The sequence below is a fragment of the Trinickia sp. genome (assembly GCF_051953955.1).
In the GTDB taxonomy this organism is placed as follows: domain Bacteria; phylum Pseudomonadota; class Gammaproteobacteria; order Burkholderiales; family Burkholderiaceae; genus Trinickia.
Window position 1 is genome coordinate 1 of the sequence record NZ_JBQCIF010000104.1, and the last position, 50900, is coordinate 50900.

Genomic DNA, 50900 nt, shown 5'->3' on the forward strand with positions numbered 1-50900 from the left:
AGCAAAAAGTAGGTGCCATGATAATGTAATGAAATCGTAAACATGCGATGCTTACGATTGGAATAGAACCCCAACTCTAGGTCGGTGACGGGGGCGGCAACGGGGATGGTGCAACAGGTCAGCTCCGCCCCACCGTCTCCGTTGACGGCTTGATGGCTGCGCAGGACGCCTAGGTGGAGCATGCGTAGCTCGATGGCAGTGCGGGCCGCTCCTGTAGAAGAACCGAGGTCGCTGACCGCTGCGCTCGAGGTGAGGCTGGGCTCAAAACGGCCTAGCGAGCAGTTGTGGAAGTGGAGCGCTCGGAGCCGTACTCCTTGATCCAGCTGAGCCGGTGCACCCACCAAAGTAGACGACCTGCGGCGACACAATTGGCTTGTGGGGACAACCTAACAACCACGGCACGCTCGCAAGCAAGTCAGAGGACTGGACAAATTACGCAAATTACGTAAAATACGTATAATTCTCACCGGGGGGCTCATGACTACCGTAACCGCCACCGATCTCGCCCGCCGCACGAACCAGGTGCTCGACGCCTTGGCGCGCGGGGAATCGATCACCATCACCCGCAATAACACCGTGCTTGGCACGATCAGTCCGCCCGAGCGGGCTGTCACACTTCGCGACGCCTTCGAGCGCATCCCAAAGATGCCGCCCGAGGTTGCCGATCGGTACATGGCTGATATCCGAAATGCCGACTTCGACGACGAGGTGCGTGATCCGTGGCAGAAGTAATCGTCGATACATGTGTCTGGATCGATCTCAGTAAAGGCGCTCTCGACGCTGAAGCAATCTACAACGTCGCTGGGTCCCAATTGGTCCATGTCTCCGCGATCTCGCTTGGCGAATTGGAATTCGGCGCGCAACTTCCAAGCGACGCCCGCGAGCGAGCACAGCGCACTGCATTTCTGCGTGCCATCGAACGGATGTCGGTGCTCGCAGTGACGCGAGAGACCGCTCGTTCATTCGGGCTGCTCGCGACCATGATGAAGGCGGCGGGCCGTAGCCCGCGTCCGCGGTATAACGATCTCTGGATCGCTGCTCAGGCTCATGAACATCATCTGCCGCTTCTCACTAGCAACCCAGATGATTTCCGCTCGCTAGACGTAATCGAAATCATCGACGCCTCGAAGACGGCTCATTGAACGCGGGCGTTGCTGAATACAGGTGTCGCGAGTATGTTTTCACTCGAGTTCTCATGTATTCACAAACCTACCCATTCGACGTTGGCGTATCGCCGAATGCGAGCACGTTTTAGGTGCCCCAGAGCAAAATGACGCAAGAGCTCGGCGGCAGTCCCACCGGCCGAGCGCGAATACCGCCGACGGTACCGAAGTTTCGGCGAAATCGAGAGCACTCGCGACTATGGGGATTCTCGGGCGGATACGATGAATCCGCCTTCGGGTGCCAGATGCGGCAGGTCCCAACCGAAGAACACGAGCGCCTCGGTAACGCTTGATCGGGCTGCGTGAACTAACTCATTTATTACTCGTACCAAGTGGTCGGAATCAATTTTTGGCCATCTCGCCACACTTCCACCTCGTATACCTCATCAATGTCCTCATAGATTTCGTCTCGGCATTCGCATGCAGGCTAAGCTCTTACTCGATTTCGAAGGGGAGTGCCGCAGTTTTGCCGCGGACCCGGCGAGCATCCGGCTGGTTCCTACGGAATCCTATCGGGTTGATGGATTGCTTTCTCTGGAAATGACGTGACGGCGAGGAGTGTGCCGGCCACCGAGTCGGTCGTCGATCCTTACTTCCAGGGCGCATAAATAAAAAAAGGCCAGCGGAAGCTGACCTTTTTAAAAACCTGGTGCCCAGGAGAGGACTCGGTCACACGAGCGCGACCCCGGCTGCGCTTGCAAGCGCAGCCTTTCGAGTCCTCCCGCAAAGTGCGCAGGCACTTTGCTTCCTGGGCGGAATAATGAAAAAAGGCCAGCGGAAGCTGACCTTTTTAAAAACCTGGTGCCCAGGAGAGGACTCGAACCTCCACGATGTTGCCACCGCTAGGACCTGAACCTAGTGCGTCTACCAATTCCGCCACCTGGGCAGGTGTGCGTCTTACAGCGAAGACCGCCATTTTATCGGCCTGAAGATTGCTGTCAAGCATTTCGCGCCATTTTCTTTCGATGGATACCTGCCGCGGCGCATTCGAGCCCCGTTTCCCCGTTCGCGTGCACCTCCCAACGAGCCGCGGGGCGAACCCGCGCAAACAGGGCTAGAACCCCCGTCCGCCCCGCCGCAAGCGGGTGTTAGAATGGCGCGCATTGCCGTCTCCAACGTACCGAGCCAGAACAATCATCGACAAGCGTCCCTTGAGCAAATACCCGTACCCGATTCCCAGCCGCGAGGAAATTCTCGGCGTGCTGCGCACGAGCGAAGCGCCGCTCGCCGCCAACGACATTGCCGAGACCCTGTCGATCAAGCGCCAGGAGCGCGAAGGATTCTTCAAGCGCCTAGGCGCCATGGAGCGCGACGGCCAAATCCGCCTCGACAAGCGCGGCTACTATCAGCTCACGCATCCGTCCAATTTCGTCGCCGGCCGCGTCCAAGGCCATCGCGACGGCTACGGCTTCATCATCCGCGACGACGGTCAAGACGACCTGTTCCTGCCGAACGCGGAAATGCAAAAAGTCATGCACGGCGATCGCGTTCTCGCGCGCATCGTCGGCTACGATCGTCGCGGCCGCCCGGAAGGCCATATCGTCGAAGTGACCGAGCGCGCGAACAAGCGCGTGATCGGACGCCTGCTCAACGAAAACGGCGCCCTGATCGTCGCGCCCGAAGACAAGCGGATCAGCCACGACATCCTCGTCACGCAAAACGCGAAGAAGGCCAAGGTCGGCCAAATCGTCGTCGTCGAGCTGACCGATTTCCCGAGCCGGCACTCGCAGCCGCTCGGCCGCGTCGTCGAGGTGCTCGGCGATATCGACGATCCGGGCATGGAAATCGAAATCGCCGTGCGCAAGTACGGCGTGCCGCACGAGTTCGGCGATGCGGCGCTCGCGGAAGCGGCCGCGCTGCCCGACGAAGTGCGCCCCGTCGATATTCGGCATCGCGTCGATTTGCGCGATGTCCCGCTCGTCACGATCGACGGCGAGGATGCCCGCGACTTCGACGATGCCGTCTATTGCGAACCCGTGAAAGTCGGCCGCGGCGACGGCTTCCGGCTGATCGTGGCCATTGCCGACGTCTCGCACTACGTGCGCCCCAATACGGCGCTCGATACCGATGCGATCGAGCGCAGCACGTCGGTCTACTTCCCGCGCCGCGTGATTCCGATGCTGCCCGAGAAGCTCTCGAACGGCCTGTGCTCGCTCAATCCCGAGGTCGATCGTTGCGTGCTCGTCTGCGACATGCTGATCACGGCACGCGGCGAGATCAAGGCGTACCAGTTCTATCCGGGCGTCATGCATTCGGCCGCGCGGCTCACCTACACCGAAGTCGCGGCCGTGCTCACGAATACGAAGGGCCCCGAGGCGGCGCGCCGCGCGGCGCTCGTGCCGCAGCTGCAAGATCTCTACGGCGTGTTCAAGGCGCTGTTCGCCGCGCGCCAAAAGCGCGGCGCCATCGATTTCGACACGACCGAGACGTATATCGTTTGCAACGCGCAAGGCAAGATCGAGCAGATTCTGCCGCGTCAGCGCAACGATGCGCACAAGCTCATCGAAGAATGCATGCTCGCGGCGAACGTCTGCGCGGCAGACTTCATGAAACGCAACAAGCATCCGGGGCTGTACCGGATCCACGCGGGTCCGACGGCCGAAAAGCTCGAGAACCTGCGGACGTTCCTGCGCGGCATGGGCTTGACGCTCGGCGGCGGCGAGACGCCGCATGCGAGCGACTACGCTGCGCTGATGGCGCACATCCGCGATCGGCCCGACGCGCAGATGCTGCAGACGATGCTGCTGCGCTCGATGCAGCAAGCCGTATACAGCCCCGACAACATCGGGCACTTCGGCCTCGCCTATGAGGCCTACGCGCACTTCACGAGCCCCATTCGACGCTACCCCGATCTGCTGACGCACCGCGCGATCTACGCGATCCTGTCGGGTACGAAGTACCGGCCCGAAGCGGGCAACGGCGTGATCCTGAACACGGCGCTTTCGCCGCGCGCTCGCGCGATGCAGCAGGCCGACGAGCAAACCCGTGCGCGCCCGCGCGAGAATACGGCGATCTGGGAAGAGCTCGGCTTGCATTGCTCGGCGAATGAGCGGCGTGCCGATGAGGCCTCGCGCGATGTCGAAACGTGGCTCAAGTGCTACTTCATGCGCGACAAGCTCGGCGAGGAGTACGGCGGGATGGTGAGCGGCGTGACGTCGTTCGGCATTTTCGTGCAGTTGGACTCGCTGTTCATCGAAGGGCTCGTGCACGTAACCGAGCTCGGCTCCGACTACTTCCAGTACGACGAGATCAAGAACGAGCTGCGCGGCGAGCGCACGGGCATCCGCTATCGTTTGTCGGATCGCGTGCGCGTTCAAGTCAGCCGCGTCGATCTCGACGCGCGCAAGATCGATTTCCGGCTCGTGCGCGATACGCCGGCCAAGCCCACCACGCCCGTGCGCGGGAATGCTTCGATTCGGCCCGTAGGTGAGCCGGAGGTGCCGAGTGCGGGCCGTGGGCCGCGCGTGCGTGCGCTCGCGTCGGTCGACGGCAACCGGCGCAAGAAGGCCCCGCCCGGCCAATCCGCCGCCGTCGTGGAAGCGCGCGCCGCGCGCACGCAAGCGGCCAAGAAGCGCAGCGGGCCGCCCAAGGGGGCACCCAAGGCCCGCGCGCGCAAGAAGGTCTGATCTTCGCCGTACGGCGGGCGGCCCACGTTGGGTGCGGGCCGCAACGATTCATCGGCACAGCGAGCGCACGACGCGCCGCTGTGCTTTCGCCTTTTTAGGCTCGACGCAATACCGATTTCATTCAGCTATGTCACGTCTCAAGGTTTTGTACGGCTTTCATGCGGTGACCGCGCGCTTACGGCACGACGCGTCGACGGTCGAAGAAGTGTTTTACGACGCCACGCGGCGCGATCGCCGCATGCAGGACTTTTTGCAAACGGCGAAGGAAGCCGGCGTGCGCCTGATCGCGGCCGACGAGACGCGTCTCTGGGGCCTCGCGCATACGGAGCGCCACCAGGGGGTCGTTGCGCGCGCAACCGACTTGCCGCTGGCGCAAAACCTCGCGGAACTGCTCGACGGGATCAATGGCCCGGCGCTGCTGCTCGTGCTCGATGGCGTGACCGATCCGCACAATCTCGGCGCCTGCCTGCGGGTAGCGGACGGGGCGGGCGCGCACGCCGTGATCGCCCCGCGCGATAAGGCCGTCGGCCTCAACGCGACGGCCGCCAAGGTAGCGAGCGGCGCGGCCGATACGGTGCCTTACATCACCGTGACGAATCTGGCGCGCGCGCTGCGCGAACTGAAGGACGCTGGCGTGTGGGTGATCGGTACGGCGGGTGATGCCAAGGCGAGCCTTTACGACACGAAGCTCGACGGCCCGGTCGCCCTTGTAATGGGCGCGGAGGGCGAAGGGATGCGGCGCTTGACGCGCGACACCTGCGACGAAGTCATGCACATTCCGATGGCGGGAACGGTCGAGAGCTTGAACGTTTCAGTGGCGAGCGGCGTGTGCCTGTTCGAAGCGGTGCGGCAACGCGCGGTCAAGCGGTAGCGCCCATCGTGGACGCCGCGCCGGCCGCGCGCTCGGCGGCGCTTATTTCTCGATCTGCTGATTCCAGCGCGTGTCCCACTGTGCGCGGCGCGCGTTGATCGCATCCCAATCGACAACCGTCACCTTGTGCACGAGCTCGTCGAGATTGCCGAGGCTTTGCTGCATCGAGGGGGGCATCTTCGCGAGACGATTCGTGGGGATCTGCTTGCCGGCTTCGGCCGCCTTTTCTTGTGCCGGTGCCGACAGCAAGAATTGCGCGAGTTTTTGTGCGAGCTGATCGTCGGGATTGTTCTTGACGACGCATACGTCGACGAGCAGCAGCACGGGTCCTTCCTTCGGGCTCACGTAGGCAACCGGCAAGCCCTTGTCCTGCAGGTCGGCCACGCCCGTCGGCGTCAGCGGGAACAGGCCCGCTTCACCCGTTTGCACCATCTCGGAGATCTTCGCCGAGTTCGGGATGTACTCGACGACATTGGGACCGACCGTACTCGCCCATTTCGTGAATGCCGGCTCGACGTTCTGTTCGCTGCCGCCCCAGATGCGGTTCAACGCCAGCAGGCCATGCAGGCCGAACGTGCTGCTCGACGCCGATTGGAACACGACCTTGCCTTTGTATTTCGGATCGGCGAAGTCGAGCCATGAGGTGGGCGGTGCCCAGCCTTTCTCGGCAAACAGTTTCTTGTTGTAGGCGATGCCCGTCATGCCGAGTTGTACGCCCGCGCCGACGTCGCCTTTCATGCGCGCGAACGGATAGAGCTCCTTCAAGACGGGGGAGTCATCGAGCTTTTCGCAGACGCCGAGGCTGACGGCACGCGCCATGACGCCGTCGTCGAGGAACGCGACGTGCACTTGCGGATGCGCCCGATTGGCGAGCAGCTTCGCTAGGATGTCCGACGAAGTGCCGGGCACGACCGTGACCTGCACGTTGTTCGCTTTTTCGAATGCGGGCAGCACTTGGCTCGTGTAGGCCTTTTCCATCGGGCCGCCGTTCATGCCGATGTAGATCGTTTTCGATTGCGACCAGGCCGGCGTCGCGGCGAGCACGGCGAAGGCCGTTACGGCCGCCGAGAGGGTGCGTAAAGCTTTCATGCAGGTCTCCTAGTTCCTAACGATGGAAGAGCAAAGCGTCATGCGGGCACGGCCGAGAAGCGATTGACATCGAACGCGTCGAGCGGCGTCTCGGTCGCGCCGTCGATCACGAGGTCGGCGAGCACTTCGCCGACGCCGGGCGCGAGCAGAAACCCGCCGCCGGAAAAACCGAATGCGTGGAGCAGGCGCGGTACCTTGCGGCTCGCGCCGATGATCGGATTGTGGTCGGGCGTGCAGCCTTCGACACCGCTCCAACTGCGAATCAGCAGGGCATCGCGCAATGCGGGCAGCAATGCGCAGGCGTCGCGCATGACGGCGCGCGTCGTATCGGACGACGGCTGCGCGAACTCGCCGTCGCCGTGGCCGCGCCCGCCGCCGATCACGCAGTTGCCGCGCTCCACCTGGCGGGCGTAGAGGCCGCCGCCGAACACGCCGAGGTTGTGATCGAGGAAATGCGGCAGGGGCTCCGTCACCCACATGTTCGGGTAGATCGGCTTCATCGGGACGGCATCGCCGAAACGCTCGGCAAGCGCGAGGCCCCAGGCACCGGCCGAGTTGATGAGCCAGTCCGCTTCGAACGCAGCGGCGCCGGCTTGCAGCGAGAAGCGCTTGCCGTCGTAGTCGACTCGGGTGAGCTCCGCTAGCTCGAGCACGAGCGCGCCCGCTCCTCGCGCGGCGCGTGCGAAGGCGGGGGAGACGAGACGCGGGTTGGCGTGGCCGTCGCTCACGCAAAGCGAGCCGCCGACGGCTGCGGTGCCGAGCCAAGGGTAGCGTCGTCGGAACGCCTCGCCCGACATCAACTGCAGCTGCAAGCCATGCTGCGCGGCTATCCGCGCATAGGCCTCGAGGCCTTCCAAATCGGTTTCGCTGCGCGCCAAGCGCAAATGCCCCGACACGACGAATTCGCCGTCGATGCCGATCGTATCGACGAGCCGATCCCAAATCCGACGAGCGCGCATCGCGAGCGGCAACTGCTCGGCGGGGCGCCCTTGGCAGCGCACGCCGCCATAGTTCACGCCGCTCGCTTGCGCGCCACAGTAGCGCCGCTCGATCAGCGCGACGCGCATGCCCCGCCTCGCCAGGGCGAGCGCGGCGGACGAACCGACGAGGCCGCCGCCGACGATGGCTACGTCGACCCGTCGCATCGATTCATTCATCGCGGGCATCCTCGGGAACCGCTGCCACGCGCTCGTCGCAGAGCGCCGCTGCAAGCGGGATGGGCTTGATCGGAGCTTGTGCGCGCAGCCGGCCGAGCGCCTCGGGGGGCAACCGTGTCTCATCGGCGAGCAGGGCCAGCGCCGCCTCGCCGCACATGCGTCCCTGGCAGCGGCCCATGCCGACACGCGTGAGCGCTTTGAGCCGATTGATTTCGCGCGCAGCCCCCGACCGAATGCATCGACGGATCGTGCTCGCATCGATTTCCTCGCAGCGGCAAACGGTCATGGCATCGGGCCAAGTGCCTGCGCGTTCGAAAGGCGCGGGGAAAGCCGCTTCGATTCCGATCCGGAACTTGCCGATGCGCGCCAGCGCACGGCGCTCCGAGACCGCCGCGTCGATGCGTGACGTATGGCGCCGAGAAGACGGTTCGGACCGCGAATCGTCGAGGACGGCCAACGCGGCGAGGTGTCCGGCGAGTTCTGCGGCATCGGCGCCGGCAATGCCTGCGCCGTCGCCGGCGACGTAGATGCCGCCGATGGATGTGCGTCCAACCTCATCGCGCTCGGGTAGCCAGCACCGATTGAGCGTGTCGTAGCGAAAGCGGCATCCGGCGACGTCGGCGAGCTGCGTCTCGGGCCGCAGCCCGAAGCTCGAGCCGACCGCATCGCATTCGAGCGTCTCGGGCGCCACATCCGGCGATGCGGCTGCGCGGCGCGTTGTCGCCCGCCGCCAGGCGATGCCCGTCACGCGGTTTTGGCCGAGTACCCGTTCGAGCACAACGCCGCGTTCGATACGGACGCCATGCGCATGCAGCCAGCCGACGTAGTAAAGGCCCTTCGCTAGCACGGACGGAAGCGAAGCGAGCTTGGGCAGAGCGGCGGCCTGCGTGCCGCTATCGCTCGTATCTAGCACGGCGAGCACGTTCGCACCCGCTTTCGCGTACTGATAGGCAACGAGATAAAGCAGCGGGCCGGTACCGGCGAACACGATGCGCCGTCCAATCGCGCAGCCTTGCGATTTGAGCGCCGTTTGCGCGGCGCCGAGCGTGTAGACGCCCGGCAGCGTCCAACCCGGCATCGGCAGCACGCGGTCCGTGGCGCCGCTTGCGATGATCAAATGCGTGAAAGGTACGTTTTGCTCGCGCGAGCCGCACAGCGTCGCGAGGTGGCCCGCGAACCGTCGCGTCTCGCCTGCGCCGTTGATCTCCTTCGGATCGCCCACGCCCGCATGCGTTTCGCAGGCCCAAGCCAGCGTATGGGGGCGGTAGTCGAGCTGCGGCAGCAGTCGCGTCATCGTTGCGTGCAGCGCCTGAGCCTTGCGTGTCTCGAAGCCGTACAGCGCGCGCGGCCCGCGGCGAAAGCCGGCGCCTTCGGGCGGCTGCCGATAGATCTGGCCGCCCCAGCGTGCATTTTCGTCGAGCACGACGGGGCGCAGACCCGCCTCGACCAGCGTCTCGGCCGCACGCATGCCCGCAGGGCCGGCGCCGACGATCACGACGTTCGCTGGGTTCGTCATTGCGCTTGCCCCGTCGCTGTTCGATGCTGCTCGGCACGGGCTGCCTGCGTGACGAGCCGCATGCCGGCTGCAATCGCCGTCGAACAGGCGCGCAGCCGCTCGCCCGCTTCGGTGCGGACCCAGCAATCCTGACAGGCGCCGATCAAGCAGAACCCCGCACGCGGCTCGCCGCTGAATTCGGACGATCGCAGCATCGGGCGCTGCGTGAGAATGGCCGTCAGCACCGTATCGCCTTCGAGTGCGCGTGCCGGAGCGCCGTCGAGTGCGAAGAAGACCGGCGCCCGATCGGTTTCCGCCACGCGCACGAGCTGTGCTTGGTCATGGGGCATGTTTCGTTATCCTAAGTACCGATGAGAGCGATGAGGGCGGCGCTTCAATGCTGGCCGATGAGAATGCGGTTCAAGCCGTAGGCGCGGTCGAGCATCAGCATCGCGCCGGCCGTGATGAAGATGACGAGCGCGGAGACCGAGGCCATCATGGGGTCGATCGATTCCGTCGCGTACATGTACATGCGAACCGGCAGCGTGACCGTTTGCGGCGACGTGACGAAGATCGACATCGTGAGTTCGTCGAAGCTGTTGATGAACGCGAGCAGCCATCCGCCCGTGATGCCCGGAATGATCATCGGCAGCGTGATGCGCCGGAACGTCGTCCACGCGTCGGCCCCGAGCGACTGAGCGGCATGCTCGACGCTGCGATCGAGCCCCGTTGCGGCCGAGAGCACGAGCCGTAGCACGAACGGTGTGACGATCACCGTGTGGGCAAGGACGAGCCAGGCGAACGACCCGGTTGCGCCGATGAGGGCGAAAAAGCGCAGCAGCGCGATGCCCAAGACGAGGCCGGGAATGACGAGCGGCGAAAGCAGCAGCGCGTTGAGGAAGTCGCGCCCCGGAAAGCGTGCTCGTGCGATGGCGAGGCCTGCCGGCAATGCAATGGCCAGCGAAAGCGTGGCCGAGATCAAGGCGAGCTTGATGCTCGTAAAGAATGCCGAAATGAAATCGGGATAGTTCAGGATGGCGCGGAACCATCGCAGCGATAGGCCATGTGTCGGCAGCGTCAGCGTTTCGTCGGGCGTGAACGCCACGAGCACGACGATCACGAGCGGCGCAAGCACGAACGCGATGACGAGCGCGTGAAAGACGAGCGCGAAGGGGCCGTTGCGTCGCATGTCGATCTCCTTCGCGTCAACCCATGCTGCGGCCGTAGCGGCGCTCGAGCATGCGGTAGTAGGTGAGCATGATGACGAGGTTCGCGGCGAGCAGCAGCAGCGCGATCGTCGCGCCGAGCGGCCAGTTCAGCGAGCCGAGAAACTCGTCGTAGACGGCCGTGGCGGCCACCTTCAAGCGTCGCCCGCCGAGCAGGCCCGGAATCGCGAACGCGCTGGCCGACAGCCCGAACACCATCAAGCTGCCCGAGAGCACACCGGGCATGACTTGCGGCAGCACGATTCGGCGCAGTGTCGTGGCGGGGGACGCCATCAGAGAAAGCGCGGCCTGCTCCGTCTGCGGATCGAGCTTTTGCAAGGCGGTCCAAACCGGAATCACCATGAACGGCAGCATGACGTGCACGAGTGCGATGACGATCGCAAAGGTCGTGTATTCGAGCTTCACGGGGCCGATGCCGAAGATGCCCAGTGCCTGATTGACGACGCCGGCAGGGCCGAGCAGCATGCTCCATCCGAACGCGCGGACGACCACGGAAACGAGCAGCGGCGCGAGGATCACGAGCAGGAATGCCGAGCGCCACGGATCACGCATCTTCGAGAGCACATAGGCTTCCGGTGCGCCGATGGCGGCGCAGAGCACGGTGGTGAGCGCGGCGATGCCGAACGTGCGCAGGAAAATCGTCTGGTAGTACGAGGAACTCAACACATTGACGTAGTTGCCGAACTGAAAAGCGGCGATGGGGCCGCTCGACGGATCGAACCGGTAAAACGTCAACGCGAACGTCATCGCGAGCGGCACGAGCACGAGCGTGGCGAACAGCACGAACGCGGGCGCGCTGAGCAGCCACATCGGCGCGTAGGCACGCCAACTCGCTCGGGCGGCGCCGTTCACGGGCTCGGGTGCGGTCGTGCGGGGTGCGCCCGCTTCGAGCGTTGCGTTAGCCATGGCGTGCATCCCGTGCGACGAAGCGCACCGCTTCGCGCTTCCAATCGATGCCGACCGCTTCGCCCTCCGCGATCGGTTCGTCGCCTTCGTTCTGGCAGCACACGAGCACTTCGCCGAGCCGGCACTCGACGCGGTAGAGCCATTGGCTGCCGAGGAAAAAGCGGCTCGTGACCGTGGCCGGCAAGCGGCCGGCGCCCGATGCGTCGAGGCGCACCTTCTCGGGACGGATGCAGACCGTCACGGCATCGCCGACGCTGGGCGCCTCGCCTTGCCGTAGATGCGGCGCATGGCCGACTTCGATGCGGTCGGCGCCGATCTCGACGTGCACGTGCGCCCCTTCATGTCCGACGACGGTGCCCGAAAACAGATTCGCCTTGCCGATGAACTCGGAGACGAAGCGATTCTCGGGGCGTTCGTAGGCGCGATAGGGCGTATCGACTTGCGTAATGCGTCCTGCCTCCATGACGACGACGCGGTCGCTGATCGACAGCGCTTCCGATTGATCGTGCGTCACCATGATCGTCGTCGTCCCGATGCGCCGCTGGATGGCGCGCAGTTCGAACTGCATCTCTTCGCGCAGTTTGGCGTCGAGGTTCGACATCGGCTCGTCGAGGAGCAGCACCGGCGGGGCGATCACGATGGCTCGCGCGAGCGCCACGCGCTGACGCTGGCCGCCCGAGAGCTCGCGCGGGAAGCGATCTGCGAGCGTATCCAGATGCACGAGCGAGAGCGCCTCCCGCACGCGCGCATCGCTTTCGGCTTTGCTCACGCGACGCATTTCGAGGCCGAAGCGCACGTTCTGCGCGACCGTCATGTGCGGAAACAGCGCGTAGCTCTGGAAGACGATGCCGAGCCCGCGCTGGTTCGGCTTCATATCGGTGATGTCGCGGCCATCGAGCACGATGCGGCCGCTCGTTGTCTGCACGAAGCCGGCGATCATCTGCAGCGTGGTGGTTTTGCCGCAGCCGGAAGGGCCCAGCAGCGAGACGAACTCGCCTTTTTCCACCGACAGATTCAGATCGGCAACCGCAGTGAGATTGCCGAACGACTTCGAGACGTCGTTGAGCGTGAGGAACGACATGGTTCGGCTCCCTTGAGAAGCGACGGCGATGCTTACGCGCCAGGTGCATGCGTCGTGGCATCAGATGAGCCGATTCTGTCCAGCCATATAAGGCGAGTCAATTTAGAATTCCGTTGATCGATAGAGAAATCGAAAATATTCCGTTGAACGAAATAATTGTGCGGATAAGCCTTGCCGATGTTTCGTGGCATGAACTGAGGGTTTCCCCTTGTCATTCAGCAACGAGCGGCAAACTACGCTGAAAGCTGCGATACTGCGCGGACGAGCGAGGTACCGAAAAGTATTTCATTCACCGAGAAACCGAGAATGCAAGCAGGGGGAGCGCTCATGGGGCGAGAGGCCGCGCAAAAAGACGACGCCAAAGCCGGTGAGGAACGTGCGGAGGCGCCCGGCGTCGGGATGCTGCCACGCGCATTCGCACTCGTGCGTGCGCTCGCGTCGCTGCAGGCAAGCGGCGCGCGCGTGACCCAGTTGGCGAAAACCGTGGGGCTCACGCAGGGCACGACGCACCGCATCTTGCGCGCGCTGATCGCCGAGGGCATGGTCGAGCAAGACGAACGCTCGAAGCTCTACCGGCTCGGCGTCGATTTTTTTGCGCTCGCGGCGCAAGCCGGCAATCCGGGCGGCATGCGTTCGCTGTGCCGCCCTGCATTGCTGAGACTGTGCGCGAGCCTCGGCGAAACGATCTTCTTGCTCGCGAAGAGCGGTTTCGATGCCGTCTGTCTCGATCTGTGCGAAGGCCCGTTTCCGATCCGCTCGTTCACGAACGACGTCGGCGGCCGGATCGCGCTGGGCGTCGGACAGGGTTCGCTCGCGATCCTCGCGTTTTTGCCCGAGGCCGAGCGCGAAGAGATCATCCGCTTCAACGTGCCGCGCATCCGCGGCCATGGCGTGCTCGACGAGGTCTATTTGCGCACGGAAATCGAGCGCGTGCGGCAACTGGGCTATGCCGCGCGCAATAGCGGCGTCCTCGAGGGCATGGCAGGTGTCGCGGTGCCGGTTCTCGATCGCACCGGCGTCGCTGTCGCCGCATTGAGCGTCGGCACGCTTGCGTCGCGGCTCGGTGACGACCGCCTGCCGATGGTGGTCGAGCTGTTGAAGCGCCAGGCAGAGTCGATCGGCCCGCTGACCAACCCGTTCGACGTCGCGCTCAAGCGGCGTCCCGCCCATGGGCTCGTCGCGACGCCCGAGGCGTGAGCGGCCCCGAACGACGCCGCGGTGGTCCCCGAGCGGTCCCGAATGGCGATGCGCGATCGCAACTCCGATAAACTTACGCCTTTCGCCCGCACTTTTTTCTTCCGCGCCATGACCCAAGACGAACTGAAGCGATTGGTCGGCCAAGCCGCCGCCGATTATGTGAACGCCAGCGTGCCCGAGGGCGCCGTGATCGGCGTAGGAACCGGCTCGACCGCGAACTGTTTCATCGATGCGCTCGCCGCTCACAAGCAGCGCTATCGCGGCGCCGTCTCGAGCTCGGTTGCGACGACGGCGCGGCTGCAGCAGCACGGCATCAAGGTGTTCGATCTCAACGAGATCGAAACGCTGCCCGTCTACGTCGACGGCGCCGATGAGATCGATGCGAGCGGCGCGATGATCAAAGGCGGCGGGGGCGCGCTCACACGCGAGAAGATCGTCGCTTCGGTGTCGGACGTCTTCGTGTGCATCGCCGATGCATCCAAGCGAGTGCCCGTCCTCGGCGGTTTTCCGCTGCCGGTCGAGGTCGTGCCGATGGCGCGCACCGCGATCGGCCGCCGCCTCACCGCGCTCGGCGGTGTGCCGGTGCTGCGCGTCACGAAGGAGGGTGCACCCTACGTCACCGACAACGGCAATGAAATTCTCGACGTCAAGCAACTGGCGATTCACGATCCTCGCGCGCTCGAAGCCGAGATCAACGCCTGGCCCGGCGTCGTCACCGTGGGTCTTTTCGCGGCACGCGGCGCCGATTTTTGCTTGCTCGGCTCCGATGCGGGCGTGGAAACGGTCGATTACCGCACGAAGCGTTAAAGCCGGGTGCGGTTTTTGCCGTATTACAAGATAGCGATCATGCCGCCGGGGTGGCCGGCGGCGCATCCCACGTTTTGAGGATCCGACCCATCATGCAATGCGAACTAAGACAGGCCTTGGACACGGCCTATTCGCGGCTGAGGGACGGGCAGGCGGAACCTACCACGTTCGCAAGCAACTACGCACTGGGGCTCGGCATCGTCGTGGGCGGGCAAGCCTGCGGTGGGATGACCGAGCAAGAAGCGGCCGATGAGCGCGCCCACCTGGGCATGCTTGCCGCTTTGTTCGAGGTGCAGGCGCGCATCCGGATCGAGTCCGACGCGCGCTGAACGTCCGTTGCGCTGGGCGGCCGAGTTGCGCTCTGCGTCCCACAGGGCAGGGCACGGCCCGGGGCCGACACCGAAATCGGCTCGCCCCGACGGCGTGCCTCGCACGGTCAGATCACCGTATTCGTTTGGCGCAGTGTCGGCAGTAGGCGGTCGAACTCGCGCTTCACTAGGCCGTAGCACTCGCATGCGCGCGCTTCGAGCCCTTGGCGGTCGAGCACCTTGATGTGTCCGCGGCTGTGATGAATCAAGCCTTGGCTGTGCAGTTTGCCCGCGGCCTCGGTGATCCCTTCGCGCCGAACACCGAGCATGTCGGCGATCAACTGTTGGGTCACGGCCAATTCGTTCGTCGCGGCTCGATCGATCTCGATCAACAGCCAGCGGCATAGTTGCTTGCTCAACGAATGGTGGCGATTGCAAGCGGCCGTTTGCGCAACCTGAGTCAGCAGTGCTTGCATGTAGAGCAGCATCAGCCGGCGCAGCAGGTCGGACCGCGCGATTTCCTGCTTGAGCTGCTGCGCGCTCATCCGGTAGGCGAAGCCGGAGCATTGCACCTGCACGCGGCTCGGCATCGTCTCGCCGCCCGTGAGCACTTGCACGCCCGTCATTCCCTCGCGTCCGACGGCGGCCAATTCCACGGAGCCGCCGTCTTCCATCATCGAGAGAACCGAAATGATCGCCGTCGTCGGGAAATAGACGTGATGGATTTTGTGGCCGCAGTCGCAAAGCAATTGCTCGGTGCGCAGATGGACCAATTCGAGGTGAGGCGTCAGCGCTTGCCATTCGTGGGACGGCAGCGCGCCGAGTAGATGATTGCCGTGAAGGTCTGATTGCAGCGTCAACATGATCGGTCCTCGCATCCTTTGCCGCGTCGTGCGCTCGGGTGCACGTGCTCTTGCGGCTTGTTCGTTTCGTTACTGGGCCGCGGGCGTCGCGCACATCGATCAAGAAATACTTCTTGGGTCCGATGCTCGCACGTCCCGGCGTCGTTTGGCCTGTCTCCCTGGCCGTTGCGCCGTCTGTACGGCAGCGCTCGGTTTGCGCGCCCAGTTCTGCGAGGATCGTGCCAAGCCCTGTCGGTCGCAGGCGCTGAGCATCGCGAGCGATGTTGCATCGCGCTCAATGTGCGCTACCCCCGCTTTTTGTTTCAAATCTGCACAATCGGCCACGCGCGGCGTTTCTTACCATACCTGTTCAACTAGCTGGCTCAAGTGCTTGATCGGCTTGCGATTTGACGGCACGGGCGCGTGATGCGCCGCGGCATGAGCGCTCGGCGGTGGCGTGCCGCTAGTGCGCCGCCGCCGCGTGAATTGATTCAGTTGTGTTGCACCGCGCACGCCGCGTGTTGCGCCGCTTCCTTTCATCGGACCTGGCTCGCGGCTGGTGGACGTGCGGGCATTCGCCGCACCGTCGCGAACGCGGCATGCCCAGCTAGATCGAAAGCCCGAGCGGCGCGGGCAGCATGGCGGCGCGGCGCGGTGTTTTTCCGAAAAATGCGGCGCGTCGCAAATGACTCATTGTTGAGACATGGCCGAAATGCTTTGTCGTTACTGGATTTCCCCTCTGGCGAATGAAGTTTTAAAGTGAGTGCGATGGCGAACGGTATTACGGTTGCGCGCGACGTACCGTGCAGCCATGGCGATTCGTCCGATGTTGCTTCGGACAACGAAACGTTTCGCTCGTGGTCGAATATCGTGCGGATGTGAGACGCGTCATGGCAGCCCGGCGCGCTAGGAGACGATTCAGGTGTTGGAATGGGCTAGGAGCTCAGGCCCCGTGCTCTAGGTACGTGTGCGAATCGAGGCGTGCCGGCTGCGCTTTTCATCAGAGGGATAACCCTGTTCAGGCGTTTCCCGATGGCGCATCGAGACGGATCCAAGCACCGTATCGCTTACCGGCCGCGGTGGGCGGGAGGTGCGCAATGAAACAGGCAAAGAAGCGTCGCAGGGCGCATCGGGGGGAGTCATGGAGCAGGGCAAAGACCGTTCGCTGGTGAGCAAAGTGATGGACGGGCTCGTCAGCGGGATCGTCGAAGAGAAATACGGAGCGATTCTGCCGCCGCAAGACGTGCTATCGAAAGAGTTCGACGTGAGCCGCACGGTCATGCGCGAAGCCCTGTCGATGCTGCTTGCGCGCGATATGCTGGATGTGCGGCCGAAAGTCGGCACGCGGATCCGGTCGATGCGCGATTGGCGCATGATCGACGAGGACGTCGTGAATTGGCGCTTTCGTGCCAAGCCCGATCCGCAGTTCATGCGCGACGTGATCGAGTTTCGAATGCTGATCGAGCCTCGGGCGGCCGCGCAGGCGGCGTCGCGCGCCAGCGTATCGGAAGTCGCCGCGATTCGCGAAGCGTTCGACGTATTCAAGACGCTCGCGCCGGGCGACGCCGGCTATCAGTCGGCCGACGAACTGTTGCATACCCGCATCGTCCATGCGAGCGGCAACCAATTCTTCCAGCAGATGGCAGCCATCATTCGCGGGGCGTTGTCGGCTACGCATCCGATGCTCAGTCAAAAGCCGGGGGCTTGGGAGATTTCGGTGCGCACACATGAGCGGCTCGTCGAAGCCATCGAGCGCCGAGATCCGAAAGAGGCGGAAGCGGCGGCACTCGCCGTCATCGACTTTGCAGCAGATGAGATCAGCCGCGAATTTTCGGTGGAAATGCCCAATCGCCGATAGCGTGGAATGCATTTTATGCAATATCGGCAGCGGTGTGCGCCGATCATTTCATTTAAAGAAATGAAATGTCGAAACTTCTCATTTGTCGATAGCCGAAACGTATTGGCATACGAAGCGTCTTATCATGTCGAGCGCATTGATCTAGAACAAAGAGATCGATAGCTGAGATTCGACATTAGGGAGAAGACGTGAACGAAGTCGGCGTGATCGATTGGGGCATCGTGGGGGCTGGGCACATCGCCCATCGTTTTGCCCAAGGGCTTGCCCATGTACGCGACGCGCGACTCGCGCGCGTGTGGTCGCGCCGCACCGAAAGCGTCGCGGCATTCGTGCAGCGACATGGCGGCGAGGGGTGCGGCAGCTTCGACGATCTGCTCGCGAGCGATATCGATGCCGTCTATATCGCCACGCTCAACGACAGCCATGCCGGTTATGCGCGAGCGGCCCTGGCGGCCGGCAAGCACGTGCTCTGCGAAAAGCCTGCGACGTTGAACGCGGGCGAGCTTCGCGCGGTGCTCGAGACGGCGCGTGTCTCGCGGCGTCTCTTCATGGAGGCGATGAAGCCGCCGTTCTTTCCGCTGTACCGAACGTTGTGCGAGCATCTACGGCGCGACCCGATCGGCCCCGTGGGCCTCGTGCGGGCCGGTTGCTCCGTGGCCAACGTGCCTGCGGAGCATCCGTCGTTTTCGCTCGACACAGGCGGCGGTGCGCTGCTCGACATCGGTGTCTACGAGATGTTTCTCGCCGTCGACTGGCTCGGCGCGCCGCTCGACGTGCAGACGTTCGGGCGAATCGGGGCGTCGGGCGTCGATACGTTCGCGAGCGTGCATAGCCGGCACGAAGCCGGCATCGCCCAGCTTTTTTGCGGGCTCGATCTCGACGGCAAGGGCGACGCGCTGCTCGCCGGGCCGCACGGGTACGTCTGGATCCACGAGAAGTGGTGGAATCCCGTGCGGGCGACGGTCAGCTATGCCGGAGGGCGAGTCGTCGAGTTGAACGTGCCGTTCGAAGGCGGCGGGCTCAACTACGAGACAGCGCATTTTTGCGAGCTGATCCGGGCGGGCGAGTTGGAGAGCCCGATCATGACGCATGAAAAATCGCTGCGGATGATTTCCATGCTCGACGCCGCGCGCTCGGCGCTCGGGCTCGTTTTCCCGGGCGAGTAAGCTCGGCGGTTACGGCGCCGCCGAGCCGGATGACGGATTCAATGCCGCGTCGGCAGTGCGAGCCGCCTTTCGTAGCGGTGCTGCACCCATTCCAGCACCTGGCACAGCACCCAGTAGACGGCCGCCGCCGCCAGATAAAGCGGCAACGGCTGATAAGTGGCCGCGATGATTTCCTGCGCGCTGCGCAGCAACTCGGTCACGGTGATGACCGAGACGAGCGACGTGTCCTTGATGAGGCTGATGAGGCTGTTCGACAAGCTCGGCACGGCGATGCGCAGCGCCTGCGGCCCGATCACGTAGCGCAGCGTTTGCCGCCGCGAGAGCCCCAGGCTGAAAGCCGCGAGCCATTGGCCGCGGGCGATCCCGTTGATCGCGCCGCGCATGCTTTCGGATAGATACGCGGCAACGTTCGCCGACAGCGCGATGACACCGGCCGGCGTCGGATCGAGCGAAATGCCGATGCTCGGGAGTCCGTAGTAAACGACGAAAATCTGCACGAGCAACGGTGTGCCGCGCATGAGGCTCACGTACGCGCGCGCGACCCAATTGAGCGGCTTGCTGTGGCTGATGCCCATCAGCGCGAGGACGACGGCGGCAATCAGGCCGAAGATCATCGATAGAACCGCGAACTTGACCGTCAGGACGGCGCCCTGCGCGAGCACGGGCATCGATTGAACGAGCAGGGTGGTGGTGGACATGGCGTTTTTCGTTAAAAGCGAAGGGCGGCATCTATGCGATGCCGCCCTCGTGCGCTGAAGCGTGGAGCTTGCCGCTTACTTGGAGATGGGCTTCGTCACATCGATGCCGAACCACTTGTCCGAGATCTTGGTGAACGTGCCGTCGGCTTCCAATTGGGTCATCGCGTCGTCGATCGCCTTGGCAAACTTCGGATTGCCCTTCTTGAACGGAATCGCCGACGGGTTGCCCGTGCCGACCATGGCGCCGGCCTTCAGCGGCAACTGCGCATTCGTCTTGATCAGGTAGGCAACCATCAAGCGGTCGTTCAGCGCCGCGTCGATGCGCCCCGCGGCGAGATCGCTCAGGTATTCGGGAGCACCGGGATACGTCTTGACGTCGATGCCCGGCACCGACTTCGCCATATCCATGTAGTTCGTGCCGAGACCGACGCCGAGCTTATGGCCTTTCAGGTCGTCGAGCGACTTGAATGGGCGATCGTCGTTCTTGCGCTGGATCAGCTCGGCGCCCGAGAACGTATAGCCCGGCGAGAAATCGAGCGCCTGCTTGCGCGCATCGGTCACGCCCACCTGGTTGACGATGACGTCGAACTTGCCTGCTTGCAGGCCCGCGATGATGCCGCTCCATTCCGTCGTGACGAACTCCGGCTTCACGCCGAGCTTCGCCGCGACGGCCTTGGCGATGTCGACGTCGAAGCCGACGAGCTCGCCGTTCGGGGCCTTCGAATCGAACGGCGGGAACGTGCCTTCGCAGCCGATGCGCAGCGTGCCGCGCGCTTTGACTTGATCGAGCAGATCCTCCGCGTGCGCCGTGGCGGCCACGAAAGTCATGCCGATGACACCGGCCGTCAGGATCTTCTTGAACGTCGCAAACTTCATGGTTTCAGTCTCCTTTGCAAAGCACCCCGAGTGCTTTCGCCTGTGCGGCAATGATAGCGAAATTACAATCGGATCATAAATATGGTTTGTTTATGTCTATATGCGCGCGACCGGCGAACGGGCGATCGACTCGACGCATTCGCTCACGAGCGCGGGGCCCCGGTAGATGAAGCCCGTATAGAGCTGCACGAGCGATGCACCGGCCTCGAGCTTGGCCACGGCATCCTCGCCCGATGCGATGCCGCCGACACCGATGATGGCGACCGCGTCGCCCACTTGCGCACGCAGCTTGCGAATGACGCCATTGGACGCGTCGAACACGGGCTTGCCCGACAGGCCGCCGGTTTCGTGCGCATGCTGCATGCCCGTGACCGCTGCGCGAGACAGCGTCGTGTTCGTTGCGATCACGCCTTCGATGCCGTGGCGCAGCAGCGTGTCGGCGATCGCTTTGATCTGCTCGTCGTCGAGATCGGGCGCGATCTTCAGCGCGAGCGGCACGAGCTTGCCGTGCAGGTCGGCTAGACGCTGCTGCTTGTCCTTCAACGCGCCGATGAGCGCATCGAGTTCGTTCGCGCCTTGCAACTGCCGCAGATTCTTCGTATTCGGGGACGAGATGTTGATCGTGACGTAGCTCGCGAACGGATAGACGCGCTCGAGGCAGTACAGATAATCGTCGGCTGCCCGCTCGATCGGCGTGTCGGCGTTCTTGCCGATGTTCAGGCCGAGCGGCCCTCGATAGCGCGCGGCTTGGACGTTCCGGACGAATTGATCCACGCCGCGGTTGTTGAACCCCATGCGGTTGATCAGCGCGCCCGCATCCGGCAAGCGGAAGATGCGCGGGCGCGGGTTGCCGGGCTGCGCGCGCGGCGTCACGGTGCCGACTTCGATGAAGCCGAAGCCGAGTGCGGCAAGCCCGTCGATGCAGGCGCCTTCCTTGTCCAGCCCGGCCGCGAGGCCGACCGGATTGCGAAAGGCGATGCCCATCACGGTGCGCGGCAAATCCGGCACGTGCGGCGCCAGCAAGCGGGCGAGCCCCGTGCGGCCCGCGGCGCCGAGCATGCCGAGCGTGAGGTGATGGGCGTCTTCCGCATCCATGCGAAAGAGGCGGGAGCGGACGAGCGGGTAAAGGGAACTGAGCACTTGTACGATCGAGGGCGGAAAAAGATAACCGGCTATTTTAGCGGTTTCGGCGGCACTGCCGTCCGTCGCGGCAGTTGGGCGGCAGTTGCGCCGGCGTTCGAAGCCCCGTGCGACCACGGTCTCGATCCCGGCCGCCATCGTGCATCATGCCCTGCATCCCGCGCTTCACCGGGCATCGCCCGTAGGGGGCGGCGCGAGCGCGAGCGGCGCCCAACGCCCGTCCACGAGGCCTTCCAGCGGGCGGAAATTCGCCTTGTATGCCATTTTCGAACTCTCTCGTATCCAATAGCCGAGATAAACATACGGCAACCCTAGGCTCCGTGCTTGCTCGATTTGCCAGAGGATATTGTAGGTGCCGTAGCTCGCGTGCGGCGCATCGGGTTCGAAGAACGTGTAGACCGACGACAGGCCATCTCCGAGGATGTCGATCATGCTGACCATGCGCAGCACGCCGGCGTCGCGCGGCGCGTCGGGCGGCTCGCGAAACTCCACCAAGCGCGAGTTGATCCGGCTGTGCAAAAGGAACTGCTCGTATTGATCGCGGCTGTCGCGGTCCATGCCGCCGCCGGCGTGGCGTGCGGCTTGGTAGCGCATGTAGAGCACGTAGTGCTCTTCTTCGTAGTGCAGCGGGGCCACCGAGGCGGCGAGCGTCCCGTGCCGTTTCCAAAACCGCCTCTGCGTGCGGCTCGGCGTGAATGCGGCCACGGGGACGCGCACGGGCACGCAGGCGCGGCAACCCTCGCAATAAGGCCGATACGTGAACACGCCGGAGCGCCGGAACCCGGCTTTGACGAGATCCGTGTAGACGTCGGAATTGATCAGATGGCTCGGCGTCGCGACTTGCGAGCGCGCGATGCGGCCTTCCAGGTAACTGCAGGGATAGGGCGCGGTAGCGTAAAACTGCAGTGCGGAAAGCGGTGAAAGCGGCAGCTCATTCGGGTGAGTCATCGGCGGCTCTCGATGCATTGTCCGTTATTCTTGCGGGCCGCCTCGATCGATCGGCGAGCGGCACCCGCATCAACCTACACCGCATGCGGCACGACTTCGAGCAGCGCCGTTTTGTCGAAGCGCCACGGGATCGGAGCCGCGGACACGGCGGTGCGCACGTGGGACACGAACGTCTTGCGCGCTATCTCGCGTCCACCGAGGGACGCCAAATGCGGCGTGTTTTGCTGGCAGTCTATCATTTCTACTTCGTGACGGCGCAGGTGTCCGACAAGGGCCGCCAGCGCCATTTTCGAGGCGTCGCTCACCTCCGCGAACATCGATTCGCCGAAGAACATGCGGCCGAGCGAAACCCCGTAGAGGCCGCCCACGCGCCGGCCGTCGAGCCAGGTCTCGATGCTGTGCGCCTCGCCGACGCGATGCAGCGCCGCATAAGCGTCGATGATCTCGGCGGTGATCCAGGTGCCGCGCTGGCCGCGCCGCGGCGCTTGCGCGCAGCGGCGCATGACGGCAGGGAAGTCGGCGTCGACGCGGATCTCCCAGCGCGGATCGCGCAGGACGCGTTTCAGCGTTTTGCGCAGCGACGGCGAAACCTTGAATTCGCACGGCAGCAGGACCATCCGCGGATCGGGACTCCACCATAGAACGGGCTGGCCGTCCGAATACCAAGGGAAGATGCCGTGACGGTATGCATCGACGAGCCGCCAGGGCATCAAATCGGAACTCGCGGCGAGCAAGCCCGGCGCGCCGCTGTGCTGGCCGAGCGCACGCTCGACGGGCGGAAACGGGTCGTCGGGGCCGAGCCAGGGGACCATGCTAGGAAGCGAAGGCGGCCGCTGTGCGATCAGCCTTCACGCAGCGAACGGAAGATGTCGCCCGTATGCAGCCCGTAGCTGCCGGCGGAGCGATCGGCGAAGAAAAAGCGCAGCGTCTGCCCGACCGTCGGGAAGGCGATGTCGTCCCAGGGAATGTCCGCTTCGTCGAATAGACGCACTTCGAGGCTTTCTTCGCCCGCCGCGACGTCGATATCGAGCAGGCGGGCAAGATAGAACAAGTGCACCTGGTGCACGTGCGGCACGTTCAGGAGCGAGAAAAGGTGCTGCACCTCCACGCGCGCCCCGGCCTCCTCGAGCGTTTCGCGCGCGGCGGCTTCCGCCGTCGTTTCCCCCATTTCCATGAAGCCCGCGGGCAGCGTCCAATAGCCGTAGCGCGGCTCGATTGCCCGCCGGCACAGCAGCACCTTGTCTTCCCAAACGGGGACGGTGCCGACGACGTTGCGCGGATTTTGATAGTGGATGGTGCCGCAGCTTTCGCAAACGAAGCGCTCGCGGTTGTCGCCGGGGGGAATGCGTAAGCTGACGGCTTGGCCGCAGATCGAGCAAAATTTCATGGGCAGGGCGCAAAACGGAGTGATGCGAGTGTATCACCGGGCGCGCCGTCTGCTACGCACCGCCCCGGCGTTCGGACGTCGTGCCGCTCGAAACAAAAAAAGCCGGGCGGAGGAATCCGCCCGGCTCGTCTAGCTCGAGTGCCGTGGGGTCGAGGCACTCAACCGAATAGTTTCATCGCCTGAGTCAGCGTATTGACGACACCCCATGTCAGCGGAATGAGGACGTAAGCCCAGAATACGATGAGGCTGACAGCGCTCGTTGGCTGCGAGGTTTGCGTTTGCGTGGCGTGTTGCATCGTTCGATCTCCTTAGCGCTCTGCGGCGAGCTCGGCGTCGCTCATGTGATGCACGGCATCGACGCGCTTGACGAGCAGGTTGCAAATGAAGCCGACGACGAGCAGCACCGCCATGATGTGAACCGTCATCGTGTAGGCATCGGCTTTGGCCACGCCGTGGGCGACTTCGTAGGCGCGGATGTAGTTGACGAGCACGGGGCCCGCCACGCCCGCGGCAGCCCACGCCGTGAGCAGGCGTCCGTGGATGCCGCCGACGAACGCGGTGCCGAACAAATCGGCCAGGTAGGCCGGGACGGTCGAGAAGCCGCCGCCGTACATCGACAAAATCACGCAATAGGAGAGCACGAACAACGCGATGTTGCCCGAAGTGGCGAAAGTCGGCACGAAGTAGTAGAGCAGGGCGCCGAGCACGAAGAAGACGTAGTAGGTGTTCTTGCGGCCGAGCTTGTCGGAGGACGAGGCCCAGACGAAGCGCCCGCCCATGTTGAACAGCGAGAGCAAGCCGACGAAACCCGCGGCCGCGGCCGGTGTGACGGTGTTCTTGAAGCTTTCCTGAATCATGACGGATGCCTGCCCGAGGATGCCGATGCCGGCGGTCACGTTCAGGAAGAGCACGAGCCAGACGAGATAGAACTGCGGCGTCTTCAGGGCGCGATCGATGTGCACGTGATTGCGCGTGATCATCTTGTGGGCCGTGTCAGGCGGCACCCACCCCTGCGGTTTCCAATCGGCGGGCGGGACGCGAATCGCCAGCGCGCCGATCGTCATCGAGATGAAGTATGCGATGCCGAGCACGACGAACGTCTCGGCCACGCCCACGCTCGTTGCGCTCTTGAAGTGGTTCATCAGCGCCACGGAGAGCGGCGCGGCGATCATCGCGCCGCCGCCGAAGCCCATGATCGCCATCCCCGTTGCCATGCCGCGGCGGTCGGGGAACCAGCGGATCAGCGTCGAAACCGGCGAGACGTAGCCGAGGCCGAGTCCGATTCCGCCGATCACCCCGTAGCCAAGGTAGAGCAGCACGATTTGATGCAGCCACACCCCGAGCGCGGAGATCAAGAATCCGCCGCCGAAGCAGCAGGCGGCCGTCAACATCGTGCGGCGCGGCCCCACGTGCTCGAGCCATTTGCCTGCGAAGGCGGCCGACAGCCCGAGAAAAACGATCGCCAGCGAGAAAATCCAGCCGAGCGTAGTCAGCGACCAGTCGCCAGGAGCCGATTGCGTGATGCCGATCGCCTTCGTGAGCGGTCCGTTGAATACGGAGAATGCGTAGGCCTGGCCGATGCAAAGATGCACGGCCAGGGCGGCAGGCGGCACCATCCAGCGCGAAAACCCCGGCTTGGCGAGGGTCGCTTGCTTGGAAAGGAAGGGCGGCGAGCCGGCGAAGTCGGTCGAATCGGTCGTGCTCACAGGGGTCTCCGTTAGTCGTTGGATGGCCGGCAGGCGGATGGGGCGATGGCCGCGCGGCGCCTTATTTCTTACTATTCCGACTTATCTTACTTTTTGCTGCGCGCTCAACGATATGAGCGCCAACGGGCGTGCGCAATAGGAAACCGGAATGCATAAAGGGCGGCCAATCGCCGATCCGTCGACGAGCCGAATCACGGACATGCATGCCATGGTAGGAAGGAGTGCGCCGAAAACCCGGCGTGGAGATAAAAAGGCGACAAAAAAGCCCGATCGTGGATCGGGCTTCGATGGATCGCGAAAGCATCGTAAAACGTGGCTTCTTCGCTGATCTTCAGGCTTCTTTCTCGATTCGGCGCTTGCTCGCTGCCTGAGTGCAGCTTGATACTGCTTGATTACCTTGGCATGAGCGCTTGGTTGCGGGGGTAGGATTTGAACCTACGACCTTCGGGTTATGAGCCCGACGAGCTGCCAGACTGCTCCACCCCGCGTCCGTCGAAAGATGAAATTATAGGGGAAACCATGAGGCCGCGCAACACCTATCGTCGGTAGCCGACGATGGCGAGCAAATGCGCGGCGCGTTTGCGAACGCGGCCGTTCGATCGGGTACGCTAGAATCGTCCCATGAACCTCGAACACGACCTCCAAGCCATCGCGCATCAAGAACGTACGCTCGTGTTTCCGCGCTTCGATGCGGGACGCGCCTGGAAACTCGGCGCGTTCCTGCGCGAAATGGCGATCGCGCGCAATCACGCGATCGCCATCGATATCCGCACGTTCGGATTGCCGCTCTTCTTCACGGCCCTCGACGGCACGGCGCCCGACAACTCGGCGTGGGTGCGGCGCAAGAGCAACGTCGTCGCCCACTTTCGCCGCAGCTCGTATGCGATTGGGCTGCGCTTGCAGCAGACGGGTGCGACGCTCGCCGACAAGTACGGCTTGCCCGCCGCCGAGTTCGCAGCGGCCGGCGGGTCGTTCCCGATCACGCTGGCAGGCGTAGGCGTGATCGGCTCGGTCACCGTCTCGGGCCTCTCGCAGCGTGCGGATCACGAACTCATCGTCGAAGCGCTCAGCGCGGAACTCGAGCACGATTTCGTCGAACTGGCACTCGACAAGGTTTGACCGATGCGCGGCAGCGGATATTTATGGCTCGCGATCGCGATCGTCGCAGAAGTGATCGGCACGTCGGCCCTGCGCGCGTCCGAGGGCTTCACGCGTCTCGCGCCGGCGCTCGTCGTCGTGGCCGGGTACGGGCTCGCGTTCTATTGCTTGTCGATGACGCTCAAATCGATGCCCGTCGGCATCGTCTACGCCATCTGGTCCGGTGTCGGCATCGTGCTGATCACGCTCGTGGCCATGGTGCTCTACCGTCAGATACCGGATCTTGCCGCCGTTGCGGGCCTGTCGTTGATCGTGGCTGGTGTCGTCGTTCTCAATCTGTTTTCGAACATGCAGGCGCATTGACCGCGGCCGCGGCCTGCTCGCCTCACCCGGTATCGGTCCGCCCCGGATCCACGACTACCCGAATGCCGGCTTTCGCGACCGTTTGGCGACTGGCGTCGCCTTCCGGTGTGGAAGCGTCTTCCCATATGCTGATCGCTCGCGGCACGTCGATACCCTGACGCTCCGCATAGGCGAACCAGACCGTGGAGGCCTCGGGCTCCGGAACGGCGTGTTCATGGAGAAAGTATTGGTCCATGGCCCCGCGCCAGCAAGAAACGGGCGCTGGGCGAGTTCCCGCGTGAGGCGCGCGCATGCTACCTTGTGCGTTTATCGCCTTTCTCCATTTGCTCACCGCTCATGTCCATGCCCGAACCGAGTCTCGCCGAATGCGATGAGGTGCGCACTCGAGTCGACAACCGCGTCGGCTTCATCGAATTGAACCGGCCCCAGGCGCTCAACGCGCTGTCCCTACCAATGATTCGCGCGATGCATGCCGCGCTCGATGCGTGGCGCGAAGATCCACGCGTACTCGCCGTCGTCGTGCGCAGCCTGCATCCGCGCGCCTTCTGCGCGGGCGGCGACGTACGTTACTTCTACGAGGCCGGACGCCGCTCGGACGTCGCCGCCCGCGACGCGTTCTTCATCGAGGAATACTCGCTCGACCACGCGATCTTCACGTACCCCAAACCCTATGTCGCGCTGATGCACGGTGTAGTCATGGGCGGCGGGATGGGCATTTCCCAGGGCGCACATCGCACGGGCGGCCTGCGTATCGTCAGCGAAACGACGAAGATGGCCATGCCCGAGACACGCATTGGGCTATTTCCGGACGTCGGTTCGGGCTGGTTCCTCGCCCGCACGCCGGGAGCGATCGGGCGCTATCTGGCGGTCACGGGCGCAACGATCGATGCGGCCGATGCGCTGTATGCCGGGTTGGCCGATGCCTATCTCGACACGTCCGCCATCCCGCCCCTGATCGACGCGCTGAGCACAGCCCAATTGACCGACGCGAAGGACGTGCTGGCTTGCTTCGAAGGGTTCGTCAGCCGAGCCGCGCCGCCGCTCGTGCGCCAGGGCGAGGGCGGCCGCCCGGCCGTGCTTTCGCTCGCGGCGATGAGGTGGTGGATCGACCGGCACTTTGCTCAGCCCGACGTGGCCAGCATCGTTGCGTCGCTCGAGGCGGAAACGGAGCCCGGCGCGCGCGAATGGGCGCAGGAAACGATTGGGGTCATGCGCGAGCGCTCACCGCTGTCGATGGCCGTGTCGCTCGAGGTGGTCGCTCGAGCCGAAGGGCCGATGTCCGATTGCCTCCGGCGCGATTTGGATTTGACGCGCTCGATCTTCGATCACGGCGACATCATCGAAGGCGTTCGCGCGCGCATCATCGACAAAGACGATCGGCCCGTCTGGCGCATTGCGCGCATCGAGGACGTGACGCGCGCGGAAGTCGAGCATATGTTCGTCAGCGCATGGACGCCCGACACACATCCGCTGCGTCAACTGATCGGGTAGATGCGGGTACTAGGCTAGTGGCCTAGCGGCTCATCGCCGTCGGCGGGGCGCATGAAGGCGCGCATGAAGACGAGCGCGCCCCAGCCCCATACGGCATTCGCGGCAAAGCCCACCGCGAGGCGCGGCAGCATGTTGCCGCTCGGCCAGATGCCGCGAGCAGGATCGACCATGAACACGCGCGCTGCCGTCAGGACGATGCCGCCGAAGACGAAGGCTTGCACCCACGGTGCCGCGCGCTCCGGTGCAACGCGCAGCAGCCAGGCCATCAGCACGGCCCACGCTGCGCTCCAGATCGCATTGGCGATGAATTCGGGCAACTCGAGCGGAGCGAACGGATCGGTCGAAAAGCCCGTCGCGGTGATCCAGCCGGCCGCATGCAGCAAGCCGAGCGCCGCTTCCCGGAAAAACAGCGAAGCGAGAAATCCCGACACGAAAGGCAGAATGATTTTTTGCATGGAGTTGCTCGCGAACGCACTCGGGGCCGGCCTCGTCAGGCGTATCCGGTAGACGCGGGCGGGTTCGCGGAAATCGGAACGAGCGACATTATAGGCGGGCATGGTTCCGGCGAGGGTCCGGCGCGGCGATCAGAAAGTGCTAAATTTAATGAACGAAACGCGCGCGAAGAGGAGGGGCCATGTCCAAATCTTTGAGTCCCGAAGCCGTCGAGGCGCTGCGGCGCTTGAATGAAGTCGGTGTCGGCCAGACGCCTCCGCTCGTCTCGACGTCGATCGCGGCCGAATTGCTCGGCGCGGGCCTGGTTGACGAGAACGGCGACGGCGTGATCGAAATCACTTGTGACGGACGCCAATATCTGTCCGGCGATTGCGACTAGGCGGCGTGCGCCGGGTTGCGCCGCCGGAGGGGCGGAGACTCGTCCTATATTTTCGGGGTTGTGCTGAACGCAGCGGCCGTGGTCGTTACGATTCGTTCGCCGAAGGACTGGCAGACGCAGAGACCGGACATCGCGAACGGAATCCGGTCTTGAATCGTGTAACGCTACGAGATACAACGCCGATGATCAGGAGCTTTGCTCACAAGGGGCTTGAACGGTTTTTCAAAACGGGCAGCAAGGCGGGTATCCGCGCCGACCAAGCTGATAGGCTGGCCCGGCAGCTTGCGATGTCGAATGTCGCGAGAACGCCCGAGGAAATGGACATCCCTGGCTGGCGGCTACATCCGTTGAAGGGCGACTTGGCCGGATATTGGTCTGTGTGGGTAAGCGCGAGTTGGCGGCTGACTTTCCGCTTTGTGGGGGAGGATGCCGAGATTGTCGATTACCAGGATTACCACTAGGAAACTAAGAATCATGATGCGCATGCATAATCCGCCGCATCCCGGAGAAACGCTCAAGGAGGACGTGTTGCCTGCCTTGGGCCTGAGCGTGACTGAAGCGGCTGAGCAGTTGGGCGTGTCTCGCGTCCCATTGTCGCGCGTACTGAACGCGACGCGCGGCTATCAGCGCTGAAATGGCGATTCGGTTGGGGCAGTGGCTCGAAGGAAGTCCCGAGATATGGCTACGCGCGCAGTTGCAATATGATTTGTGGCAAGCGGAGCAGCGGAGCACGGCGAAAGTAAGACCGGCCAAGCGGCTAGCGGCGTGAATTTTTATTCGGCGCCCTATGCGGAGCGTCGAAAAAGCAAAAAGCCCAGTCAGCAGAACTGGGCTTTTTTGCGAAATCTCTCTGGGGTGGCTGATGGGACTCGAACCCACGACGACAGGAATCACAATCCTGGACTCTACCAACTGAGCTACAGCCACCACTGGTACTTCGTTTCTTCACCGGCGTCGCCAACGAAGAAGCGAGATTATACGAATAGAATTGCTGCTTGCCTAGCCCCCTCAGCCGACAATTTCGCTCGGTGCCCGCAGATGACTGCGCGCTTGCTCGAAAATCGACAGATCGCGCTCGGCGAGCCGCTTGCTGTCGGAAAGCACGCGCCGCCATCCGCGCGCGCCGGCCACGCCGTGATACAACCCCAGCGCATGGCGCGTGATGGCGCCGAGGAACGTGCCTCTAGCGAGTTCTTCGGCGCAGTAGTCGATGAGCTCCGCCTCCACTTGCTCGCGCGTCTTCGCGCCATCGCCACCGTAAAAGCGGGCATCGACATCCGCCAGCACGAACGGATTGTGATAGGCCTCACGGCCGAGCATCACGCCGTCGACGTGCTGCAGGTGCTGCTCGACTTCATCGAGCGTCTTGATCCCGCCATTGATGATGATCTCGAGCGACGGAAAGTCGCGCTTGAGCCGATAGGCATAGTCGTACTTCAAGGGCGGAATCTCACGATTCTCCTTCGGCGATAGACCCTTCAAGATCGCATTGCGCGCATGAACGATGAAGACTTCGCAGCCCGCATCCGCGATCGTGCCGACGAAATCGCGTACGAAGGCGTAATCCTCCACGGCGTCCACGCCGATGCGATGCTTGACCGTCACCGGTACCGACACGGCGTCGCGCATCGCGCGCACGCAATCGGCGACGAGCAGCGGCTCCTTCATGAGGCAAGCACCGAACGCGCCGCGCTGCACGCGCTCCGACGGACAGCCGCAATTGAGATTGATCTCGTCGTAGCCCCATTGCTCGCCGAGCTTGGCGGCTCGGGCCAGATCGCCGGGCTCGCTGCCGCCGAGCTGTAGCGCGACGGGCGCTTCGTCGGCCGTGAATGCGAGATGGCGCGCAACATCGCCGAACAGCAGGGCGCCGGTCGTCACCATCTCCGTATAAAGCCACGTATGGCGCGAGATCAGCCGATGGAAGTAGCGACAGTGGCGGTCGGTCCAGTCCATCATGGGGGCGACGGACACACGGCGAGGACTGAGGGAAGGGCGTGGCGACATGGCGGATGAGACGAACGGCAAGCCCGTAATTTTACCTCAGCCGCTAGAATGGAGGCCGCGCGAAATCCGGCGGCATGTTTTGCAGTCGCCGCCGGGCATGCTGCCTGCCATATAGGAGCTTTGGTCAATGAGCGACGGATCGTGCCGTCAGCGCCTCGCCGGGCGCCTTCTTCTCGTCTTGCTGCTGGCGACGCTCGCCGGCTGCAGTACGTGGTTCGCGCCGCCGCCCGCGCCCCCGCCCGAGCAGCCGGCCCCGGAGCCGGAGCCCGAAGCCGCTCCGCCGGAGCCGGCCTCCGAACCGCAAGCCTCCGCGCCCGTTGCGGCCTCTGCGCCGGAAGCGCCCGAGCGTAAGCGCGTTGCACCCAAGCCCGCGTATCGGCCGCCGCCCAAGCCTCACCCGGCGCCGCCCCCGCCACCCGCCAAGCCCGCGGCGCCGCCGCCGTTGATCACCACGCGCGCGCTGGCGGCCGACGACACGCACGGCCTGCTCGACGCGCGCGTGCAGCGGCCGGACGGCAAGGTCATCGGACGCGCCATCGACATGTTCGTCGACGCCGCCGGCAAGCCGCGCGAAATGTTGGTCAATCTAGCCGGCTTCCTCGGCATCGGCGATCGCAAGATGCGCTTCCCGTGGAGCGATTTTCGCTTCAACGCCAGCCAGCACAAGGCACCGATTACGCTCGCGATTCCGGCCGGCGAAGCACCGGCGGCCGCGGCCGCGAAAGCCAAGGACAATGCCGCCGGCAAGCCGGCCGGGGCGGGCCCGAAGGATGCGCAGTGGCTCGGTGTGATCGATGCCACGGCAGAGCGGGGCAACGGAACGCGGGTCGGCCGCGTCGTCGACGTGCTGATCGACAATCGCGGCGCGCCGCAGGCGGCCGTCGTCGATGTGGGGAGCCTGATCCACGAGCGCCGCAGCATCGCGGCCGATTGGTCGGCATTGCATATCGTGCAAAAAGACGGCGCACTTACGCTGCAAACGGATCTGTCGGATGCGCAGGTCAACGCGGCGCCTCCCTACGAGCCGAACCGCCCGGTACGCGCCGTCGCGCCGGCCGCGGCCGACGCGGCTGCGTCGGCCACCCAGCCTACAAGGTAACGAACGCGCAGATGGCAATCAAACGAAGTCTTCGCGCGCTCGATTGGCTGAACTTTTTTCTGGCGAACGTCCAGACGGGGTTCGGGCCATTCATCGCGTCGTATCTGACAGCCAACAAATGGACGCAAGGCGAGATCGGCGTCGCCTTGAGCGTCGGCACGGCCACGGCCATGTTGAGCCAGGTGCCGGCCGGCGCGCTCATCGACGCTTTGCGCAACAAAAAGGGTGCGGGCGCCGCCGCGATCATCGCGATCGCGGCGTGCGCGCTGTTGCTCGCGGCGAGCCCGACGCTGCTGCCGGTGCTCGCCGCCGAGGTCTTTCATGGCTTCGCGAGCTGCATGCTGACGCCGGCGATCGCGGCCATTTCGTTCGCGCTCGTCGGCCGCCACGCATTGGGCGATCGGCTGGGCCGCAATGCGCGCTTCGCGTCCATCGGCAGCGCGTTCGCGGCTGCGGCAATGGGGGCGTTCGGCGAGTATTCGTCGGCGCGCGCCGTGTTCTGGCTGACCGCTGCGTTGACGGTGCCGGCGCTGATCGCGCTCGTGATGATCGAAAATACGGGCCGCGCCGCGCTCGGCACGCCGAAGGAATCCGAGGCGCCAGCGGCCGGGCCTGCGCCGATGCCCGCCGCGGTCGAACCGGAGCATCGCGAGAGCATTGCATCGCTGTTGCGCGATCGCCGCGTCCTCATCTTTGCCGCTTGCATCGCGCTGTTCCACTTGTCGAACGCGGCCATGCTCAATCTCGCGGCCGGTGAAGTCACGGCGCACATGACCGACAACGTGCAACTCGTCATCGCGGCCTGCATCATCGTGCCGCAGATGGTGGTCGCGGCGATGTCGCCTTGGGTCGGCAGATCGGCCGAGCGCTGGGGGCGGCGTCCCTTGCTCGTGTTCGGGTTCGCGGCGCTGCCCGTGCGCGCGCTGCTGTTCGCAGGTGTGTCGAGCCCGTACCTGCTCGTGCCCGTGCAGCTATTCGACGGCATCAGCGCGGCCGTGTTCGGCGTCATGTTGCCGCTGATCGCCGCCGACGTCGCGGGCGGCAAGGGGCATTACAACCTTTGCATCGGGTTGTTCGGGCTGACCGCCGGTATCGGTGCAACGCTGAGCACGCTCGCGGCCGGATTCATTTCCGATCGTTTCGGCAATACGGTCAGCTTCATGGCGCTGGCCGCGGCCGGCGCGCTCGCCGTGCTGCTCGTTTGGGCTGCCTTGCCCGAAACGCGCGACGCGGCCGAGACCGATTCGAGCGGGCACACCCACGAGCCCTCGGCAACTTAGGCGATGCGATGTCGTGCCGGTGCGTCGACGGAGGAGTCTGGTACCGGAGGACGGGCATTTTGCCGTCGGCCGCGTGACGCTACTTTCGAGTAATGCCCGTTCTTTGCGAGCGGACCGTTTGAGCGAGGCATCCGCGATGCGCTCGCCCGGGCGGAGGAAGTCGGGGTGGTAGGTGGTACGATTCGTCCATTGGTTGGCGCTGCTGCGGCGCCGGAAAGAACAACCCGAGAAACGAACGAGCCAAGACACCATCATGGGCACACACAAGACCCACCCGAAACTCGAACAGGCATTGACGCGCGGCGATCTCGCGATCAGGCAGGCGAATTCCGTGCGCGCTACCACCGTGTTGCACGCGCTCGGCAAGATGGTCGTCGATGCCTGCGCCACGATCGGCGTCGAAGCGTTCACGTCGATTCCCGACGGTGAGCGCATCTATGACCCGGACAGCGGGCTCTGGCCGCAGACGCTGCTGATCTCGCTCGATGGCCCGGTCGAAGAAGCCGACCCCGACGAAATCCGCAAAGTATGGCTGCTGGCGGATACCCCATCGGTCGTGTTTCGCCTGGAATGGCAGCGTGCGGACGGCAAGGTCGGCCGGCACGAGGCGCGTCCGTTCGCGATGGTGGCGTTCATCAGCGACGTCGACATCCCGTGGAGCGACGACGAAGAGTGATGCATGGCAGCGGGCGCAGCCCGTTTCACGGCGCGTCCTTTGCCGCCGGGCAAACGGCCCGAGCGGATTGCTCTCGCGTCAGCGCATCAAGCGGCGTCTGAATAGCACGGCGCAGACGAAAAACGGCACGATCGCATACGCGGCGAGCACGCACAAGTGCACGACGGCGCTGTCGATGGTGCGCCCCAGCATTGCCGCGCGAATCAACTCGACCGCGTGCGCCAGCGGCAAAACCATCGCAGCACGACGGATGCCCTCGGGCAACTGCGCCAGCGGAAAGAACACGCCCGAGAGCAGCAGCATCGGCGTGAGCACGAGCGTCTGGTAGAACATGAAAAAGTCGTATGACGGTGCGAGCGCCGTCACGACCATCGCGAGACTCGCGAATGCGAGGCCGGCCAGGGCAATCACGGGCAGCGCAAACAGCATCGACGGGAACTGCGCATAGCCGAGCACACCGGCGACGAGCATGATCGCCGCCCCCGACAACACGGCCTTGCTTGCGGCCCAGACGATTTCGCCGATGACGATATCGCCGAGCGTAAGCGGCGTATGCATGATCGCTTCCCATGTCCGCTGCACGTGCATGCGCGAGAAGCCCGAATACATCGCCTCGAACGTGGCCGACATCATCACGCTCGAGCCGACCGTTCCGGCCGCGAGGAAGGCGATGTACGAAACCCCGTCGACGTGGCCCACCATCAGGCCGAGCCCCAAGCCGAGGCCGAAGAGATAGATCATCGGATCGGCCAGGTTGCCGATCATCGAGGCGGCCGCGAGCTTGCGCCAAACAAGGTAGTTGCGTCGCCAAACCGAGGTCCAGTTCGTCGCGTTGGCCGGCAGGGCAAGCCGCCAGCGGCGCGCTTGCCGGGCCTCGGCCGGGCCGCGCGCACGAGCGCGCGTGCCGTAGGAAGGAGCATCCATCGTTGCGTTCCCGTCAATCCTGCATTTCTCGTCCCGTCAGCCTCAAGAATACGTCCTCGAGATTCGCGGGCCGATGCACGCACCGCAAGCCCGAGCGTCCGGCCAAGCGTGCATTGACAGGCGCCGCGTCGCGGACGTAGCAAAACAGCGTTTCGCCGCTGATTTCCGTGCGCGTGGCGAACGGCGCGAGCTCGTCGCGCAGTGCTTCGGGCGCGGGCCCGTAGATTTCGATCACGTCGCAGCCGATTTCCTGCTCAACCAATTCGCGCGGCGCGCCTTCTGCGATCTTGCGCCCTTCCTCGATGATGCAGAGGCGATCGCAGAGTCGCTCCGCTTCCTCCATGAAGTGCGTCGTCAGCAAGATAGTCTTGCCGCGGGCGAGCAGGGAGCGCAGGCGATCCCAAATCAAATGGCGCGCTTGTGGATCGAGCCCAGTCGTCGGTTCGTCGAGGATCAGCGCATCCGGATCGTTGATCAGCGAGCGCGCCAGCGTCAAGCGACGCTTCATCCCGCCCGATAGTTCGCCCACGCGCGCGTCGGCCTTGCTTTCGAGGCGCGCGAATTCGAGGAGCTCCGGCACTATGGCGCGGGTCTTGCTCGCCGATAGGCCGTAGTAGCGGCCGAATACGAGCAGATTCTCGCGGACGCTGAAATCGGGATCGAGATTGTCGAACTGCGGCACCACGCCCACGCGTTGGCGCGCAAAGCGCGCGCCGGAGGGGATCATGTGCCCACATAGTGCGATCGCGCCGGCGTCGGGCTCGACGAGCCCGAGCAGCATCTTCAAGGTCGTGGTTTTACCCGCACCGTTCGGACCGAGCAGGCCAAAGCACTCGCCGGCGCGGACATGGAACGACAGACCGTCGACGACTGCCTGATCGCCATAGTGCTTCACCACGTCATGAAATTCGATGGTGTCGTTGGACATGAAGACGATGAGACGAAGAAGGGGTGCCGCACCGATTCGATGCAGCAAGCACCCCATTCTATTGCATCGTGCTGCATCGCTTGGCGCCGGCGCCGCCCGCATGCTGGTGCGGCGCAGCGCGACGTGTAATCGAGACGAGGGTGCGCACGCGCGCAGATGGGCGAGGCTAGGCGTTTTCCTAGTCTTGCCAGACTAAATGCGTCGCACCATGATTGAAACGACGAACCGCGATCGGCGCGGGCTGGGAGGCCATCATGGCGAGCTACAAAAAAATTCTACTGTGCTACGACGGGACCCGCGAGGGACGCAAAGCGCTGCGGTGCGGTGCCAATCTCGCACTCGACTTGAAGGCCGAAACACATTTGCTGTCGGTCGTCGACATGCGCACGAGCATTGCGCAAAGTGCTGGACTCCTGACTGACGTTGCCTGCGGCCGCTTCGAGGATGCCGCGCGTGAGATCCTGCAAGAGGGCGTGGACTGGCTGACCGAACGCGGCGTGCTGGCGCAGGGCCATTTTGCGTTCGGCCATCCGATCGACGAGATCGCCAATCTCGCCGAGCAGTTGCAGGTCGATCTGATCGTGGTGGGCCATCGCGCGCGCAGCGGGTTGTCGCGATGGTGGATGGGCGCCGGTAACACGCATCTGCTCGATCGCGTGTCGTGCAGCATCCTCGTCGCCGTTTCGACGGCGCACGAGCAGGAGCCCGTCGAAGAGGCAACGCCGACCGCCGCCGGCACATCGGAAAGCTGAACCTATCGCTCAAGCATTGAGTTCGACGGCATCGATTTGCCAGGAAAACCAGCCACGGCGATGAAAGATGACGCTGTAGGGCTCGCCCGCGGCGCTGGCCGTGTAGGTGACCGCGAACGTGTTCATGTCTCGATACCCGGCGGTTGCCTTGCCACGCGGCTCGGCGCTTTGCGCGGCTGATGCCTGCCGCGCAGGCGACGAGGGCGCCTCCTGCGCAGGCGATGGCGGCGTTTGCCGCGCTGCCTCGTCACTCGCCGACGGCGGCACTTCACCCGGCTGCCCGCGCGGAGGCATGCCCTCGAGCAACGCAGCGACGCCGTCCGGCGTTGCATAGGCGTCCACGAGCGGGCCCACGAACGCCATGCCGACGAGTGCGCCTAGCGCGGCGAACGGATGCTGAAGCTTTTCCCGATCGATGCGCCGGCTCAACATCAGCGTCGCTTGCTCCTTCAGGCTGGCGCGCAGCGCCGGATAGTCGACATAGCGGTCGATCATGGCCGAATTGCGCGCTTGGGCGGCGTCGCGCAGCCGGCTCAGCACCAGATACGGCGAGGCATAGGCCATGACGGCCAGCGCGAGCACGACGATGGCGACGCCTGTGACGATGGTAGCCGTCAACGGCCTTCGAGCATTGGGGCGGGTTTGGGAGGTCATCTGATGTCGGCCTTTTAGCAATGTCCAATGCTAATCGACAATGACTTCGCCAAAACGATCCCTATTTCCGCATCGCGGTTCGAATACAGCGCGAGCGCGAGGGGGCCTCCGGGCCTCGAGTGCGGTTCAACCGCGGCCCAAGCGCACCTCAAGCGCACCTCAAGCGCATCGCGCTGCCGCAGCACCTGCGCGTTCATCGTCGATGCATCGATCGATCATCTTGCAGACGGCGTCGATGGTGCCGACGAGAATCACCCGCGACGGACCATGATAGACGCGCACGGGCGCTCGCCGTGCCGGTTCGGCGTGCAATGCGCTACTGAGCGATACGCGCGCGAACGCCGGCAGTGCAGCGGGCTGCATTTGCGCGCCCGCGCGGGGGATGTCGTTGCCGTGCGGAACGGCATGGATATCGGCCGCTATGTCGGCCACTTCCAGCGGTGGGCACGGAATGACGCTGCGCAAATGACGCAAACGGCCGAAGGCGCGAAAAGGCATGAGGCGGGCAAGGCGATCCATGGACGTCTCCCTAGCGTGTTCAAAGGTCAGAATTCGGTCGGACGGATAAGGCCGACCGCGATGCCTTCCAGCGCGAAATCGGCGCTGCCGGCCTGCACGAAGATGTTCTCGTAATCGGGGTTCTCAGCGATGAGTTCGATCCCGTTCGGGCGCCGCTTCAGGCGCTTCACCGTGACGTCGTCCCCGAGCCGCGCGACGATGATCTGGCCGTCATTGGCCTCGGTGCGCCTTTGCACCGCCAGCAAATCGCCGTCGAGGATGCCGGCGTCGCGCATCGAGAGGCCGCGCACCTTCAGCAGGTAGTCGGGCTTGCTCGAGAACAGGGCGGGGTCGCAGGCGTAGTGCTGCGAAATATGCTCTTGCGCGAGGATCGGACTACCCGCGGCAACACGGCCCACGAGCGGCAGCGACAACTGCATCAAGGCCGGATGAGGCAGTGAAAATTGGTGCGGCATGTCATCGGGCGCGAGCAGGCGAATGCCGCGCGACGCGCCTGCGGCCAATTCGATCACGCCTTTGCGCGCGAGCGCCCGCAGATGTTCCTCGGCCGAGTTCGCCGAGGAGAAGCCGAGCGCAGCGGCGATCTCGGCACGCGTGGGTGGGAACCCGCTGTGCTCGATTGACCGGCGGATCAAATCGTAAACCTGCTGCTGCCTTGCGGTGAGTTTGGTCATGGCGCACTGTATGGATAGACAGGTTGCTGTATTTTTATACAGTATTCGCCAGAACACAAGCCCGACGTTGCGACCCCGCATCGCAGCCTTTAGCAGAAAATCGCATAAAAAAATGAGGATATATTCGTTTTAAGAATAAGGGGCGCTGGCTAGACTGGCTCGACCATCAAAAGAGGGCGCCAGTCGCCGACGGGGAAACGAATGAATCTTTGGAGCAGAAAATCATGGACGCGGCACGCCGGGGTAGCCGCGCCGCGCGGCACTGCGGTTTGGCGTCGCGCGCTCGCGGCCGCGGCGATCGCGCTGACGGCGGCGGCCGCGCCGGCGCATGCCGATACGGCGCTGCTGAACGTTTCATATGATCCGACGCGGGAACTATACGAGCAGATCAATCAGGCGTTCGCGCCGATATGGAAGGCCCAGACCGGCGAAACCGTCACGATCAGGCAATCGCACGGGGGTTCGGGGGCGCAAGCGCGCTCGGTGCTCGACGGCCTGCAGGCCGACGTCGTCACGCTCGCGCTCGCCTACGACATCGACGCGCTGGCGAGCCGGGGCCTCGTGGCCGCGGATTGGCAAAAGCGGCTGCCCGACAACGCCTCGCCGTACACGTCGACGATTGTGTTCCTCGTGCGCCACGGCAATCCGAAGCACATCAAGGACTGGGACGATCTCGTGAAGCCCGGTGTGTCGATCGTCACGCCCAATCCCAAGACCTCGGGCGGCGCGCGTTGGAACTATCTGGCGGCATGGGCCTATGCCCGCCACCGGCCGGGCGGCAGCGACGATGGTGCGCGCGCATTCGTCACGCAGCTCTATCGCAATGCCGGCGTGCTCGATTCGGGCTCGCGCGGCGCGACGACGAGCTTCGTTCAGCGCGGACTCGGCGATGTCCTGATCGCTTGGGAGAACGAGGCATTCCTTGCGCAAAAGGAGTTCGGCACCGACAAGTTCGAGATCGTCGTGCCTTCGGCGAGCATTCTGGCCGAGCCGCCCGTGGCCGTCGTCGACAAGGTGGTCGACAAGCGAGGCACCCGCAAGCTCGCCGACGCGTATCTGCGCTTCTTGTACAGCGACCAAGGGCAGGAAATCGCGGCGCGCAACTTCTATCGTCCGCGCTCGCCGAAGGTCCCGGCATCGCTGACGGCGAAGTTCCCGAAGCTGAAGTTGTACACGGTCGACGAAGAGTTCGGCGGTTGGCAGAAAGCGCAGAAGACGCATTTCGCCGACGGCGGCATCTTCGATTCGATCTATCAGCCCAAGTAGCGCCCGGAGCCGGGCGCGATACCTAGCGCGGCGCGATGACGCCGTGCGGTGACGACGACCGGCGCGAGCCGGCAACGGCCCGTACGGCCGACCCTGTCCAAGTAAGAGCGATTTGCATGACGACCTTCGGTTTCCGCAAGGCGAGCGCATTGCCCGGATTCGGCGTGACGCTCGGCTTCACGGTGGCTTATCTGAGCCTCGTGGTCCTGATCCCGCTCGCCTCGACGTTTTTCGAGACGGCGACGCTCGACGGCACGCGCTTCGTTGCCGCCGTCACCGCGCCGCGTGTGCTGGCCGCGTATCGGCTCACGTTCGGCGCGGCCGGGCTCGCCGCACTCATCAACGCGGCGTTCGGCATGCTCGTCGCTTGGGTCTTGGTCCGCTATCCGTTTCCCGGTCGCCGCATCGTCGATGCCATCGTCGATTTGCCGTTCGCGTTGCCGACTTCGGTGGCCGGCATCTCGCTCGCGGCCGTCTACGCCCAAAACGGCTGGATCGGCCGCTGGTTCGCTCCGCTCGGCGTGAAGATCGCGTTCGGCCCGCTGGGCGTGCTCGTGGCGCTGACGTTCATCGGCTTGCCGTTCGTCGTGCGCACCGTGCAGCCGATTCTCGAGGACTTCGAGCGCGAGCAGGAGGAGGCGGCGGCTTGCCTCGGCGCAACGCGCGCGCAGACGTTCGCGCGCGTCGTGCTACCCGCGCTTGCACCGGCGCTGGCTACCGGCTTCGCGCTCGCATTCGCCCGCGCGCTCGGCGAATACGGCTCGGTCATCTTCATTGCCGGCAACATTCCGATGAAATCGGAAGTGATCTCGCTGCTCGTCGTCACCAAGCTCGAGCAATACGACTACGCGGGGGCGACTGCGTTGGCCGTCGTCATGCTGGTCGCCTCGTTTCTCATCCTCTTGGTCATCAACGCCCTGCAGTGGCGCTGGCAGCGCCGCATGAGCGCGGCGGGCGCGGCGAGGAAGCGATCATCGGCTAGCGGCGGTGACGGTGGCGATGCGGCCGGCGGCCGGGCGGAGGTCTTGCCGTGAGCCGCACCGCCACGATCGCCGACGGTGCTCGCCCCATTGCCGCCCGCACGGTTCGCCGGCGCGAAGCGTCGCCGGCCGTTCGCTGGACGCTGACGGCCGCCGCCCTCGCGTTCCTCGGCCTCTTCCTCGCCGTGCCGCTCGTTGCCGTTTTTGACGAAGCGCTCAGCAAGGGGGGGCACTTTTACCTCGCTTCGCTCGCCGATCCCGACGCGCGCGCAGCCGTCGTCCTGACGCTCACGGTGGCGATCATCGCGGTGCCGTCGAACCTCGTCTTCGGGCTCGCGGCATCATGGGCCATCGCGAAGTTCGAATTCAGGGGCAAGGCGCTGCTGACGACGTTGATCGACCTGCCGTTCTCGGTGTCTCCGGTCATCTCGGGCCTCGTCTACGTGCTGCTGTTCGGCGCGCAAGGCTGGTTCGGCCCGTGGCTCGCCGCGCACGACGTGCAAGTCGTCTTCGCGGTGCCCGGCATCGTGCTCGCGACGATTTTCGTCACGTTTCCGTTCGTCGCGCGCGAACTGATTCCGCTGATGCAGGCTCAGGGCACCGAAGAGGAAGAGGCCGCGCGCGTGCTGGGCGCCTCGGCCTGGCAGATGTGGCGGCGCGTCACGCTGCCGAACGTCAAATGGGGCCTGCTGTACGGCGTTATCCTGTGCAATGCGCGCGCGATGGGCGAGTTCGGCGCCGTCTCGGTGGTCTCTGGGCATATCCGCGGGCAAACCGATACGATGCCGCTGGCGGTCGAGATTCTCTACAACGACTACAACTTCGCGGCCGCGTTTGCGCTCGCGTCGGTCCTGGCGCTGATCGCGCTCGTGACGCTCGGCCTGAAGCTCGTGGCCGAACGCCGCCTCGCGGCCGATGCGCGCGCGCGCCGCTGACCTTTCGACGAGGAGCGTTTCGATGGGCATCATCGTTCGCAATTTGACCAAGCATTTCGGCGATTTCGCCGCGCTCGACGGCGTTTCGCTCGAGTTCGCACCGGGTGAGCTCGTCGCGCTGATCGGCCCCTCGGGCTGCGGCAAGACTACGCTGTTGCGCGTGATCGCCGGGCTCGAAACGCCCGATGCCGGCGAAGTCATCCTGGGCGGCCGCGACGTCGGTGCGCTCGATGCGCGCGAACGCCAGATCGGATTTGTGTTTCAGCACTATGCACTCTTTCGCCACATGACGGTGTTCGAGAACGTCGCCTTCGGCTTGCGCGTGAAGCCGCGCCGCGAGCGGCCCTCGGAAGCGGCGATTCGCGAACGCGTCCATCAGCTGCTCGCGCTCGTGCAACTGGCGCCGCTCGCCGAGCGGTACCCGTCGGCGCTGTCGGGCGGCCAGCGGCAGCGGATCGCGCTCGCGCGGGCGCTCGCCGTCGAGCCTCGCGTCCTGTTGCTCGACGAGCCGTTCGGCGCGCTCGACGCGAAGGTGCGCAAAGAGCTGCGCGTCTGGCTGCGCCGGCTGCACGACGAACTGGCGATTTCGACGATCTTCGTCACGCACGATCAGGAAGAGGCGCTCGACGTGGCCGACCGCATCGTCGTCATGAATCGGGGACGCGTCGAGCAGACCGGCAGCCCGCAGGGCGTCTACGATGATCCGCGCACGCCTTTCGTCTACGCATTTCTCGGCGCCGCGAACCGGTTCGATGGGCGCCTCTCGCCGCATGGATTCGTGGCCGAAGGCGCGCGAGAGCCGTTTGCCGCAGACGGCATCGGCATCGCCGGGCAGCCCGGGGCGCAGAGCGTGGCGCCCGCTCACGCGTTCGTGCGTCCGCACGACCTCGAGATCCACCCACGGCGCGCGGCTCGGGGGGACGGGATCGATGCGCAGGTGCGCCGCGTGATCGTGCGCGGCGCCTCGGTGCGCGTGGAACTGACCGGTGCGGCAGGACCGCTCGAGGCGGAGCTCGAACGCGACGCGTGGCACGCGCTCGGTGTGCGCGAGGGCGACGGCGTGACGGTCGTGCCGAAGGCGTGGCGAGCCTTTGCGTTGCCGCAATGACGTTGCCGCAATGAAAGCGGTGACGTCAGCGAAATCGCTGAAATTACTCACGTCACGAACATGAAGCGCGTGCGGCGCTGGCCTGGGCCGGCGCTGCGCGGCAAGCGGATGCGGGAGCGTGGCCCGCGCCGGCTTGCATGGATCGACTACACACCCGCGCTTTGTCGAAGAGAGGCTCGCATGAACTTTCAGCAACTGCGCTTCGTGCGCGAAGCGGTGCGCCGCAACTTGAACCTGACCGAGGTTGCCAATGCGCTCTACACGTCCCAATCGGGCGTGTCGAAGCAGATCAAGGATCTCGAGGACGAGCTCGGCGTCGACATCTTCGTGCGCCGAGGCAAACGGCTCACGGGACTCACTGAACCGGGCAAGGAGGTGCATCAGCTGATCGAGCGGATGTTGCTCGATGCGGAGAACATGCGTCGCGTCGCCCGGCAATTCGCCGACGAGGACACAGGCCATCTCGTCGTCGCGACGACGCACACACAGGCGCGTTACGCCTTGCCGAAGGTCGTGCGTGAATTCACGCGCGCCTACCCGAAAGTGCAGCTCGCGCTGCGTCAAGGCAACCCGCAGCAGATCGCGCAAATGCTTCTCGAAGGCGAAGCCGACATCGCGATCTCCACGGAAGCGCTGGACCGCTTCTCGGAGATCGTCACGTTTCCTTGCTATTCGTGGCATCACGTCGTCGTCGTGCCGAAGCATCACCCGCTCGCCGGCCGCGCGAACGTCACGCTCGCGGACGTTGCCGAGTACCCGATCGTGACCTACGACCGCGATTTCACGGGCCGCTCGCATATCGACGCGTCGTTCGCGAAGATCGGGGCGCTGCCGGACGTCGTGCTGACCGCTATCGATGCCGACGTCATCAAGACCTACGTCGAGCTCGGCATGGGCGTCGGCATCGTCGCCGCAATGGCCTACGACCCGAAGCGCGATGCGGAACTCGTCGCGCTCGATACGCAGCAGCTGTTCGAGGGCAGCACGACGCGCGTGGGCTTGCGCAAGGGCGCGTTCATGCGCGCGTATGCCTACCGGTTCATCGAGATGTTCGCGCCGCAACTGACCGAGGCGGGGATGGCAGGGCAGTTGCGCGAAGCGGCGTAGCACGGCAGGCCATGCGGCGGGCGTGCGGTTCCGCTTGCGTCATTGCGGTCGGCGCGTTCGCCGGGCGAGCGGCGCGGTTAGAATGGCGCCCATGACTACGACCCATTCCTCCCTCTCTCCCGCGGCGTTGCCGCGCGTTGCCGTGCTCGCGACGGGCGGCACGATCGCCGGCTCCGCCGCCGATGCTTCCCAAACCTCGGGCTACCAGGCCGGCGTCGTCGGCGTGGAGCGGCTGCTGGCCGCCGTGCCGGCGTTGTCGAACGTCGCTCGGATCGAGGCGGAGCAAGTGGCGAGCATCGACAGCAAGGATCTCGACGTCGCACTGTGGACGACGCTCGCCGAGCGCATCGCGGCGCTCGCCGCGCGCGACGACATCGACGGCATCGTCGTGACGCACGGCACCGATACGCTCGAGGAAACGGCCTACGCGTTGCACCTGACGGTCAAGACGGCCAAGCCCGTCGTGCTGACCGCGGCGATGCGCCCTTCGTCGGCGCTCTCGGCCGACGGGCCGCTGAATCTGCTCGGTGCCGTCACCGTTGCAGGCTCGCCGGCGGCACGAGGGCAAGGGGTGCTCGTTGCATTCAACAACCGAATCCATAGCGCGCGCGACGTCGTGAAGACGAGCACGTACGCCGTCGACGCATTCCACTCGCCCGAGATCGGGGCGCTCGGCTGGGTGCAAGACGGCCGAGTGGAATTTCAGCGGGCCGTCGTGCGTCCGCATACGAGTGCCACGCCGTTCGTGGCCGCGGCCGCTTGGCCGCTCGTCGACGTCGTCGCGAGCTACGCGGGCGCGTCGCGCACGGCCGTCGATGCGCTCGTGGCGGCCGGTGTGCGCGGCATCGTCGTGGCAGGCACGGGGAACGGCTCCGTTCACGTGTCGATTCAGGCCGCACTTGCCGAGGCCCGCGCACGCGGCGTCGCGATCGTGCGTGCGTCGCGCGTCGGCTCTGGACATGTCATGCGCAACGGCGCGGCGCCTGACGACGCGCTCGGCTTCGTCAGCGCAGGCTCGCTCAACCCCTACAAGGCGCGTGTGCTGTTGATGCTTGCGCTGGCGGCGGGCGCGAGCGAGCCGGCCGCGTTGCAGCAGGTTTTCGATACGTATTGATGGAATGAAGGCGCCTGCAAAGGCGCCCGATGCAAGGCGCGAGGGCGGTGAATGGCTCGCGTGCCATCGAACCCGTGACAATCCGACAGGCGGACACCCGACGACGACGTCTGACCGACCAAGGCTTCCCCGGCGTCGCCGGGTGCCGCTGCGGACCCCACTGCCGCTCTCAGCCCGAAAGCGGCTTTTTGCCCCTCCCGCGTGTGCTTGGCGTCGACCTCGCTCGCCCCGCGCATCTCGTCTCCCGACGCGCGGCGCCCCTCGATCTTGCCTTGCACGCACGGGCGAGGCGCCCCACGTGCCGGCCGTCCGAAGGCTGCTTCGGCCGGCCGTATCCTGCCCATTGTTGCGTGTCGGCGTTGCGCCGCTAGTCTTTCTTCTCCTCGGCGATTTCGAAGCCGGACATGATTTCGAGCGCGCGAACGAGCGCCGAATGATCCCAACTGCCGCCGTCGTGCGCCGCGCAGACGCTGAACAACTGCTGCGCGCTCGCGGTGTGCGGCAGCGCGATGCCGAGCTTGCGCGCGCCGTCGAGGGCGAGGTTCAGGTCCTTGCGGTGCAGATCGATGCGAAAGCCGGGGGCGAACGTGCGGGCCGTCATGCGCTTGCCGTGCACTTCGAGAATGCGCGACGAAGCAAAGCCCCCCATCAACGCTTGCCGTACGCGTTCTGGGTCCGCGCCCGAGCGCGCGGCGAACAGCAATGCTTCGCCGACGGCTTCGATGTTGAGCGCGACGATGATTTGGTTCGCGACCTTGCAGGTCTGTCCGGCGCCGTTGTCGCCGACTAGCGTGATGTTCTTGCCCATCGCTTCGAACAGCGGCCGAGCGCGCTCGAACGCGTTCTCGGGGCCGCCGATCATGATCGAGAGCGTCGCTTCGCGGGCGCCCACTTCGCCGCCCGAGACGGGGGCATCGAGATAGTCGCAGCCGAGCGCGTTGATGCGCTTGGCGAAATCCTGCGTGTCGAGCGGGGAGATGGAGCTCATGTCGATCACGAGCTTGCCGGCCGAGAGGCCCTTGGCCACGCCGTCGTCGGCGAACAGCACGTTGGCGACGTCGGGCGTGTCCGGCACCATCGAAATGACGATGTCCGATTCGCGCGCAACGGCCGTCGAACTGGCCACCACGAGCGTGCGTTCGCGCAGATCGTCGGGTACGGGGTAGGCGCCCGTGACGACGAGCTCGTAGCCGTGCTTCAGAAGGTTGCGCGCCATGTGCGCGCCCATGATGCCGAGGCCGATGAAACCGATCTTTGCCATGTCGATGTAATCCGTTGGGTGTGTCGTATCAGGAGTTGAGCGGGGCTCGTTCGATCGGCGCCGCAACGCCGCGCCCGTGCGTCAGCGTGCGCTGCGCTCGCCGGCGATGTCGCGAATCCACGAGAGCCCTTCGAGCGTCGTCGTCCGCGGTTTGTACTCGCAGCCGACGTAGCCGCCGTAGCCGAGCCGGTCGAGCCAATCGAACAGGAATGCGTAGTTGATTTCGCCCGTGCCGGGCTCGTTGCGCCCCGGGTTGTCGGCGAGTTGGATGTGCGCGATGCTCGGCAGGTGTTTTTGCAGCGTCGCGGCGAGTTCGCCCTCCATCCGCTGCATGTGATAGATGTCGTACTGCAGATAGAGGTTGTTCGACGCCACGTCGCGGATCACGTCGAGCGCTTCGCTCGAGCGATTGAGCGCGAAGCCCGGAATGTCGAACGCGTTGCAGGGCTCGACGAGCAGCTTGACGCCTTCCCGCTCGAGCGCGGTAGCCGCGAAGCGCAGGTTCTCGACGATCGTGGCACGCGCGCGCTCGGGCGAGACGTCGCGTGTCGGGATGCCGACGAGACAGTTCAACTGCGGCACCCGCAGCGCCTTGGCGTATTCGATTGCTCGGCCGACGCCGTCGCGGAATTCGGCCACGCGCTCGGGCAGGCAGGCGATGCCGCGCTCTCCCGCTTCCCAATTGCCGGCCGGCAGATTGTGCAGAACGAGGCGAAGCCGGTTCGTCTCGAGCCGGTCGGCCAGTTCGGCCGCCTCGAAAGGATAGGGGAACATGAATTCGACGGCGCTAAAGCCCGCCCGCGCCGCTGCCTCGAACCGGTCGAGAAACGGCACTTCGTTGAACAGCATGGTCAGGTTGGCTGAGAATTTCGGCATGTTGCGATGGCTCTTCGGTCGGTCAGGGTGCCGAGGAACGTCGTTCGAGTGCGAGCGCCGTTCCTCGGGGTGTTCGATGTGTTTCGTCAGCAGCACGTCGTCCCGTGCGTCAATCGAGCAGTGAGATGGCGGTCGGCGCGTCGTCGCGCGAATCGGCCAGCGGCTCGAATTCGTTGATGGCGTTGATGTCGTTGCCCATCGCGATGTTCGTCACGCGCTCGAGGATCACTTCGACGACGACGGGCACGCTGAACTCGGCGGCGAGCGCTTGCGCCTTTTGCAGGGCCGGTGCGATCTCGCCGGGTTCGGACACGCGCAGCGCTTTGCAGCCGAGGCCTTCGGCGACCGCCACGTGATCGACGCCATAACCGTTCAACTCCGGCGCGTTGACGTTGTCGAACGAGAGCTGGACGCAGTAATCCATCTCGAAGGCGCGCTGGGCTTGGCGGATCAGCCCGAGATACGAATTGTTCACGACGACGTGCACGTAGGGCAGCTTGAACTGCGCGCCCGCGGCCAACTCCTCGATCATGAATTGGAAGTCGTAGTCTCCGGACAACGCGACGATCGGGCGGCTCGGATCGGCGGCACGCACGCCGAGCGCGGCCGGAATGGTCCAGCCGAGCGGGCCGGCTTGCCCGCAGTTGATCCAATTGCGCGCTTTGTAGACGTGCAGGAACTGCGCGGCGGCGATTTGCGACAGCCCGATCGTGCTGACGTAACAGGTATCGCGGCCGAACACCTTGTTCATTTCTTCATAGACGCGTTGCGGCTTGATCGGCACGTCGTCGAAATGCGTCTTGCGCTGCATCGTGCGCTTGCGCGCCTGGCACGATTCGACCCAAGCCGAACGGTCCGTAAGCTTGCCGGCCGCCTTCCATTCGCGGGCTACCTCGACGAACAGTTCGAGTGCGGCCTTCGCATCGGAGACGATCCCGAGGTCCGGGCCGAACACGCGGCCGATTTGCGTCGGCTCGATATCGACGTGCACGAATTTGCGCCCCTTCGTGTAGACCTCGACACTGCCCGTGTGGCGGTTGGCCCAGCGGTTGCCGATGCCGAGCACGAAGTCCGATTCGAGCATCGTCGCATTGCCGTAGCGATGCGATGTCTGCAGGCCGACCATGCCGGCCATCAGCGGGTGATCGTCGGCGATCGCGCCCCACGACATCAGCGTCGGAATGACGGGCACGCCCACCGTTTCGGCGAACTCGACGAGCAGCGCTTCCGCGCCCGCGTTCAGTACGCCGCCGCCGGACACGAGAAGCGGGCGCTCCGATGCATTCAACAACGCCAGTGCGGCTTCGATCTGCTTGCGCGTCGCCTTCGGCTTGTAGACGGGCAGCGGCTCGTAGGTGTCGATGTCGAACTCGATCTCGGCGATTTGAACGTCGATCGGCAGATCGACGAGCACCGGGCCGGGCCGTCCCGAGCGCATCAGATGAAATGCCTGCTGAAACACGCGCGGCACGAGTGCCGGTTCGCGCACCGTGACGGCCCATTTCGTGACCGGTTTGGCGATCGATTCGATGTCGACGGCTTGAAAGTCTTCCTTGTGGAGCCGGGCGCGGGGTGCTTGGCCTGTGATGGCGAGAATAGGAATGGAGTCAGCCTGGGCCGAGTAAAGCCCTGTAATCATATCGGTGCCGGCAGGGCCCGAGGTGCCGATGCACACGCCGATGTTGCCGGGAGCGGCACGCGTATAGCCCTCGGCCATGTGCGAAGCGCCTTCGACGTGACGCGCCAGAACGTGGCTGATTCCGCCCGCGCGGCGCATGGCCGAGTAGAACGGGTTGATGGCGGCGCCCGGCACGCCGAACGCGGTGTCGATGCCTTCCTTCTCCAGCACGAGCACGGCGGCGTCGACGGCTCTCATCTTCGGCATGGGGTGTCTCCTTTACTGGTCGTTCAATGTGCAAATTGCGCGTTGGATCCACTGTAAGGCTGCGGAAAAGGTTTGATAAGATCGCTCCAAGTTCTGTATTTCGATACAAAAAGTATTGAATGCATGCGGGACAGGTGTTTCTATCGAACGCGCGCCGGGCGGAGAAGCCGGCGAGACGGGACGGGCGCTGGAGGCGCAGGGACGCGGGCGGGCACCGTGCAGCACGAACCCACGGTGCACGCGATGCACGCGATGCGGTAAAAGAACTCGAAGGACTCGAAGATGGATCGTTTCAAGCAGATCGAAACCTTCGTGCGCGTGGCCGAGGCGGGCAGCTTGGCTCAAGCGGCGTTGGAGGAGGGGGTGTCTCCCGTCGTCTTGGGGCGGCGCATCGACGCACTCGAAAAGCGGCTCGGCGTGAAGCTGATGTACCGCTCCACGCGGCGGCTCGTCGTCAGCGAAGCCGGAGCGGCCTTTCTCGAACGCTGCAAAGGGCTGCTCGTCGACTGGGAGCAGGCCGAGAACGAATTGGCGGCCGGACGGCGTGCCGTCAGCGGACATCTGATCGTCTCCGCGCCGGCCGCCTTCGGCAGAAAACACGTCGCGCCCTTGGCGCCCGCGTTCTTGGCCGACAAGCCCGGCTTGCAGATGTCGTTCAATTTGACCGACCGCGTCGTCGACCTCGTGCGCGAGGGCTACGATTTGTCGATCCGCATCGGCGGAGCGGTCGATCCGAACTTCGTGGCGGTGAAGCTGGCGACCAATCGGCGTGTCGTCTGCGGCACGCCGGCCTATTTCGCGCGGCACGGCCGCCCGCGCACGCTCGAGGATCTGCTCGGCCACAATTGCCTCGCGTTCAATCTGCAAGGCGGGCAGAACCGGGGCTGGTATTTCCAGCGCGGCGGCAAGCGCGTGACGATGCGCGTCACGGGTTCGCTCGATTGCAACGACGGCGAACTGCTGCATCGCTGGGCGACGGAGGGGCTGGGCCTCGGCTGGCGCTCGACCTGGGAAATCGCCGAGCAACTGGCGCGCGGCGAGCTCGAAACGGTGCTCGACGAATTCGCGCTGCCGGAGTATGACATCTTGGCCGTCTACCCGCAGCAGCGCTACGTGCCGGCCAAGGTGCGGTACTTCATCGATTACTTGAAGGAAGTCTATGCGCGGCCCGGGTATTGGGGCGGCATGCCGGACGCCGCCGGCTAGCGGCTTTGTCCAGGGCTTCGTTCGTCGGTATCCGATCTGTGCGCTACACCGAAATTGTGCCAGGCGGACTCTTGGGTTATACTCTCCGGCTTCTCACTTGCCACACCGGTTGGTCCGCTGCTCGGTTCACTGAGCAAGAGTCGGCAGAGTCGCTGGACTGCGGCTTGGCTGCGGCGGCCATCGACGCCCGGGTGGCTTCAATCCACAAGGAGTGTGTATGCGTCATTACGAAATCGTCTTCGTCGTACACCCCGATCAAAGCGAGCAAGTGCCCGCGATGATCGAGCGGTACAAATCCACGATTACCGCGCGCGGCGG

General features: G+C 64.7%; 54 protein-coding genes, 3 tRNA genes and 1 pseudogene. 27 read left to right on the forward strand and 31 right to left on the reverse strand.

What is annotated here, in order from left to right; genetic code table 11:
* A partial coding sequence (locus tag ACTHNZ_RS19680) for a hypothetical protein (RefSeq protein WP_440544249.1) occupies positions 1-182 on the reverse strand: 182 nt, incomplete at its 3' end.
* Positions 183-477: 295 nt separating this feature from the next.
* On the opposite strand from ACTHNZ_RS19680, the gene ACTHNZ_RS19685 reads away from it, so the two are divergent.
* Positions 478-732 carry a type II toxin-antitoxin system Phd/YefM family antitoxin gene (locus ACTHNZ_RS19685; protein WP_440544250.1) on the forward strand — a complete coding sequence of 85 codons (255 nt, stop codon included), beginning with the start codon at positions 478-480 and terminating at the stop codon, positions 730-732.
* Positions 720-1142 (forward strand): type II toxin-antitoxin system VapC family toxin, encoded by a 423-nt coding sequence (locus ACTHNZ_RS19690; protein ID WP_440544251.1) that lies wholly within the window; start codon positions 720-722, stop codon positions 1140-1142. The genes ACTHNZ_RS19685 and ACTHNZ_RS19690 overlap by 13 nt, the downstream gene beginning before the upstream one ends.
* An 820-nt stretch (positions 1143-1962) precedes the next feature.
* On the opposite strand, the gene ACTHNZ_RS19695 is transcribed toward ACTHNZ_RS19690, so the two are convergent.
* A tRNA-Leu gene (locus ACTHNZ_RS19695) sits at positions 1963-2049 on the reverse strand.
* 265 nt (positions 2050-2314) lie between these two features.
* Between ACTHNZ_RS19695 and rnr the strand changes: the two genes are divergently transcribed.
* Both rnr and rlmB read left to right on the forward strand, forming a co-directional pair.
* The gene (rnr, locus tag ACTHNZ_RS19700; RefSeq protein ID WP_440544252.1) at positions 2315-4789 is read left to right on the forward strand and encodes a ribonuclease R; all 2475 of its coding nucleotides are present in this window, start codon (positions 2315-2317) and stop codon (positions 4787-4789) included.
* 127 nt (positions 4790-4916) lie between these two features.
* Positions 4917-5660: a 23S rRNA (guanosine(2251)-2'-O)-methyltransferase RlmB gene (gene rlmB / locus ACTHNZ_RS19705; RefSeq protein ID WP_440544253.1), complete on the forward strand. Its 744-nt coding sequence runs from the start codon at positions 4917-4919 to the stop codon at positions 5658-5660.
* Between the two features lie 42 nt (positions 5661-5702).
* On the opposite strand, the gene ACTHNZ_RS19710 is transcribed toward rlmB, so the two are convergent.
* From ACTHNZ_RS19710 to ACTHNZ_RS19740, 7 genes are read right to left on the reverse strand one after another with little or no spacing between them, the layout of a single operon-like run.
* On the reverse strand, positions 5703-6749 hold the full coding sequence (locus ACTHNZ_RS19710) for an ABC transporter substrate-binding protein (protein WP_440544254.1): 1047 nt from the start codon (positions 6747-6749) through the stop codon (positions 5703-5705).
* Between the two features lie 38 nt (positions 6750-6787).
* On the reverse strand, positions 6788-7906 hold the full coding sequence (locus tag ACTHNZ_RS19715; protein ID WP_440544255.1) for an NAD(P)/FAD-dependent oxidoreductase: 1119 nt from the start codon (positions 7904-7906) through the stop codon (positions 6788-6790).
* Positions 7899-9422, reverse strand: coding sequence for an FAD-dependent oxidoreductase (locus tag ACTHNZ_RS19720; RefSeq protein WP_440544256.1), 1524 nt, complete (start codon positions 9420-9422; stop codon positions 7899-7901). Before ACTHNZ_RS19720 ends, ACTHNZ_RS19715 begins: the two co-directional genes overlap by 8 nt.
* Positions 9419-9751 (reverse strand): (2Fe-2S)-binding protein, encoded by a 333-nt coding sequence (locus tag ACTHNZ_RS19725; protein ID WP_440544257.1) that lies wholly within the window; start codon positions 9749-9751, stop codon positions 9419-9421. The genes ACTHNZ_RS19720 and ACTHNZ_RS19725 overlap by 4 nt, the downstream gene beginning before the upstream one ends.
* 44 nt (positions 9752-9795) lie before the next feature.
* Complete coding sequence (locus tag ACTHNZ_RS19730; RefSeq protein WP_440544259.1) at positions 9796-10590, reverse strand: ABC transporter permease; 795 nt, start codon at positions 10588-10590, stop codon at positions 9796-9798.
* A 16-nt stretch (positions 10591-10606) separates the two neighbouring features.
* The gene (locus ACTHNZ_RS19735) at positions 10607-11533 is read right to left on the reverse strand and encodes an ABC transporter permease (protein WP_440544260.1); all 927 of its coding nucleotides are present in this window, start codon (positions 11531-11533) and stop codon (positions 10607-10609) included.
* The gene (locus ACTHNZ_RS19740; protein WP_440544261.1) at positions 11526-12614 is read right to left on the reverse strand and encodes an ABC transporter ATP-binding protein; all 1089 of its coding nucleotides are present in this window, start codon (positions 12612-12614) and stop codon (positions 11526-11528) included. The genes ACTHNZ_RS19735 and ACTHNZ_RS19740 overlap by 8 nt, the downstream gene beginning before the upstream one ends.
* A gap of 327 nt (positions 12615-12941) precedes the next feature.
* On the opposite strand from ACTHNZ_RS19740, the gene ACTHNZ_RS19745 reads away from it, so the two are divergent.
* The 3 genes from ACTHNZ_RS19745 to ACTHNZ_RS19755 all read left to right on the forward strand — a co-directional run bounded on the left by ACTHNZ_RS19745 (position 12942) and on the right by ACTHNZ_RS19755 (position 14947).
* A complete protein-coding gene (locus ACTHNZ_RS19745) occupies positions 12942-13811 on the forward strand; it encodes an IclR family transcriptional regulator (RefSeq protein WP_440544300.1) in 870 nt (289 codons plus the stop codon).
* A gap of 108 nt (positions 13812-13919) precedes the next feature.
* Positions 13920-14618, forward strand: coding sequence for a ribose-5-phosphate isomerase RpiA (rpiA, locus tag ACTHNZ_RS19750; RefSeq protein ID WP_440544262.1), 699 nt, complete (start codon positions 13920-13922; stop codon positions 14616-14618).
* A gap of 92 nt (positions 14619-14710) precedes the next feature.
* Positions 14711-14947 (forward strand): hypothetical protein, encoded by a 237-nt coding sequence (locus tag ACTHNZ_RS19755; RefSeq protein ID WP_440544263.1) that lies wholly within the window; start codon positions 14711-14713, stop codon positions 14945-14947.
* A 107-nt stretch (positions 14948-15054) separates the two neighbouring features.
* Here ACTHNZ_RS19755 and ACTHNZ_RS19760 read toward each other — a convergent pair whose 3' ends face one another.
* Positions 15055-15789, reverse strand: coding sequence for a Crp/Fnr family transcriptional regulator (locus ACTHNZ_RS19760; protein WP_440544264.1), 735 nt, complete (start codon positions 15787-15789; stop codon positions 15055-15057).
* A gap of 1120 nt (positions 15790-16909) precedes the next feature.
* Between ACTHNZ_RS19760 and ACTHNZ_RS19765 the strand changes: the two genes are divergently transcribed.
* Positions 16910-17626 carry a FadR/GntR family transcriptional regulator gene (locus ACTHNZ_RS19765; protein WP_440544265.1) on the forward strand — a complete coding sequence of 239 codons (717 nt, stop codon included), beginning with the start codon at positions 16910-16912 and terminating at the stop codon, positions 17624-17626.
* Between the two features lie 188 nt (positions 17627-17814).
* Positions 17815-18792, forward strand: a complete 978-nt coding sequence (locus tag ACTHNZ_RS19770) for a Gfo/Idh/MocA family protein (protein ID WP_440544266.1) — start codon at positions 17815-17817, stop codon at positions 18790-18792.
* A 38-nt stretch (positions 18793-18830) separates the two neighbouring features.
* Here ACTHNZ_RS19770 and ACTHNZ_RS19775 read toward each other — a convergent pair whose 3' ends face one another.
* From ACTHNZ_RS19775 to ACTHNZ_RS19815, 9 genes are all read right to left on the reverse strand, one after another.
* A complete protein-coding gene (locus ACTHNZ_RS19775) occupies positions 18831-19490 on the reverse strand; it encodes an amino acid ABC transporter permease (RefSeq protein ID WP_440544267.1) in 660 nt (219 codons plus the stop codon).
* A 75-nt stretch (positions 19491-19565) separates the two neighbouring features.
* Complete coding sequence (locus ACTHNZ_RS19780) at positions 19566-20366, reverse strand: cystine ABC transporter substrate-binding protein (protein ID WP_440544268.1); 801 nt, start codon at positions 20364-20366, stop codon at positions 19566-19568.
* A gap of 96 nt (positions 20367-20462) precedes the next feature.
* A complete protein-coding gene (locus ACTHNZ_RS19785) occupies positions 20463-21506 on the reverse strand; it encodes a quinone-dependent dihydroorotate dehydrogenase (protein WP_440544269.1) in 1044 nt (347 codons plus the stop codon).
* A 165-nt stretch (positions 21507-21671) separates the two neighbouring features.
* Entirely contained in the window at positions 21672-22454 is a 783-nt protein-coding gene (locus ACTHNZ_RS19790) for an arginyltransferase (RefSeq protein ID WP_440544270.1), read from the reverse strand.
* Between the two features lie 74 nt (positions 22455-22528).
* Complete coding sequence (aat, locus tag ACTHNZ_RS19795; protein ID WP_440544271.1) at positions 22529-23266, reverse strand: leucyl/phenylalanyl-tRNA--protein transferase; 738 nt, start codon at positions 23264-23266, stop codon at positions 22529-22531.
* Between the two features lie 29 nt (positions 23267-23295).
* The gene (locus ACTHNZ_RS19800; RefSeq protein WP_440544272.1) at positions 23296-23841 is read right to left on the reverse strand and encodes an NUDIX hydrolase; all 546 of its coding nucleotides are present in this window, start codon (positions 23839-23841) and stop codon (positions 23296-23298) included.
* A 158-nt stretch (positions 23842-23999) separates the two neighbouring features.
* Entirely contained in the window at positions 24000-24137 is a 138-nt protein-coding gene (locus ACTHNZ_RS19805) for an MFS transporter small subunit (RefSeq protein WP_440544273.1), read from the reverse strand.
* Positions 24138-24149: 12 nt separating this feature from the next.
* Positions 24150-25547 carry an L-lactate MFS transporter gene (locus tag ACTHNZ_RS19810; RefSeq protein ID WP_440544274.1) on the reverse strand — a complete coding sequence of 466 codons (1398 nt, stop codon included), beginning with the start codon at positions 25545-25547 and terminating at the stop codon, positions 24150-24152.
* 411 nt (positions 25548-25958) lie between these two features.
* Positions 25959-26035, reverse strand: a tRNA-Met gene (locus tag ACTHNZ_RS19815).
* Between the two features lie 133 nt (positions 26036-26168).
* Between ACTHNZ_RS19815 and ACTHNZ_RS19820 the strand changes: the two genes are divergently transcribed.
* On the forward strand, positions 26169-26666 hold the full coding sequence (locus tag ACTHNZ_RS19820; protein WP_440544275.1) for a heme-degrading domain-containing protein: 498 nt from the start codon (positions 26169-26171) through the stop codon (positions 26664-26666).
* 3 nt (positions 26667-26669) lie between these two features.
* Complete coding sequence (locus ACTHNZ_RS19825; protein ID WP_440544276.1) at positions 26670-27008, forward strand: DMT family transporter; 339 nt, start codon at positions 26670-26672, stop codon at positions 27006-27008.
* A gap of 22 nt (positions 27009-27030) precedes the next feature.
* Here the strand turns inward: ACTHNZ_RS19825 and ACTHNZ_RS19830 are convergent, their stop codons facing one another.
* Positions 27031-27243 carry a hypothetical protein gene (locus tag ACTHNZ_RS19830; protein WP_440544277.1) on the reverse strand — a complete coding sequence of 71 codons (213 nt, stop codon included), beginning with the start codon at positions 27241-27243 and terminating at the stop codon, positions 27031-27033.
* Positions 27244-27344: 101 nt separating this feature from the next.
* Here ACTHNZ_RS19830 and ACTHNZ_RS19835 point away from each other — a divergent pair, with 101 nt between their 5' ends.
* Complete coding sequence (locus tag ACTHNZ_RS19835; protein WP_440544278.1) at positions 27345-28499, forward strand: enoyl-CoA hydratase/isomerase family protein; 1155 nt, start codon at positions 27345-27347, stop codon at positions 28497-28499.
* 14 nt (positions 28500-28513) lie between these two features.
* Here the strand turns inward: ACTHNZ_RS19835 and ACTHNZ_RS19840 are convergent, their stop codons facing one another.
* The gene (locus ACTHNZ_RS19840; RefSeq protein WP_440544279.1) at positions 28514-28954 is read right to left on the reverse strand and encodes a hypothetical protein; all 441 of its coding nucleotides are present in this window, start codon (positions 28952-28954) and stop codon (positions 28514-28516) included.
* 179 nt (positions 28955-29133) lie between these two features.
* Between ACTHNZ_RS19840 and ACTHNZ_RS19845 the strand changes: the two genes are divergently transcribed.
* The 3 genes and pseudogenes from ACTHNZ_RS19845 (at position 29134) to ACTHNZ_RS19855 (ending at position 30100) form a co-directional block, all read left to right on the forward strand.
* A complete protein-coding gene (locus ACTHNZ_RS19845; RefSeq protein WP_440544280.1) occupies positions 29134-29331 on the forward strand; it encodes a hypothetical protein in 198 nt (65 codons plus the stop codon).
* A 182-nt stretch (positions 29332-29513) separates the two neighbouring features.
* The gene (locus ACTHNZ_RS19850) at positions 29514-29792 is read left to right on the forward strand and encodes a type II toxin-antitoxin system RelE/ParE family toxin (protein WP_440544301.1); all 279 of its coding nucleotides are present in this window, start codon (positions 29514-29516) and stop codon (positions 29790-29792) included.
* Between the two features lie 13 nt (positions 29793-29805).
* Positions 29806-30100 (forward strand): annotated as a pseudogene (locus ACTHNZ_RS19855) (HigA family addiction module antitoxin).
* 82 nt (positions 30101-30182) lie between these two features.
* Here the strand turns inward: ACTHNZ_RS19855 and ACTHNZ_RS19860 are convergent.
* Positions 30183-30258 (reverse strand) — tRNA-His (locus ACTHNZ_RS19860).
* 81 nt (positions 30259-30339) lie between these two features.
* Positions 30340-31338, reverse strand: a complete 999-nt coding sequence (gene dusA / locus ACTHNZ_RS19865) for a tRNA dihydrouridine(20/20a) synthase DusA (RefSeq protein ID WP_440544281.1) — start codon at positions 31336-31338, stop codon at positions 30340-30342.
* A gap of 127 nt (positions 31339-31465) precedes the next feature.
* Between dusA and ACTHNZ_RS19870 the strand changes: the two genes are divergently transcribed.
* The 3 genes from ACTHNZ_RS19870 to ACTHNZ_RS19880 all read left to right on the forward strand — a co-directional run bounded on the left by ACTHNZ_RS19870 (position 31466) and on the right by ACTHNZ_RS19880 (position 34393).
* On the forward strand, positions 31466-32437 hold the full coding sequence (locus ACTHNZ_RS19870; RefSeq protein WP_440544282.1) for a PRC-barrel domain-containing protein: 972 nt from the start codon (positions 31466-31468) through the stop codon (positions 32435-32437).
* A gap of 11 nt (positions 32438-32448) precedes the next feature.
* Positions 32449-33717: an MFS transporter gene (locus tag ACTHNZ_RS19875; protein ID WP_440544283.1), complete on the forward strand. Its 1269-nt coding sequence runs from the start codon at positions 32449-32451 to the stop codon at positions 33715-33717.
* Positions 33718-33970: 253 nt separating this feature from the next.
* Positions 33971-34393 carry a hypothetical protein gene (locus tag ACTHNZ_RS19880; RefSeq protein ID WP_440544284.1) on the forward strand — a complete coding sequence of 141 codons (423 nt, stop codon included), beginning with the start codon at positions 33971-33973 and terminating at the stop codon, positions 34391-34393.
* A gap of 78 nt (positions 34394-34471) precedes the next feature.
* On the opposite strand, the gene ACTHNZ_RS19885 is transcribed toward ACTHNZ_RS19880, so the two are convergent.
* Positions 34472-35317 (reverse strand): ABC transporter permease, encoded by an 846-nt coding sequence (locus tag ACTHNZ_RS19885; RefSeq protein WP_440544285.1) that lies wholly within the window; start codon positions 35315-35317, stop codon positions 34472-34474.
* A gap of 13 nt (positions 35318-35330) precedes the next feature.
* Entirely contained in the window at positions 35331-36245 is a 915-nt protein-coding gene (nodI, locus tag ACTHNZ_RS19890; protein ID WP_440544286.1) for a nodulation factor ABC transporter ATP-binding protein NodI, read from the reverse strand.
* A 254-nt stretch (positions 36246-36499) separates the two neighbouring features.
* On the opposite strand from nodI, the gene ACTHNZ_RS19895 reads away from it, so the two are divergent.
* On the forward strand, positions 36500-36997 hold the full coding sequence (locus ACTHNZ_RS19895) for a universal stress protein (RefSeq protein ID WP_440544287.1): 498 nt from the start codon (positions 36500-36502) through the stop codon (positions 36995-36997).
* A gap of 9 nt (positions 36998-37006) precedes the next feature.
* Here the strand turns inward: ACTHNZ_RS19895 and ACTHNZ_RS19900 are convergent, their stop codons facing one another.
* From ACTHNZ_RS19900 to lexA, 3 genes are all read right to left on the reverse strand, one after another.
* Positions 37007-37651 carry a DUF2939 domain-containing protein gene (locus ACTHNZ_RS19900; RefSeq protein WP_440544288.1) on the reverse strand — a complete coding sequence of 215 codons (645 nt, stop codon included), beginning with the start codon at positions 37649-37651 and terminating at the stop codon, positions 37007-37009.
* Between the two features lie 159 nt (positions 37652-37810).
* Complete coding sequence (locus ACTHNZ_RS19905) at positions 37811-38170, reverse strand: hypothetical protein (RefSeq protein ID WP_440544289.1); 360 nt, start codon at positions 38168-38170, stop codon at positions 37811-37813.
* A 26-nt stretch (positions 38171-38196) separates the two neighbouring features.
* Entirely contained in the window at positions 38197-38844 is a 648-nt protein-coding gene (gene lexA / locus ACTHNZ_RS19910; protein WP_440544290.1) for a transcriptional repressor LexA, read from the reverse strand.
* A gap of 201 nt (positions 38845-39045) precedes the next feature.
* Between lexA and ACTHNZ_RS19915 the strand changes: the two genes are divergently transcribed.
* The 6 genes from ACTHNZ_RS19915 (at position 39046) to ACTHNZ_RS19940 (ending at position 45354) form a co-directional block, all read left to right on the forward strand.
* Positions 39046-40110 carry a sulfate ABC transporter substrate-binding protein gene (locus ACTHNZ_RS19915; protein ID WP_440544291.1) on the forward strand — a complete coding sequence of 355 codons (1065 nt, stop codon included), beginning with the start codon at positions 39046-39048 and terminating at the stop codon, positions 40108-40110.
* A 116-nt stretch (positions 40111-40226) separates the two neighbouring features.
* Positions 40227-41144, forward strand: a complete 918-nt coding sequence (cysT, locus tag ACTHNZ_RS19920; RefSeq protein WP_440544292.1) for a sulfate ABC transporter permease subunit CysT — start codon at positions 40227-40229, stop codon at positions 41142-41144.
* A 14-nt stretch (positions 41145-41158) separates the two neighbouring features.
* Positions 41159-42025: a sulfate ABC transporter permease subunit CysW gene (cysW, locus tag ACTHNZ_RS19925; protein ID WP_440544302.1), complete on the forward strand. Its 867-nt coding sequence runs from the start codon at positions 41159-41161 to the stop codon at positions 42023-42025.
* Positions 42026-42047: 22 nt separating this feature from the next.
* Positions 42048-43133 (forward strand): sulfate/molybdate ABC transporter ATP-binding protein, encoded by a 1086-nt coding sequence (locus tag ACTHNZ_RS19930; RefSeq protein ID WP_440544293.1) that lies wholly within the window; start codon positions 42048-42050, stop codon positions 43131-43133.
* Positions 43134-43313: 180 nt separating this feature from the next.
* Entirely contained in the window at positions 43314-44240 is a 927-nt protein-coding gene (locus ACTHNZ_RS19935; protein WP_440544294.1) for a CysB family HTH-type transcriptional regulator, read from the forward strand.
* 91 nt (positions 44241-44331) lie between these two features.
* On the forward strand, positions 44332-45354 hold the full coding sequence (locus ACTHNZ_RS19940) for an asparaginase (RefSeq protein WP_440544295.1): 1023 nt from the start codon (positions 44332-44334) through the stop codon (positions 45352-45354).
* 367 nt (positions 45355-45721) lie between these two features.
* Here ACTHNZ_RS19940 and ACTHNZ_RS19945 read toward each other — a convergent pair whose 3' ends face one another.
* From ACTHNZ_RS19945 to gcl, 3 genes are all read right to left on the reverse strand, one after another.
* Positions 45722-46681, reverse strand: coding sequence for a 2-hydroxy-3-oxopropionate reductase (locus tag ACTHNZ_RS19945; RefSeq protein WP_440544296.1), 960 nt, complete (start codon positions 46679-46681; stop codon positions 45722-45724).
* A 15-nt stretch (positions 46682-46696) separates the two neighbouring features.
* Positions 46697-47491, reverse strand: coding sequence for a hydroxypyruvate isomerase (hyi, locus tag ACTHNZ_RS19950; RefSeq protein WP_440544297.1), 795 nt, complete (start codon positions 47489-47491; stop codon positions 46697-46699).
* A 109-nt stretch (positions 47492-47600) separates the two neighbouring features.
* Positions 47601-49376 carry a glyoxylate carboligase gene (gcl, locus tag ACTHNZ_RS19955; RefSeq protein WP_440544298.1) on the reverse strand — a complete coding sequence of 592 codons (1776 nt, stop codon included), beginning with the start codon at positions 49374-49376 and terminating at the stop codon, positions 47601-47603.
* Between the two features lie 282 nt (positions 49377-49658).
* Here gcl and ACTHNZ_RS19960 point away from each other — a divergent pair, with 282 nt between their 5' ends.
* Complete coding sequence (locus ACTHNZ_RS19960; protein WP_440544299.1) at positions 49659-50582, forward strand: LysR family transcriptional regulator; 924 nt, start codon at positions 49659-49661, stop codon at positions 50580-50582.
* Positions 50583-50799: 217 nt separating this feature from the next.
* On the forward strand, positions 50800-50900 hold a 101-nt coding region (locus ACTHNZ_RS19965; protein WP_440544303.1), incomplete at its 3' end, for a 30S ribosomal protein S6.

What these genes read in the sequence shown, in the direction of transcription:
- ACTHNZ_RS19775 (WP_440544267.1), bottom strand. Translation starts at nt 19,490, where the DNA reads ATGTCCACCACCACCCTGCTCGTTCAATCGATGCCCGTGCTCGCGCAG.
- dusA (WP_440544281.1), bottom strand. Translation starts at nt 31,338, where the DNA reads ATGTCGCCACGCCCTTCCCTCAGTCCTCGCCGTGTGTCCGTCGCCCCC.
- ACTHNZ_RS19915 (WP_440544291.1), top strand. Translation starts at nt 39,046, where the DNA reads ATGAATCTTTGGAGCAGAAAATCATGGACGCGGCACGCCGGGGTAGCC.
- ACTHNZ_RS19720 (WP_440544256.1), bottom strand. Translation starts at nt 9,422, where the DNA reads ATGACGAACCCAGCGAACGTCGTGATCGTCGGCGCCGGCCCTGCGGGC.
- aat (WP_440544271.1), bottom strand. Translation starts at nt 23,266, where the DNA reads ATGGTCCCCTGGCTCGGCCCCGACGACCCGTTTCCGCCCGTCGAGCGT.
- ACTHNZ_RS19730 (WP_440544259.1), bottom strand. Translation starts at nt 10,590, where the DNA reads ATGCGACGCAACGGCCCCTTCGCGCTCGTCTTTCACGCGCTCGTCATC.
- ACTHNZ_RS19765 (WP_440544265.1), top strand. Translation starts at nt 16,910, where the DNA reads ATGGAGCAGGGCAAAGACCGTTCGCTGGTGAGCAAAGTGATGGACGGG.
- ACTHNZ_RS19900 (WP_440544288.1), bottom strand. Translation starts at nt 37,651, where the DNA reads ATGACCTCCCAAACCCGCCCCAATGCTCGAAGGCCGTTGACGGCTACC.
- rlmB (WP_440544253.1), top strand. Translation starts at nt 4,917, where the DNA reads ATGTCACGTCTCAAGGTTTTGTACGGCTTTCATGCGGTGACCGCGCGC.
- ACTHNZ_RS19725 (WP_440544257.1), bottom strand. Translation starts at nt 9,751, where the DNA reads ATGCCCCATGACCAAGCACAGCTCGTGCGCGTGGCGGAAACCGATCGG.
- ACTHNZ_RS19835 (WP_440544278.1), top strand. Translation starts at nt 27,345, where the DNA reads ATGTCCATGCCCGAACCGAGTCTCGCCGAATGCGATGAGGTGCGCACT.
- ACTHNZ_RS19930 (WP_440544293.1), top strand. Translation starts at nt 42,048, where the DNA reads ATGGGCATCATCGTTCGCAATTTGACCAAGCATTTCGGCGATTTCGCC.
- ACTHNZ_RS19780 (WP_440544268.1), bottom strand. Translation starts at nt 20,366, where the DNA reads ATGAAGTTTGCGACGTTCAAGAAGATCCTGACGGCCGGTGTCATCGGC.
- ACTHNZ_RS19715 (WP_440544255.1), bottom strand. Translation starts at nt 7,906, where the DNA reads ATGAATGAATCGATGCGACGGGTCGACGTAGCCATCGTCGGCGGCGGC.
- ACTHNZ_RS19885 (WP_440544285.1), bottom strand. Translation starts at nt 35,317, where the DNA reads ATGGATGCTCCTTCCTACGGCACGCGCGCTCGTGCGCGCGGCCCGGCC.
- rpiA (WP_440544262.1), top strand. Translation starts at nt 13,920, where the DNA reads ATGACCCAAGACGAACTGAAGCGATTGGTCGGCCAAGCCGCCGCCGAT.
- nodI (WP_440544286.1), bottom strand. Translation starts at nt 36,245, where the DNA reads ATGTCCAACGACACCATCGAATTTCATGACGTGGTGAAGCACTATGGC.
- ACTHNZ_RS19935 (WP_440544294.1), top strand. Translation starts at nt 43,314, where the DNA reads ATGAACTTTCAGCAACTGCGCTTCGTGCGCGAAGCGGTGCGCCGCAAC.
- cysT (WP_440544292.1), top strand. Translation starts at nt 40,227, where the DNA reads ATGACGACCTTCGGTTTCCGCAAGGCGAGCGCATTGCCCGGATTCGGC.
- lexA (WP_440544290.1), bottom strand. Translation starts at nt 38,844, where the DNA reads ATGACCAAACTCACCGCAAGGCAGCAGCAGGTTTACGATTTGATCCGC.
- ACTHNZ_RS19905 (WP_440544289.1), bottom strand. Translation starts at nt 38,170, where the DNA reads ATGGATCGCCTTGCCCGCCTCATGCCTTTTCGCGCCTTCGGCCGTTTG.
- ACTHNZ_RS19735 (WP_440544260.1), bottom strand. Translation starts at nt 11,533, where the DNA reads ATGGCTAACGCAACGCTCGAAGCGGGCGCACCCCGCACGACCGCACCC.
- ACTHNZ_RS19760 (WP_440544264.1), bottom strand. Translation starts at nt 15,789, where the DNA reads ATGTTGACGCTGCAATCAGACCTTCACGGCAATCATCTACTCGGCGCG.
- ACTHNZ_RS19850 (WP_440544301.1), top strand. Translation starts at nt 29,514, where the DNA reads ATGATCAGGAGCTTTGCTCACAAGGGGCTTGAACGGTTTTTCAAAACG.
- ACTHNZ_RS19940 (WP_440544295.1), top strand. Translation starts at nt 44,332, where the DNA reads ATGACTACGACCCATTCCTCCCTCTCTCCCGCGGCGTTGCCGCGCGTT.
- ACTHNZ_RS19960 (WP_440544299.1), top strand. Translation starts at nt 49,659, where the DNA reads ATGGATCGTTTCAAGCAGATCGAAACCTTCGTGCGCGTGGCCGAGGCG.
- ACTHNZ_RS19710 (WP_440544254.1), bottom strand. Translation starts at nt 6,749, where the DNA reads ATGAAAGCTTTACGCACCCTCTCGGCGGCCGTAACGGCCTTCGCCGTG.
- ACTHNZ_RS19880 (WP_440544284.1), top strand. Translation starts at nt 33,971, where the DNA reads ATGGGCACACACAAGACCCACCCGAAACTCGAACAGGCATTGACGCGC.
- ACTHNZ_RS19845 (WP_440544280.1), top strand. Translation starts at nt 29,134, where the DNA reads ATGTCCAAATCTTTGAGTCCCGAAGCCGTCGAGGCGCTGCGGCGCTTG.
- ACTHNZ_RS19800 (WP_440544272.1), bottom strand. Translation starts at nt 23,841, where the DNA reads ATGAAATTTTGCTCGATCTGCGGCCAAGCCGTCAGCTTACGCATTCCC.
- hyi (WP_440544297.1), bottom strand. Translation starts at nt 47,491, where the DNA reads ATGCCGAAATTCTCAGCCAACCTGACCATGCTGTTCAACGAAGTGCCG.
- ACTHNZ_RS19755 (WP_440544263.1), top strand. Translation starts at nt 14,711, where the DNA reads ATGCAATGCGAACTAAGACAGGCCTTGGACACGGCCTATTCGCGGCTG.
- ACTHNZ_RS19870 (WP_440544282.1), top strand. Translation starts at nt 31,466, where the DNA reads ATGAGCGACGGATCGTGCCGTCAGCGCCTCGCCGGGCGCCTTCTTCTC.
- ACTHNZ_RS19745 (WP_440544300.1), top strand. Translation starts at nt 12,942, where the DNA reads ATGGGGCGAGAGGCCGCGCAAAAAGACGACGCCAAAGCCGGTGAGGAA.
- ACTHNZ_RS19685 (WP_440544250.1), top strand. Translation starts at nt 478, where the DNA reads ATGACTACCGTAACCGCCACCGATCTCGCCCGCCGCACGAACCAGGTG.
- ACTHNZ_RS19875 (WP_440544283.1), top strand. Translation starts at nt 32,449, where the DNA reads ATGGCAATCAAACGAAGTCTTCGCGCGCTCGATTGGCTGAACTTTTTT.
- ACTHNZ_RS19805 (WP_440544273.1), bottom strand. Translation starts at nt 24,137, where the DNA reads ATGCAACACGCCACGCAAACGCAAACCTCGCAGCCAACGAGCGCTGTC.
- ACTHNZ_RS19825 (WP_440544276.1), top strand. Translation starts at nt 26,670, where the DNA reads ATGCGCGGCAGCGGATATTTATGGCTCGCGATCGCGATCGTCGCAGAA.
- ACTHNZ_RS19740 (WP_440544261.1), bottom strand. Translation starts at nt 12,614, where the DNA reads ATGTCGTTCCTCACGCTCAACGACGTCTCGAAGTCGTTCGGCAATCTC.
- ACTHNZ_RS19820 (WP_440544275.1), top strand. Translation starts at nt 26,169, where the DNA reads ATGAACCTCGAACACGACCTCCAAGCCATCGCGCATCAAGAACGTACG.
- ACTHNZ_RS19830 (WP_440544277.1), bottom strand. Translation starts at nt 27,243, where the DNA reads ATGGACCAATACTTTCTCCATGAACACGCCGTTCCGGAGCCCGAGGCC.
- ACTHNZ_RS19895 (WP_440544287.1), top strand. Translation starts at nt 36,500, where the DNA reads ATGGCGAGCTACAAAAAAATTCTACTGTGCTACGACGGGACCCGCGAG.
- ACTHNZ_RS19790 (WP_440544270.1), bottom strand. Translation starts at nt 22,454, where the DNA reads ATGACTCACCCGAATGAGCTGCCGCTTTCACCGCTTTCCGCACTGCAG.
- gcl (WP_440544298.1), bottom strand. Translation starts at nt 49,376, where the DNA reads ATGCCGAAGATGAGAGCCGTCGACGCCGCCGTGCTCGTGCTGGAGAAG.
- ACTHNZ_RS19840 (WP_440544279.1), bottom strand. Translation starts at nt 28,954, where the DNA reads ATGCAAAAAATCATTCTGCCTTTCGTGTCGGGATTTCTCGCTTCGCTG.